Consider the following 56317-nt stretch of genomic DNA (forward strand, 5'->3'; position numbering starts at 1 on the left):
CGGGCAGACGCGACCCGGCTTGGCCTTGATGGCTTCAAGCGCATCGAGGCTCGCGAGCTTGGGATCGAGTTTGGTCCCGGCGAATTTGTTGAACGTCGAAAGCGACCGCTGCGAGATCGCAGTCCAGTCGTCATCGGCCGCTTCCGTCATGCAACCGACGCGGCGCAGTTCGAGCTGCACCAGCTTGGCGAGGTCCGGCGGGGTCGGGGCAGGCTGGCTTTGGGGCGGCGTGAGCGCGGCGAGGTCGCCTTGGCTTGTGGCGGCTAGAGGCTTGTCGGTCGGCTGCTTTTCGCGAAGCTTCGCGTCCGCGATCAGCTTTGTCTCGGACGCCGCCTTGTCCGGCTGGGCCGTCTTGGCGAGGTCGGCCGCAGGCCGGGTATTTTCCTCGGCCGGTCCGGCCTTCGCGGCCGCCGCCGCGCGGGTCTCTTCGACGGCGATGCGGTTCAATTGCCCCTTGGCGAGGCTGGCGTAAAAACCGTCGGGATATTGCGCCAGGAATGCGGTCCAGACTTCTCTGGTGCCGATCTGGAGCGCCAGCTCGTAGTCGCGGCGGACGGCATCCTGCGGGCTCGCTTGCGGCGATGTCGCAGCCGGCTTCGCCGGGACCAGCGGCACGTCTTCGCCGCCAAGGGAGCCATAAACATAGGGTTCCTGCCTGTAACCGGTGCTCTTCAAGACATCGTCGCGTACAAACCCGAACGCCTTGCGCAAATCGAGACCGGGGGTCGGAAGCCGCTCGACGAGCGCTGCCGCGAACGGGCTGTTTTTCCAATCTCCGTCCGAAGCCGTCGATCCTGCTTTTGCCGCAAAGGCGATCATGGTGTTCGGAGTGGTCGGCTCGACCTTTGCGAGCCCGCGCCCGATGGCGCGCGCAGCGACCGTGCGCTTCATGGATTTGGCGAATGGATTGTCGCGGCAGGCGTCCAGGATCACGAGCCGCAACTGTCTGGCAGGCTCAACGGCGAAGAGCGCGCGGTCAAGCGCCACCGTCTCGTCCAGAACGTCACTGTCGGTCTCGAGCGCCGCGTCGGTCGGGATCAGGTAATTGGTCCCGTCCAGCTCGATGCCGTGACCGGCGTAGTAGATGATGGCGACGTCGGCGTCGCGCACCCGCCCACCGAATTCGCGCAGGGCTTTCCGCATGTCGACGGCATTCAGATCCGTCTTGATGTCGACCGAGTCGAATCCCGCGTTCTTGAACATGCCGCCAACCAGGACGGCGTCGTTCACGGGATTGGTCAGCCGGGGCACGCTCTTGTAGGCGGAATTGCCCAGCACCAGCGCTACCCGACGCGCAGCTTCTGCCGAATCCGAGCTGAGCCAGAGAACCGAAAGAACCAGGCAAAACAGCCGAAGGGCACCCATTCGAAAACCTGAAATCGCAATGCGACAAAGATCATTCAGAGCGTCGTCCAACGCAAGCGCCGTCTCCGTGATAGACGTCACTCTCGGGCACAAATGTCCTGCAAACGGGCCGATACGCGCGCGGGAACCCGGTTCGCCCACGCGAGATCGGCATGGGGCACGAAGCGGCGGAATTCTGCGCGGCGCCTCACGCCCGCGCCGCCACGGGCGCGAACGTCACCTCGATCAGCGTGCCGGAGTTTGCCGCGCTCTTGATGTTGAACCGGGCGCGGTTGGCTTCGACCAGCGCCTTGGTCAGCGACAGGCTCAGCGCGGAATTGTCAGAGGCATCGCCCGGCGGCGGCGTGCGGAACGGCTCCATGGCGGCGGCGACTTCCTTTTCGCTGAGGCCATGGCCGGTGTCCCTGATACGAAGCGCCACCTCGCCGCGATCGGACAGCGCGGTCGAGACGATGATCTGGCCGCCGGCGCTGGCGAGCCTGATCGAGTTCGAAATCAGATTCATCGTCACCTGCCGCAGCGCGCGCGCATCGGCGGTCACCTGCGGCAGCGCGTGCGCGAGCGAGGTGCGGATGATGATGCGCTCGCGATTGGCCTGCGGCTGCATCACCGTGACGCAGGCTTCGACGAGGTCGTTGAGATTGAGGTTGGCGAAGGCAAGATCGAGCTTGCCGGTCTCGATCCGCGACAGCTCCAAGAGATCGTCGATGATGGCGATCACGCGCTCGCCGGAGGCGCGGATGTCCTTCATGTATTCGCCGTAGCGCTCATTGCCGAGCGCGCCGAAACGCTCCGAGATCATCACCTCGGCAAAGCCGATGATGGCGTTGAGCGGCGTGCGGATCTCGTGGCTGATCCGCGCCAGCATGTCGGCCTTGGCATTGGCGGCGCCATCGACCAGGCGCCGCGCCTGCGTCAGCTCGCTCTCGTCCTTCTTGGCGTGCGACAGATCGCGGAACACGGCGAAGAAGTTCGGGCCGTCGGGCCGGGTGCGGCCCATGATCATGGCGAGCGGCAGCACGCCGCCCTTCTTCTCGCGGCCCAGCACCTCGCGGCCGTGATCGAGCAGGCTCGCAATGTCCTGGCTCTTCAGGCTTTCGAGATAGTCGACGACGATCTCTTGGCTCTCCGGCGCGAACAGCGTCAGCAGGTTGAGCTGCAGCAGCGCCTCGCCGTCATAGCCGAACAGCGCCTCGGCGCTGCGATTGCAGGCGTGGATGTTGCCTTCGGAATCGAACATCACGATGCCCTCGGCCGTGGTGTCGAGGATCGCGGCGAGATCTTCCGCATCGGCCTCGCCGGCCTCCGGCTCGAGATCCGGCGCGGAGGGGAAGGGTTCGGGCACGATGGTCCCGGCGGCGACCGGCGGCGCGGCGATCGCAGGCGCGGCCGAGACGGGCTCGGCATGCGGCAGCGCGCAGATCAGCGCATGCGCGCTGGCGCCGTCCCAGTCGATCGTGTGCAGATGCGCTTCCGTGGTCGCCGGCGGCTGCTCGCCATTGGCAATGGCGGAGCTGATCGTCACCGGCGTTCCTGATTGCGACGTGCTGCTCGCGGCGGAGACGCCGGGCTCGACGTAAAGTGCGTCCAGCCCACCGGCGTCTTCCAGCGCGCCGAGACTCGCGTAGCCCATGCGCGCGAGGAAAGCGGGGTTGGCGTAGAGCAGGCGATCGAGCCGGTAGATCAGCATGCCCGATGGCACGAGATCGAGCAGCGCGCGGTCGCGCATGCTGTGGCCCTGCGCGGGCGGCGCGGGCTCGGTCAGCCATCCGGCCGCAGCCGGCGGTGCTTCAAGCTCCGACGTCACGGGTTCAGTGATCAGAGGCTCGGTGACGACAGGCTCCAGCTGCACCGTTTCATGTGCGGTCTCGTCCGCCGGCGGTTCGGCCGCCGCGGAGGCCATCGTCTCACGATCGCGCTCGAGCCGCTCGGACAATTGCCGCGCGAGCTCGTTGAACGCGCTGTTCTCGACCGGCGTCAGCGTGGGTGATCTCTGGTCACCTGTTGACCTCAGGTCACCTGTTGACCTGGAGTCACCGGGTGCGCGGAATGGCACGACATTCGGAGGCGTTTCCACTGGCGTTTCCAATTCGGCTTGGTGTGAATTCGCTTCGGTTGTGAGTGCAGGCGGTTCGGGGTCGGTTGGAGTCTCGGACGCAGTCTCGACTTCGGCCTCAACTTCGGCCTCAACTTGGGCTTTGGGCTCAGGCTCAGGCGGCGGCTCGGCCGGAGTGTCCGCCGCGACCGCAGGCCTGGCCTCCGCTGCGGGATCGGGCGCGACGGTTTCGGCCGCAAGGCCGTGCTGCGCCTGCGGCGCGACCAACAGCTCATAGCGGCGGAGCGCATCCAGCCGGTTCAGCCCGTCGAGATCGCGGCAGACGCCAAAACCCTTGAAGCCCGCGAAGTTGCGATCGCGGTCGTAGACCGGCAAGCCCGCCAGCTCGACCGGCAGATGCTCGCCGCCGTCGGCCGGCCAGTTCACGGTGATGCCGGCCCAGGTGTCGTGGCTGGCGAGCGCCTGCGCCACGCGGCCGTCGGGATCGAGCGCAAATTGCTCTGATATCTCGCGCCAAGTCCGCCCGAAGCCAGGCGGGCCGAACCCGGCCGCGGTGTGCGGCCCGATCAGGCGGATGAACTCGTCAGAGCCGAGCACGAAGCGTCCCTGCGCATCCATCTGCCACAGGAAGCGCAGCGGATGCTGGCGCGGTGTCTCCGCTTGGGCAGGCGGCGGCTCGACCATGGCTGTGGTGATCGGCACGGCTTGCGGCGGCACGATGGCCTCGGGCGGGTTTTCAACCGGTGTTTCCGCCGCGGGTTCGACCGTGGGCACGGTCGTTTTCTGGGCAGGCGCCTCGTCCGCCTCGGCGAACGGATCGAACATCGCGATCCCGGCATCCAGCCCGTGCGCTTGTGGAGTCTCGACGGCCGCCTGCGGGGCGGGCTCGTCAGGCACCTCGGCCGCGGGAGCCGGCATCGCTTCTGGCGCGGCATCCTGCACGCTTTCGGCTGCCGGCTGAGCCTGCGCCGCCGCCTCGATCATCGCGATGAGGCCGACATCGCTACCTGTGCCGACCCGCTGCAGCACCATGTTGCCGATACCGATGGGCACCTCGGCGCGGCCGTTTTTCAGCGCATCGCTGCGCGCCTGCTCGAGGCCGGCTTCACTGAGATCGCGAAAGCCGAGCAGGGGGCGCGCGGCGTCGCTGGCGCCGGCGAACATGCCGTCAGGCGCGAACGCCGCCATCGGCACCGACGCGCCGTCGACGAGACCATGCAGCCGCTCGACCAGCGGCATGCTGCGCGCACCCGCATCCATCGCGGAGACGAGCACGCCTTCAGTGCCATCGGAAAAGGCGATCCGCGCGCAGGCGCAGGTCATCAGCGTGCCGAGGCGGGCACCAAAGCCGCGCATCCGCTCCAGCCTGATGGCACCGTTCGCGGAGAGCCGGCGGCCGAGCTGCGCGACCTGGCGGCGATGGCTGTCGGCCGGTCCGAACGTCCTTTGCGCGAGGATGGCCGCATTGGCCACGCCGAAGAATTTCGCGCCGACCGCATTGGCCCACAGCACGCGCGCACCGTCGGGCGACCAGAGCCAGGCCGGCAGGGGCGAGGTTGCATGCACGGACAGCCTGGGATCGCCGACGCTCCGCAACTGGAAATCCGAATTCGTCATCCGACCGGCTTGTATCTCGCGCTCGCGCGTCACGCAGGGCGACTGCCCGGAATGGCAGCCTTAAGAAAGAGTTAGTATCGCCCGCGGCCGCGGGCAGGTCCACGCCCCCTGTCTAGGGGGGAGGTCCTAAAGCCGCGATAACCTTAATCCAGCCGCCCCCGCAAGGCATCGCGCGGCCGCATCCGCAGGATTCGCCGGGAGTTTGAATGCGAGGCAGTGACCCGCGCCCGGCAAAAGGTGCGTTCCCTCCCCCTCCTGCGCCTTCAAAAAATGATGCACGCACCTCAACTCCCGGTTCCCCCGCCGGGGAACACTCACCCCTGGGATTAAATTATCGCAACGCACCCGCTGTCACATTGCGCCGCACAATGCTGACATGTTAAGCAGGGATACTACTGGGCACTGGACGACGAGCCTCTCGTGTTCTGCGTATCCAGTTTTCGTACCCGCCACTTGCAAAAAAGAAATGGCCCCGGTTGGCCGGCGGGCGCGCCAGGTTCACTCCAATATTCAACGACCGTGAGGGACAACCATGACAGGTGCGACTGATCCATTCTCTGCCTCCGTGATTCCGTTCGAGGTCCCGGAGCAGGTGCGTGCGTTCGCTGAAAAAGGCGTTTCGCAGGCGCGTGAAAACTACGCCAAGTTCAAGGACGCCGCCGAGAGCCACAACGTCACCATCGAGGCCGTGTTCTCCTCCGCCCACAAGGGCGCGAGCGAATACGCCGCCAAGGTGATGGAGTTCATGAAGGCCAACACCCAGGCCCATCTCGACTTCACCCAGGAGCTGTTCAGCGTGAAGTCGCCGACCGACGCCTTCCAGCTCTGGACCGGCCATTCCAAGAAGCAGCTCGAGACCTTCCAGGCCCAGGCCAAGGAACTCGCCGAGATCGCGCAGCGGGCGGCCACTGCCGCCGCCGAGCCGATCAAGGCCAGCGCCTCGAAGTTCTACCCCGCCGCCTGATCTTTCGGCAGGGTCGTGAGTTGAAGAACCCGGGCCTCATGGGCCCGGGTTTTTTCACCTCTCCCGCTTGCGGGAGAGGTCGGCGCGGAGCGCCGGGTGAGGGTTCCCTCCCCACGGGGAGTTTCCCCCAATATGCCGATTTCATCGCGCAGAAGATGATTTCTGCTGGTTTTTCGTCCGTTTGCGGCCTTGCCAAAAACGGCCGTTGCACCTAGTTTCCGCCCCGTCCAGCCCCCCTCGGTACCGGCCCGTCCAGGCGCCCAAGGCGGCTCGCAAGGATGCAGTTGTAGCTCAGTTGGTTAGAGCGCCTGTCTGTGGAACAGGAGGTCGGTGGTTCGAGCCCACCCAACTGTACCAGCGGTGTGGATAATTCGAATTCCCCCTCTTATCGGCTGCCCGAAGGGTGCAACGGCAAAGCTTTCGCTGCTGTTATCCGGCCTCCAACAGCGGTACATTTCGCAAGTCGCGGCAGACCCTATCCAAAGAAGACCCGTGGTTATCCGTTTCCATCGTCGTGGGCATGCACTACTCGCGGGCCGAGGCAATATTGGCGAAGCCCCGCTAAGTCCCCGAGAAAACTTTTGGCTTGCCTGAAGGCCTCTGTACCGAGAAGGGAACTCAGTATTTGCAAAGCGCCTTTGCATTGGGGATGAAGGTTTCCAACTATGCGGCTCACTGCTCGCGCAAGCTGAAGTCCGTGCTTTCCACGCAGCCATAAACTGAAGTCGTCTTTTTGAAATTTCCGCGCAAGCGACAGCACTGAGTGAAAGTCGACCGACTCTCCAGCCCGCAAAAGTTGGCCGAGGGCTTTGGTCCTTCTTTGCCGGTTGGGTTTGATGTCCGTCGAAACCTTTACCAAATCGGCGCACGAGATGGAATCAAAGTCCGCACTCCGATTGAACGATCGGATCGCACAAAGGACAGCCATCGGGACGATGGTCGTTCTTACTGCCACCTTTAGGTTTGCTTCAAATGTGGCGACCAATTCGCCGATCGTTTTATTGGATAACTGACTGCCGCCAAATTTGCGCAGGATGTATTCGAAGTATTTTGGATCGACAAAGTAGCTCTCTATTGAATATCCCCGCGTCTTGTGAACGCCAGGGTCATCGAATTGTAAATAGTCGTCGAAGTCCTTGTCGGCGAGAAAAAGAAGCCGCTCGGGCTGAACCCCGAGCTTGTAGGATTCCAAAAATGCCTTCAGAGCAAGGAGGGATGGCTTTCCGGAGCAGTGGAAAAAGAAAATGCTCTTGCCGGGAAAATAGTCTGCGAGGAAATCGAAATAAAAGGGCTGGTCATCGGGACCCTCGACAACCACTACAATCTGCTCCGAGTCGTACTTGGATAGAAAGAACTGAAGGATTGTCGCGTTTGGGTTGCGTTGCTCTTGGAGAAGAAGCGTCTCGAAATCTGACATTAGAGCGCTCAACCAACCGCATGCTTGCGGAGTTTGCGGACGTCGACAATCTGCCCCCGCAACTCATTGTCAAAAACAAAGGGGCTGTGTGAGACCGCAAGCAGCATTTTGCATCGCGCAGTATCCAAGATGTCCGGAAGAAAGGCCTTCTGCCATGGCACCGACAAGGACAATTCTGGCTCATCAATAAAAACCAGATAGCTCGGGTCGGTGGTCAACAACAAGTAAGCAAAGATAGACAGTATTTGCTTCTCGCCCGACGACAGGTCGTTTAGCTGAATTGGATTTTCGTGTAAGTCAAATATGTTCAGATTGTAGTTGTTGTAGTTGATAATTTTGTTCGTAAAATATTTTTGGACGACCGTTGCGAATTGTACAAGCGGGGCCTCTTCATCCTTTAGATCAAGGTAGACTTGCAACATCTTCTCGACGAAAAATCCGAGGTACTGCATGTCCTTTGTTGGTTTGCCCACCGAACGTTTCTTTAGCTTGTCGATATCAGCGCGCAACCTTTGTTTGTCGTCCAAAGAAAGAAGCTGATTGTCTAACCGGTCGACGAACTCTCCAATAATGGTGGGTGGGATGTCCCGGATCGAGCCGATCGAGTAATCTTTGATGCGACCCTGTACCATGTCGCGAATATATTCTTGAGCAGCAGAATTTGATTTGTTCTTTGCTACCGTGTTGAGCTTGGCTGTAAATTCGGAAATCATTTTTCCGATGTCTTCCATGCCAAAGCTGACGATTTCTGCAAAGCTCTGCCCCTGTCGGGCGAACATCGAGCCTTCCACAGCGCGCGAACGCATGCGCTCTTCAATGTCTGGCAGAATCGATTTGAGGTCTTTTTCGATTCTTCGATATGTGGGCAGGTAGAGCACCTTAGGCAATTTTATCTCAACTAGCTTCCGCTCGACATCAAGGAATGCCTCGTCAAAAAGGTCCTTCGTTTGTCGAACGATGTATTGGCGGAAAGGCACAAACTCTTCGATCGGAATATCGAGGAGACCGGATACCAGCGCGATCTCGTTCGGCGTAAAATTAGCTCCGGAAAGGAACTGTCCTAAATAGGGCGTCTGAACCAGTCGCCCTAACAGCGACTGCACGCGCGGCGCTACCTTCGATAGCGACAGGGAATCTACGCTGAACAGATCTGCCCTCGAGATGGAAATTTCGCCGTTCTCAAGCAGCAGTGACAACTTCGAGAATTTGTATTGAAGAAGTCGTGACCATTGTCTCGTTATGAAAAGGTAGAAAACGCTAAGTAAAGTGCTTTTGCCAGTGCCGTTAGGCCCAACGATAATTGTTGCGTCCGAATCGAGAGAGAGTTCATATGTGTCGTCACCGACTATTTTCTCTGCTCTAAATGCACGAAATTGATCAATCATCAAAAGTACTCTGCGGCTCGGGAATTGGACTGCATTATCGTTCCTGCTACGTGGCCTCCCAGCTACCAAATTATTTCGCCCGCAAAGGGGCCTAATCGCCTGGGAGTAGTCTGACCCGCAAGCCGTCGGCGGATGGATTTCAGCTTACCTGAGAGAACGCGACTTGGAATACCCTTTGGCCCGTGAATCAACCAAAAGTCTAATCGCCATTAAGCGATCCGTCGAAGATTTACGTCAACCGATCTGTGGTCCAACGCGAGGCGTTCAATTGCGGGCAGTGCACTAAACTCGAGCGCGCGCAGACGCAGTCAAGCCGCTTCAAGCAGTACTATCACCGTTATTCAGCAATGCCCACCGAGCAGCGGGGGATCGCATCACCCGCTCATGACCGACATCTCTCCCGTATCCAATCTGATCCGCACAGACGTGGCGGCGGGTCGCATTTCGCCAGCGACGGAGAATGGTTCGGCGAGCTGTGAGACGACGGTCCCGTCCCGCACCTCGAAGCTCCTGCTGTTCAAGGGCACACCGCGAAGCACGATAGTCTGGCCGTGTCCCGAGCCGATCCGCACGAGCCGCCCATCACCGGCGACGTCCAGCGTGACGCCGCCCGGGGCCATCGTTTCCAGCACCGGGATGTAGGCTCCGCTCGCCGGGAGAAGGAAGCTCCAGGGTTCGATGTCGTTGCCGCGCCGGATCGTTGTGTGGGCTGGCAGCTTTAGCCCGAGCAGCTCGTGCGGCGCACCGAGCGTGAAGCGGTAGAGCGTACCGGCCTTGTCGAACAGAACGCCGCCGCAGCGGTCGTTCGCGTAGGGTCCGCCTTTGCATGGCAATCCGCTGATGATTTGATAGCCGTGGAGATCGCCGCCCCAATGCGTGACGTCATTGCCCTGTCTCTTCCACGGCTTGAGCGTTCCCGTGAGCCGCATGCCGAGGATCTCGGTCACGTGCGGCAGCTCGATCATCTCGACGATGGAATGCGCCTTGTCGGCGAACTGGATTTTGCTGCCGGCCGGTAACGGCAAATCAGCGATGGTCTCGGCGATCTCGAGCGTGCGCCAGTATCTGGTTGCGTCGTAGCTCTGGTAAAGATAGAGGGCGCCGGCCGCGGGAAATGGCAATGTCAGCAAGGCGGCACAGGCGATCAATACAAACCGAAGTCCGCCCATCCAAGGCGAGCCGTACCAGGCGGCAAATGCCAGCGCGAGCGCCAGCGGTATGGTCACGAACCAATTGCTGACGACGGCATATCCGAACAGAAGCGGCCATGGCAGGCGCAAGATCGGTCTCCTTCGGTCAACGCGTCGTACAGTAGGGTGGGTTAGCCGAAGGCGTAACCCACCTCTTTAGTATCTGCAGCAGCAGAAGTGGTGGGTTACGCTCCGCTAACCCACCCTACGCGCTGGCATTACGGTGACAGTGCACAAAATTCCCGACACAGCAGCGCGCGCTATCCTCAGGGCGAATTTCGCGCCCTGTCATCGCAGCTCCTAGCTCACCCTTCTCTTCCTCTGTCGCACCATCCTCCTCCCCAAACCGAGCTGCCCCTTGAGCTGCTTCGTCGGCAGATCCTCCCCACTCACCCACTTCCCGAAATCAACATCCAGCATGTCCTCCTCGAGCGCGGCGGCATCGCCGCCGATGCCGATCAGGAGCCGTCGCTTGCCCGGCTCGGCGACGATTGTGTGCAGCGTCTGGGCGTTGCCGTAATTGTGGAAGGCCGGCGAGGTCGAGAGGTTCAGCGCGCTGAAGGTTTGTTCGGCGCTGAGCGCGCGCGCGGCCCAGCTTTCGAGCGGCGGCAGCCGGTCGATCGAGTGCGCGGCGCGGCGGTTAAGTCGCCTCAGTTGCGTCGACTGGAAATGGTTGGTGCAGGCGAGCCAGTCGCCGCGGCGCACCGCGACCGCGCCGGCCCCGGCCTCGACCACCGCCGCCGCGCCGCCGGCATCGAGCAGCGAATAATTGTAACTCATGGCGTGGGGCGTGCGGCGCAGAAAGGCGATGGCCTCCGACGTCGTCGCGCAGCTGTCGAGCACCCGCCTGATCAGCAACGTGCTGGTGAGGCCGGGCGATCGCGGTCGCGCCCGCACCAGATGCAGCCCGATGGACAGGCCGTGCTCGTTCATGCCGTCCAGGCGTCCCGTCAGCTGGTGGGTGCCGCCGATGCTGGCGTAGCTGCCGTGCACCTGGATCAGCGCAAAGCGCGCCTCGTAGCCGCGCGGCCAGAAATCATAGTTGCGGCCGTAGACGCCGCCGCTCATGACGGCCGAGCAGCCGCCCGTCGGCATCCGCAAGCCGTCATTGCCGAAATGAGCGACCGCGCGCTCCAGCGGGATACCGAGTCCTTCGGCGATCCCGACGATCTCCTCCCACAATGCCGGAGCATAGGTCCTGAACGCACGCTCCTCGGTGCGAACATCGAACCACCATGGCAACCGCACAGTCTTCCGGCGGAGAAACGCCTTGCCCTTCAGCGTCGCCGCAAAGGCATCCGCCTGGGCGAGGCCAACCTCGTAAGGCGCGCCGCGGCACTGCACGAGATTGACGCGGAGCATTTTTGGAGCGGACGCCATCGTAATGCCCTGGGGAATCGCGCCCGCACTGTCCCATGGGGAAAAGCCGGGACGCAATCGCGTATGTTTCACGGGGATTTTCCACGGGCTTGCTCAGCCTCTCCCGCTTGCGGGAGAGGCCGACGCGCCCAGGCGATGCGAAGCATCGTCTTGCGCGGCGGGTGAGGGCTCTCGCCGCGCGGGGACATGGTCGGAAAATTTTCAACAACCCCAACGCGGAGACACCCTCTCCCCAACCCTCCCCCGCAAGCGGGGGAGGGAGCCTAGTGCCGATGCCGCCGCATCGCTACAATCCAATGTCACCCTACGTCAGGCGACGATGGCCTTGATCAGCGCGGTGTCCGCGAACTCGATCAGCTCGATGATCTTGCCATCCTGAAACCTGAAGAGGTCCAGCAGTTCGGTGGTGAAAACCTTCTTGTTGGGGCGGTAGCGGATGACAAGGCGGGAGCGGATGGCCGCATGATCGCCCTCGACCAGTTCGGTCAGGATCTCGCGCTGCTCGAAGGCGAAATGGGCCGTGAACTGACCGAAGGCTTCCAGCAGGAGCGCGTGCCCCTGAAAGCTGCCTGTCAGGTGCAGCGCTTTCCTGTCGCCGATCAGGTTGAACGTGCCTTCGGGATGAAACGCCGCCACCAGGCCTTCCAGGTCACCGGCCGCGCGCGCGGCGTAAGCGCGCGTGATGACGCCGAGCATGTCCTCGCGATCCATATCAGCCTCCCCCTGATGTGTGTCGTCGCAGAATAGCTACCTTTGCGTGCGAAGGCAAAGTCACGGCGCGGCTGACCGGCCGCGGCCATCACCATCGGTATTTCGGTGACGTCGCACCAAACCCCATGACGTCAGCCGATGTCAGGTTCTCCAGCGCAGCGGTCCTACCTGACCACCATCACCACCACCGGCAGCGTCACCGCCGCCAGCAGCGTGCACAGCGCCACCGCGCCCGAGACCGGGTTCACCATGCGCTGATACTGGACCGCGAAGATGTAGGCGTTCGCGCCGGTCGGCATCGCCGCGAACAGCACGACGACGCCGGTCACAACAGGCGGCAGGTTCAGCAGCTTTGCCATTGCGAACGCCACCGCCGGCATCGCCAGCAGCTTCAATGCGCTCATCGCGGCGACGCTTCCCATCTCGCCCTTTACCTCGAAGCGAAACAGGCTGATGCCGAGCGCGATCAGCGCGGCCGGCGAGCCCGCCTGCGCGAGCAGCTCGATCGTCTTGTCGACGACGGGGGTGAGGCCGAGCCCCGTGAAGCGCCAGATCACGCCGAAGCCGATTCCCAGCATCAGCGGGTTGCGCGCGAGATCGGTCAGGATGGGCCTGAGCACCGAGATCACCGAGCCCGTCCGCTTGCGGCTGACGAGCTCCATCTGCAGGATGCCGCAGAGCCAGAGCAGCGGCGTGTTCACCGACAGGATCAGCGACATCGGGCCTGCCGCCTCGTTGCCGAGCGCTGAGATCACCAGCGGAATGCCGAGCATGACGATGTTGCCGTAGACCGAGCCGATCGCGAACACGACGCCGTCCTCGCGATCCTCCCGCCGTTCTCGGATCAATGCCGAGATCGCCAGCGCCGCGATCCAGGTGATGGCGAGCGCGCCGTAATAGGCGCCCCACATCCTGTAAGGGCTGACGTCGGGGAATTCCGAGACGACGATGGTGCGAAACAGCAGCGCGGGGATCGCGATGCTGAAGGCGAATTCGGAGATGCCCTTGTGCGCGCCCTCGGAGACGAAGCGAAACAGCACCGCCGCATAGCCGGCCGCGATCAGCGCAAACACCGGTGCGACGATCAACACGGTGGCCATGCGGTCCTCCCCCTCACGGGGATTTCGGCCGACCACCCCACGCGCCTCTCGATCCTGCCATCATGCCGGTGTTTTGCCCGACGAGTCAAAGGAAAATTCGTAAAATCCGTAACTCTCGAAGATTCGTGAGATGGTTCAGCGGCCTGCTACTGTGCATGGGGTTGTTTTGGCGGCTTGGGGCGAGGGGGCTATCCCTCCCGCCGCTGTCATCCGCCGACCAGGCGGGGAGTCCAGTCCGCCGCGGCCTTCCGGGGGACGTCGGACAGTCACTGGGTCACCCGCTGAAAGCGGGTGACGACAGCGGGGCGCCCGCAACCGCCCTGGCTGTTGCCAAGACCGCACACGTCAGACCTTTCGTCCCCCGCCGCGTTGCCAACCAGCGCCGGTTCACCCACACTGCGCCACGATGAGACCTTCTGGGGGGATCGATGCCGGTATCTCGCGTCAAGACGTCCATGGCTGTTAAGTTGATAGCTGCCAGGTTCATGGCTGCTAGGTTCATGGCTGCTGCGACCTTTGGGCTGGCGCTCGCCGCCCTGGTGCAGCCGGGCGCTGGTCTTGCCTACACGCCCGAGGAGCAGCAGGCCTGCACGCCCGATGCGATGCGGCTGTGCGGCGAGTTCGTTCCGAACGTCGACGCCATCACCGCCTGCATGATCCAGAAGAAGGCGCAACTGTCGCCGCCATGCGCGGTGTTCTTCCGCCGCGGACCGGAGCGGAGCGCCGGCGCACCGACCAGCATCGCGCCGAAAGCCAAGTCGTCGTCCAAGACCTCGTCCAAAACCGCGAAGAAGACGAAGCCGGCCAAGAAAAAGACCGACGACGGCTAGCTGACCCGCCTCCCGCGTTCCCGCCCTGAAACCTCGCCTCCGGCCCTTGCGTCCATTTGACTCAAGGGGCCATCAGCCACGCGACAGCCACCGGACTCGTTTTGTTCGCGCCTCGCGCGCGCCTGCCTGCAGCAATTGCCGACGTGCCTGATGAAAAAAGCGCCGCAACGATTTGCGCGGCGAGGTTGTGCCGCGAATTTATCCGCGTGAGTGCTTGAAAAGACGAACGATTGGCCGCGTGAACGGCAATTCATGACGGTTCATGTCTGTCGTCGCAAGGCAGTGTGACTCAAAAGCCAACACGTCTTGTTATTTCGTGGCTCCGACACAACTACCGATAAATTTTTCTTTCACGAATCAGCGCGGTGATTCATTTTCGCCGCCTGGGGTCAATCTGGAGGCCAGAGGTATGAACGTTATTGTTTTTGCATCGCGTAAAGGCGGCTCGGGCAAGAGTACCCTGGCCGCGCATCTCGCCGCGCAGATCAAGGCGACCAAGCCTATTCTGCTCGTCGATGCGGATCCGCAAGGCTCGCTCACGCTGTGGCACAAGCTGCGTGGCACCAACGAACCGCCGATCAAGGCGGCGGTGAATTCGGTCAGCGGCATCGTCTCCGCTGCCAAGCGCGACGGTTACGAGTGGGTGCTGATCGACACGCCGCCGAATCTGTCGGCCGTGGTCGACGACGCCATCAAGAACGCGACGATGGTGGTCATCCCGGCACGCCCTGGCGTGTTCGACGTCAACGCGGTGCAGGAAACCATCCAGATGTGCCGCGCGGCGCGCAAGCCCTACGCGGTCGTGCTCAACGGCGCGCCGGCCCGCCGCGACGAATCCGAAAGCCCGATCGTCACCATCGCCCGCGAGGCGCTGGCCAAGTTCCGCGCTCCGGTGTGGGGCGGTCAGATCACCAATCGTTCGGATTTGTTGATGGCGCTCAGTCACGGCGAAGGCGCGCGCGAGTATCAGGCCGAGAGCCGTGCGGCTCAGGAAATTGCAAGGCTGTGGGCAGCGATCGAGCGTTCAGTGAAAGCCATTCGCGGCACGGCGTCGGCTACAGGCGCAATGCACAAGCAGGCGGCATAATTCGTCAATCATTCCCCGGACGACAAACGCGCGGTGTCCCGCGCGTTTTGCGTTTTTGCCGCCAGCCGTCATTCCGGGGGCGCGCAGCGCAACCCGGAATCTCGAGATTCCGGATTCGCCCTTCGGTCGATCCGGAATGACGGGTGACGGAAGTTACGCCACCATCAGCATGTAGAACACGATGACCGGCGACAGCGTCAGGATCACCGACCAGATGCCGATGGCCCAGAGAATGTCTTCGGTTGAAAAGCCCTGCTGTCCGGCGTCGTCGATGCTTTGCGTGGCGCCGTAATACGGCACCATATCGTTCTGATTGTTCAAGATCGCCCCCGCGATTTCTTCGCTTATGGGGACGAATGATACGCCGGATGTTTTAAGATTCCGGCCCGCGGGCCCGCTCGCATTTGAACGCAATCGCGAGCCCGCGATTAACCATGCATGCAGGCTTCGTCAGCCCGCGAGCCAGACCCGAAACAGCAGCACCGGCATCAGGCCGAGCATCACGGCCCAGAAGCCGAACGACGACACCAGCAGAATTCCCTGCAAGAAATCGGCAGGCGCGAACATTTCCGCCGCAGTCGGGCGAAGGCGTTGCCCCATTGTCATTCCCCCTGTTTGAAAACTTTGCGGGGGAACGATAGGCACCCTTGCGTAAACGAGGCGTGGACGCGCCATGCGGCAGCTGCGAAGGGCGTTGGCGCGCGGTTAACCAACAGGCGCGCTCTCTGGCTGCCTCTCACCGCAATCGGGGAGAGGCGAGGGAGGACCTACGCTGCGACTTTCGCCCGCCGCTCGATCTCGCGGTCCAGCGTGGCGGCGAGCTCGCTGCTCACTTCCACCATCGGCAGGCGCACTTCCGGGCTGTCGATCAGGCCGGCTCGCCACAGCCAGTACTTCGCCGGCGCGGGGCTTGGCTCTGCGAACAACAGCCGCGTCAGCGCCGCGACCTCCTGCCAGCGCGCCTCGGCCGCATCAGGGTTGCCTTGCTTCTGCTCGCGGTAGACGGCGGCGAAGGTTGCCGTCTCCAGATGCGCCGAGAGCAGGATGCCGCCATCGGCGCCGTCGCCGAGCGCCTCGAAGTAATTCGCATCCTCGCCGGTGAGGACTTGAAAGCCCTTCGGCCGGTCACGCAAGAGCGCGATCGACTGCTCGCGGCTTGCGCCGCAATCCTTCAGTCCGATGATGTTGGGATGCTCGGCGAGCCGCAGTATGGTCTGGTTGGTGATGCCGACGGCGCAGCGATAGGGAATGTTGTAGAGCGCGAGCGGCCAGGCAGCGTGATCGGCCAGCGCCTGGAAATGCGCCGATATCCCCCGCTGCGAGGGCCGGACGTAATAGGGGCTCGCGATCAGATAGAAATCGATCGGCCAGTCCGCGGTCTCGTCCAGCCGCTCCTTCATCCGCGATGTGTCCGCGCCCGACAGTCCGAGCCCGATCGGAACGGAGCGGCGTCCGGCCGCCATTTCATCGCGCACGATGGCGACGAGCCGTTCGAGCTCGGCGTCCCGCAGCGTCATGCCTTCGCCGGAGGTTGCCCCCAGAATGAAGCCCTCGATGCTTTGCGCGGCGTAGTGCCGCGTCAGCCGGCGCAGCGATATCTCGTCCAGACGGCCGTCGCGAAACGGCGTCACCAGCGGCAGCCACAGCCCGTGCATGCGGGTTCGCAAATCAGTCATGTTCCTGCTCCTTCTCAAGATGAACCTGAGACGGAGGGCACATGAAAAAACCCCGTCCAGGTGGCGGGGCTTTCGGGATTAGGCAGCGATGACGAAGTCAGTCTAGCGCGCGCAGAAATCCGAGGTCCCCTGATGGGGGCTTTTTTTCGAGACGATTGCGCACGACTTCGTGATCATTCGCAAATGATGCGGGGTATGCCCAGGACTGTCAATACACGCGGAAGGCGAAAGCCATTTTGAGCAGAAAATTAGGCAGAAAAAAAGCCGGACCCGAAGGCCCGGCTTAGGTATTGGCCACGTGAGGCCGACACAATCACCTTCCAAGAGGGATTACTGAACTCCCGCGCCACTGGAGGAGGGGGACAAATGCGCAACGCGAAGGCTCAGCGTGAAAACATTATGGGCTTGACCCGCGGCATGCAGCAACCGTCGAGGTCGCATGTCAGTCATGCGGAAATCAGGACGGCCAACGCTGCGCCTTGCTGACCACGAAGTCACGGAACACCTGCACGCGCGCGACCGTCTTCAGCTCTTCCGGATAGACGAAATACGTATCGAGCTGGATCGAATCAGATTCGCCGAACAGCTGGACGAGGCGGCTCTGTTCCTCGATCAAATAATCCGGCAGCGCTGCGATGCCGAGCCCCTGCTGACAGGCACGCACGAGACCAAGGATGTTGTTGACCTTGAAATAGGCCTCGCGCGGACCCGAGCCGTTGCGGCCGGCTTCGATCAGCCAGTTGCGGTTCTGCAAATGAGGCGCGAAGTTGCCGTCGGAGAGCGTGATGATGCGGTGCGAGTCGAGTTCCTCCAGCGTGCGCGGCGTGCCGAAGCGCTTGATGTAGTCGGGCGAGCAATAGGCATGGAAGCCCATCGCGAAAAGCTTGCGCTGAATGAGATCCGGCTGTGTCGGCTTGCGGGTGCGGATCGCAACGTCCGCCTCGCGCATCGACAGGTCCAGCTCCTCGTCGGTGACGATCAACGAGATCCGGATTTCGGGATAGAGCGCGGTGAATTCACCCAGCCGCGGGATCAACCAGTTGATGCCGACGCCGGGGGTGGTCGTGATCTTGAGGTCGCCGCTCGGCCGCTCGCGGCTGTCGGTCAGTTTTGCGCGCGCCGCCTGCAGTTGCATGAACACGTCATGCGCAGTGCGGAACAACAGGTCGCCCTGTTCGGTGAGGATCAGGCCGCGGGCGTGGCGATGGAACAGCGAGACCGAGAGCTCCTGCTCCAGCGCCGAGACCTGGCGTGACACCGCCGATTGCGACAGGCCGAGTTGCTCTCCCGCATGCGTGAAGCTTCCCGCTTCCGCCGCCGCGTGAAACACCTTCAGCTTGTCCCAATCCATATCCGTAAATCCGTCGCGTGTTCGAGGCATGATCGCTATTCCGCTGCCGCGCGCTCGCTGGCGCGCAGGGCCAAGAAACGTTCGGCCTCGAGCGCTGCCATGCAGCCGAGGCCTGCGGCCGTCACGGCCTGGCGGTAGGTTTCGTCGGCGACGTCACCGGCGGCGAACAGGCCGGGCACGGAGGTCGCGGTCGAGTTCGGGGCGACCTCGACATAGCCCGACGGTTTCAGTTTGACCGTGTCTTTCACCAGCTCGGTCGCCGGCGCGTGGCCGATGGCGATGAAGACGCCGTCGGTCTTCACATCCGTCAGCGCGCCGGTCTTGATGTTCTTGAGGCGCACATGGGTCACCTTGTTCGGGCTCTCGGTGCCGCAGATCTCGTCGATCGCGGAGTCCCAGACCACCTTGATCTTGGGGTGCTTGAACAGGCGCTCCTGCAGGATGCGCTCGGCGCGGAAATGATCGCGGCGGTGCACGATGGTGACCTGCGAGGCATGGTTGGTCAGGTACAGCGCTTCCTCGACCGCGGTATTGCCGCCGCCGACCACCACGACCTCCTTGTTCCGGTAGAAGAAACCGTCGCAGGTGGCGCATGCCGAGACGCCGCCGCCCTGGAATTTCGCCTCGGACGGCAGCCCGAGCCAGCGCGCCTGGGCGCCGGTGGCGAGGATCACGGTTTCGGCGAGATAGACATCGCCCGAATCGCAGGTGAGGCGGAACGGCCGCTGCGAGGTGTCGAGCTTGATGACGAGGTCGGAGACGATCCTGGTGCCGACATGGACTGCCTGCTTCTCCATCTGCTCCATCAGCCAGGGGCCCTGGATCACGTCGGCGAAGCCCGGATAGTTCTCGACGTCGGTCGTGATGGTGAGCTGACCGCCCGCCTGGATGCCCTGGATCAGGATCGGCTCGAGCATCGCGCGCGCGGCGTAGATCGCCGCGGTGTAGCCAGCGGGCCCGGAGCCAATAATCACGACCTTTGCATGAACAGGAGCGGACATTTCGATGGACGCCTTTCACGGGGAATCTGCAGCGCGGGCGCGGAACGTGCCGGGAGGCCTCGCGGAGGCGCTGAAATATCAGAGCTAATCTAAGCCTTCTGGTGAGCTATGCAAGAATTGCATTCCCTGTCGGCGGATTTTTCCAACAAGGAACAAAAGTCCATTACGCAGTCCGCGCAATAAAATTGCTCATTTAAAGCAGACTGGCTATGAGGATTGCGACAGATCCACCCAATACCGCCATTAAGGCGAGGAGTTCCAATCACGTGTCGCGGAACCTAGACGAGATCGACCTCAAAATTCTCGCCGAGATCCAGGCCGACGGTCGAATCACCAATGTCGAGCTCGCCAAACGGGTCGGTATTTCGCCCCCGCCTTGCCTGCGCCGGGTCCGGACGCTGGAGGAGGAGGGCTATATCCAGGGCTACCGCGGGCTGCTGGATGCGCGAAAGCTCGGTTTCGACGTCACGGTGTTCGCCGCCGTGCATCTTTCCAGCCAGGCTGAAGCGGATTTGCGTGCCTTCGAAGAGTTCGTCCGTGCCGAGCCGCTGGTCCGGGAGTGCTGGATGCTGTCCGGTGAAGTGGACTTCATTCTCAAATGCGTCGCCCCCGACATGGCGACCTTTCAGGACTTTGTGACGCACCTGACCGCAGCACCGCATGTGCGCAACGTGCGCACGTCATTGGTGCTGCACAATTCGAAGTACGAGGCGGCCGTGCCGCTGGATGTGAAGGGACGGCGGTAGCAACGACGGGTCACCGCCGCATCGCATCCACGCTAATCGGGCCACCGCCGGCGGCTGCGAGGAAGAGGCACCCAAAGCACAGCACGATCGCCAGCGCGCCGTCGTTCACGACGGGAAAGAAGCTGTGCGGCAGATGCTCGATGAAATAGGCGAAAGCCATCTCACCCGAAAGGATGAAGGCCGCCGGTCGCGTGAAGAGGCCAATCGTCAAGAGACCCCCAGCCGCGAATTCGAACATCCCGGCAACGCCCCAGAGCGACAACGGCGTGACGTCGGCAAACATCTCCACCGGTGGAAACTTGAACAATTTGGCGACGCCGTAGTGAAACAGCAGCAGCCCTGTGACGAAGCGGAAGAGGCTGAGCAGATAAGGCTGGTTTCGCGCGATGATGCGATCGATGTCCATCGTATCCTCCCTGGCTCAATAGCGCCGAGCATGACGGAGGACGCTGCTGTTCACAATCGCGCCATGGAAACATCGCGAAACAAAAAAGCCGCGCTCCGCGCGGCTTTTCCAGCAGTCCTTGCGGAGTGGATTACCGCCACTCTACCTTGGTGATCTCATAGGCCTTGGCGCCGCCGGGTGCGTTGACCTCGACGGTGGAGCCCTTTTTCTTGCCGATCAGCGCGCGCGCCAGCGGCGAGGTGATGGAGATCCGGCCCTTCTTGGCGTCGGCCTCGACCTCGCCGACGATCTGCCACACGGCCTTCTTCTCGGTGTCCTCGTCGACCAGCGTCACGGTCGCGCCGAACTTGATGGTGTCGCCGGAGAGCTTGGAGATGTCGATGATATCTGCGCGCGCGAGCTTGTCCTCGAGCTCGGCGATGCGGCCCTCATTGTGGGACTGCTCTTCCTTCGCCGCATGATATTCAGCATTTTCGGAGAGGTCGCCGTGCGAGCGCGCCTCCGCGATATGCTCGATGATGCGCGGACGGTCCTCGGACTGGCGCTTCTTCAATTCTTCCCCGAGTGCGGCAAAGCCGCTCGCAGTCATCGGAACCTTTTCCATCGCTTCTCTCGTTCTCCAGTCGCGCGCCCCGTCACAGGGGCGCGCCAACCTTGATTCGTCAGTGTGTCCGGGCCCCGAACTCGAGGCCCCGGAACGTTATGTGGGTCTGGCGCCGGAACAGAACAACCACATGGCCGGACAGTTCCTCCGGCCATTGTGGCTTCATTGCCAATCACTTAGCGGCAGCTGATCTGCCGCTCGCGATCAGGTTTCCGAAAAGTAGCTCTGCAGGGTCCGAACCTCAAGGTCCCCGCCCAGATAGGCGCGGATGCCCTGCGCGGCCGCCACGGCCCCGGAAAGAGTGGTGTAATACGGCACTTTATGCAAGAGGGCCGCGCGCCGCAGCGATCGGCTGTCGGCAAGCGCCTGCGGGCCTTCGGTGGTGTTGAAAACCAGCTGGACGTCGCCATTGGTGATGGCGTCGACGATGTGCGGCCGTCCCTCCAGCACCTTGTTCACCTTCTCGGTCGGGATGCCCTCATCGGTCAGGAAGCGCGCCGTGCCCGAGGTCGCCAGTACCTTGAAGCCGAGCGAATGCAATTCGCGAACGGCTTCGGCAATGCGCGTCTTGTCGCTCTCGCGCACCGAGACGAACACCGTGCCCTTGCGCGGCACCCGCGTGCCGCCGCCGAGCTGGCTCTTGGCAAAAGCAACCGCAAAGGAGCGGTCGATGCCCATGACCTCGCCGGTCGAGCGCATCTCCGGACCGAGCACCGTGTCGACGCCGGGAAAGCGGGCGAACGGAAATACCGATTCCTTCACGCCGACATGCTTGAAGTCCGCCTTCTTCAATTTGAAGTCGGCGAGCTTCTCGCCGGCCATGATGCGGGCGGCGATCTTTGCGACCGGCGTACCGATCACCTTGGCGACGAACGGCACGGTGCGCGAGGCGCGCGGATTGACCTCGAGCACGTAGATCTCGCCGTCCTTGATCGCATATTGCACGTTCATCAGGCCGACAACGTCGAGGCCGAGCGCGAGCTCGCGCGTCTGCCGCTCCAGCTCCGCGATCATCTCGGGCCCGAGCGAGTGCGGCGGCAGCGAGCAGGCGGAGTCACCGGAGTGGATGCCGGCTTCCTCGATATGCTCCATGATACCGACGATGAAGGTGTCCTTGCCGTCGCTAAGGCAGTCGACGTCGATTTCGGTCGCGTCGGACAGATAACGGTCGAACAGCAACGGATTCTTGCCGAGCACGGTGTTGATCTGCCCGGTCTTGTCGTTCGGGTAGCGCGCCTTGACGTCGGCGGGCACCAGCTCCGGCAGCGTGCCGAGCAGGTAGTCGCTGAGCTGGTTCTCCTCGCGGATGATCTGCATCGCACGGCCGCCGAGCACGTAGGACGGGCGTACCACCAGCGGCAGGCCGAGATCGGTCGCGACGAGGCGGGCCTGCTCGACCGAATAGGCGATGCCGTTCTTCGGCTGCTTGAGACGCAGCTTGTCGAGCACGCGCTTGAAGCGGTCGCGGTCTTCGGCGAGGTCGATGGCGTCGGGCGAGGTGCCGAGGATCGGCACTTCGGCGGCTTCCAGCGCCCGCGCGAGCTTCAGCGGGGTCTGGCCGCCGAACTGCACGATCACGCCGTGAAGCGTGCCGTTGCTCCGTTCCTTCGCGATGATTTCTAGCACGTCCTCGGCCGTGAGCGGCTCGAAGTACAGCCGGTCGGCGGTGTCGTAGTCGGTCGACACCGTTTCCGGGTTGCAGTTGACCATGATGGATTCGTAGCCGGCGTCATGCAGCGCGAAGCAGGCGTGACAGCAGCAATAGTCGAACTCGATGCCCTGGCCGATACGATTCGGGCCGCCGCCGAGGATGATGACCTTCTTCTTGTCCGATGGCGCGCTCTCGTCGGCGGCGCTGCCTGCAAACGGCGACTCGTAGGTCGAGTACATGTAGGCGGTGGGTGACGCGAATTCGGCCGCGCACGTATCGATGCGCTTGTAGACCGGACGGACGCCGAGCGCGTGGCGCTTGGCGGTGATCTCGGCCTCGGTCGTCTGGGCGAGCACCGCAAGGCGCGCGTCCGAGAAGCCCATGGCCTTGAGCGTGCGCATGCCGAAGGCGTTGCCGGGCAGGCCGTGCTTCCTGACCTTTTCCTCCATGTCGACGATGCGGCGCATCTCGCCGAGGAACCACGGATCGATCTTGCACGAGTTGAAGATGTCCTCGTTCGACCAGCCGAGCCGCATGGCTTGCGCGACCTGGAGAATGCGGTTCGGCGTCGGCGTGCCGAGCGCGGCGCGGATCGCGTTCTTGTCGTCGTCGCGACCGAGGCCCTCGATCTCGATCTCGTCGAGGCCGGTGAGGCCGGTCTCGAGCCCGCGCAGCGCCTTTTGCAGGCTTTCCTGGAAGGTGCGGCCGATCGCCATGACCTCGCCGACGGACTTCATCGAGGTCGTCAGCGTGGAGGAGGCGCCCGGAAATTTCTCGAAGGCGAAGCGCGGAATCTTGGTCACCACGTAGTCGATCGTCGGCTCGAACGAGGCCGGTGTCGCGCCGCCGGTGATGTCGTTGGCGATTTCGTCGAGCGTGTAGCCGACCGCGAGCTTGGCTGCGACCTTGGCGATCGGAAAGCCGGTGGCTTTCGAGGCCAGCGCTGACGACCGCGACACGCGCGGATTCATCTCGATGACGACCATGCGGCCGTCCTCGGGATTGACGCCGAACTGCACGTTGGAGCCGCCGGTCTCGACGCCGATCTCGCGCAGCACCGCCAGCGAGGCGTCGCGCATGATCTGGTATTCCTTGTCCGTCAGCGTCAGCGCCGGCGCCACCGTGATCGAGTCGCCGGTGTGCACGCCCATCGGATCGAAATTCTCGATCGAGCAGACGATGATGCAATTGTCGTTCTTGTCGCGCACCACCTCCATCTCGAACTCTTTCCAGCCGAGAACGGATTCCTCGATCAGGACTTCGTTGGTGGGGGATGCGTCAAGACCGCGCTCGATGATGTCGAGGAACTCTTCCTTGTTGTAGGCGATGCCGCCGCCGGTGCCGCCCATGGTGAAGGAGGGGCGGATGATCGCCGGAAGTCCGATCTCGGACAGCGCCATCATGGCCTGGCCGAAAGCATATTCCTGGTAGCGCTTGCGGCGGTCATTCTCGCCGAGGGTCCACTGCCGATCGAGCTCTTCGAGCGCGGCGCCCGACAGCTTCTCGCGCTCGGCATGATATTTGTCGCGGAACGACTTCTTCAGCTCGGAGGCGTTGGCGAGACGCGACTTCGGCGTCTCGAGACCGATCTTGGTCATGGCCTCGCGGAACAGCTGGCGGTCTTCCGCCTTGTCGATCGCATCGGCCGTCGCGCCGATCATCTCGACGTCGAACTTGTCCAGCGTGCCCTGCCGACGCAGCGACAGCGCGCAGTTCAGCGCGGTCTGTCCGCCCATGGTTGGCAGCAGCGCGAAGCCGCCGGGAATGACGTGACGTTCCTTCTCGATGATCTTGGCGACGATCTCCGGCGTGATCGGCTCGATATAGGTCGCATCGGCCAGTTCCGGATCGGTCATGATCGTGGCCGGATTGGAATTGACGAGGACGATGCGGTAGCCCTCCTCCTTCAGCGTCTTCACCGCCTGCGTGCCCGAATAGTCGAACTCGCAGGCCTGGCCGATCACGATGGGACCGGCGCCGATGATCAGGATGGTCGAGATGTCGGTTCGTTTAGGCATCACCGCTCGCGGGCTGGAATCTGGGCACAAAAAAAGGGCGCGCTTGCCGCGCGTCCCCTTGTGCGAGAGCGCGGGGTCTTCCCTCGCGCGCGGGTGGGTCTTAGACCAGTTTTCGGGGCGGCGAAACCCCGAAAAATGCCCATCAACCGGCAATTTGACCGGTTTCGGCCGCGCCTGCCGGCCATGTCGGGATGCACCGACGCGAAGCCGAGGTTCATCGCCGAGGCACAAGGGGAAACCGTGCAACAGGTCGCGCCGGGGCACCAGCTTCACAATCAGGGACAGCAGAACCAGCCGTCGCCATGCCGGCGAGGCCGATCCCGGGCAGTAGCGCGCAAAAGTCTTGGGATAACAACGTGTTCTGACCCGAGGCCAGGCGCGCGGTTGCGAGATGCCTTCCACTTCGCTCCGGCGACGCAGGATACGCGAAGGCTGGAGGCCCGGCCTGGATTTGAACCAGGATGAAGAGCAATGCACTGCTCTCGCGTAGACGCTTCCGCCACCGGGCCGCGGCGATCATGTCCGATCGAGGTGCGACATGCTATCTCGGGTGGTCGTTATGCTTAACGCACCAAAGGCGGCCGGGCGATGAAGGTCATGCGCCAGCGATTGTGGCCGATATTGGTGTTGGCACGCTGGCTCGCGAACCCTGCTGCCTTCAGCTTGGCCGTGATCTCGTCCTCGCTGTAGCGCTGCAATCCGATGCGCGAGCGCAGATGGCGGTAATCCGACAGCGCGGTGCTGATGAGCCCGATCAGCGCATCCTTCAGGAAGCCGTGACGCAGACCAAAGGAGAGCAGCGCGGCCACGTCTCTGCCCATGCCGACATGAGGCTGGAGGATGTCGCCGAGCACGAGCTTGCCGGATGGTTTCAGGATCCGCCTGACGTTGAGGAGCGCGGCATCGAGCTCCTCCGCCGTCATGTATTGCGCGACCGAGTTCATCACGACGAGGTCGATCGACTCGGCCTGCATCTTGCGGACGTCGTCGAGCGAGCGGACGCGGATCTTGGTGTTGGGCGCAAAGCGCGCAATGAGCCGGCCGCGCACGCCCGGCGCCGGCTCGGCGAGGATCAGCTTGCCGCAGGCAGCGGCAACCTGGCCCGCTGAGAGCGCCTCGCCGCAGGCATAGTCCAGCACGGTCGCCTCGGGCGAGGTAATGTAGCCGATGATGTCTCGCGCGATGATCTGGAAGTGCAAATCGCGATGCAGCTTGCTGACATAGATCGTGTGCGTCGAGTCGTAATAATCGATCCAATCTTCCATTGTATCCCGCCCAGCGGTTCCCTGCCCGGGAACCGCGCTGCCCGCCTTGCGTTAGGGGTGCGACGGCGCGCCGTCAATGTCCGCGTCCTAACAGGAAGGTTTCCCGTGAGCAAAGCCCCCAGCAAGGTATCGCCCGATCTCGACACCCCCACCGATTTGCAGCCGCAGGCGGTCAAAAAGGTCTCGGAGGCGCTCAACGTGCTTCTGGCCGACGCCTTCGCGCTGTACCTCAAGACCAAGAATTTCCACTGGCATATCAGCGGCCGCCATTTTCGCGACTATCACCTGCTGCTCGACGAGCAGTCGGACCAGATCTTCGCCACGACGGACCAGCTCGCCGAACGCGTCCGCAAGATCGGCGGCACCACGCTGAAGTCGATCGGCCAGGTCGCCAAGCTCCAGACCATCAAGGACAACAACGAGGACTACGTCCCGCCGCGCGAGATGCTGCGCGAGCTGATGCAGGACAACAAGCATGTCGCCAGCGCGATGCGCAAAGCGCACGAGGTCTGCGACGACGCCGGCGACGTCGCCAGCGCCAGCCTCCTCGAGAACTTCATCGACGAGACCGAGCGGCGGACCTGGTTCTTGTTCGAGGCGACACGGCAGGAAGGCGCGAACGAGGCGTAGTTTCAGGTCGGGCCGCATCCACGACGTCGTCCCGGCGAAGGCCGGGACGCATAACCACGAAGGTTGGTTTGGCGAAGATTCCCCCTACGCTCATCTCACGTCCAACTTCTCCCTGGGGGTATGGGTCCCGGCCTTCGCCGGGACGACGGCGGAGTTTGTTGAACGAGCGGGCTAACTCCGCCACAACCGCATCAACGCCCCCTCCTTTCCCGTCACCGGATCGGCGGGGGGGCGTGCGACGTTCGGAATCGTCTTCAGCGCCTCGGCATGGTTCTCCGGCGTCGGCCGCGTAACCTCCATCTTCGATCCCGGCGGATAAGCGCCGATCACGCAGAAATCATCGCTCGCCTTGATGCATTGATGCCCGGTGCCAGCCGGCAGGATCGCGACATCGCCCGCCTTGATCTCCAGCTCCCGGCCATGATCGCCGCCGAAGCGGACGCGGGCATGGCCGCGCGCGACACCGAGCACCTCATGCACGGTCGCATGGTAATGCAGATAGTCGTAGACGCCGTTGCGCCACGTGCCGCCCCAATCGTTCGTTTCGAACAGGTTTTCGATGGTCTGTTCCGGCCGCTTGGGATCGAGCATCACCGCGCCCTGGTAGACCAGAAAGGGGAGAATGTTGTTCGGTACGAGGCCATCATCCTCGAACACAATGGCGAGCGGCTCGGCGAAATCGCGGACGACGGACATGGGGGCTCCAGCAGCAAAAGATTCAGGGAATCAAGACGGTGCGGGCGCCCTGGTTCCTGCATCGATAGGCTGGCTTGACCGAGATCAAGGTGCAGCCGGCCGTTCAAGGGCATCCATCCATAGAGATAAGGGATGGAACGCCATGTACGCATCCGATGTTGCGCAGCGCCATTTTTCGGCGGCCATCAATGAGGCCGAAACGTCTGGCCTCGGACCTGAAGCGGTCTGCCGCGCTTTGCTCAATCTCGTGATCTCGAAATATCTTCAGACGAGGTCCGTCGCCGACATCCAGGCGGAGCTGCGCTTCGTCGCCGAGAATTGCGATCCCGACACGGACTTCATGTTCATGCGTCCGTGACGATGATGACCGGCGCAGGAGTCCGCCGGCGTCTTCGGGCTTACGCGCTCTTCTTCTGCCGCATCAGGTCGGCGAAGCGCTGGAACAAATAGTGCGAGTCGCGCGGACCGGGCGAGGCCTCGGGGTGATACTGCACCGAGAACACCGGCCTGCCATCGAGCTGGATGCCGCAATTGGAGCCGTCGAACAGCGAGACGTGCGTCTGTGTTGCGCCCTTGGGCAGCGTGGTCTCGTCCACCGCGAAACCGTGGTTCATCGAGGTGATCTCGACCTTGCCGGTGGTCTCGTCCTTCACGGGATGATTGGCGCCGTGATGGCCCTGATGCATCTTCTTGGTCTTCGCGCCGACGGCAAGGCCAAGCATCTGGTGACCGAGGCAGATGCCGAAGGTCGGCGTGCCCGACTTGATGACGTCCTGGATCACGGGCACGGCGTATTTGCCGGTCGCGGCCGGATCGCCCGGGCCGTTCGACAGGAACACACCATCCGGCTTCATCGCCAGAATGTCTGCGGACGAGGTCGTCGCCGGCACCACCGTCACCTTGCAGCCGACGCCGGCGAGCAGGCGCAGAATGTTGCGCTTGATGCCGTAATCGATGGCGACGACGTTGAACTCGGGCGTGTCCTGCCGGCCAAAGCCCTTGTCCCACAGCCATGGCGTCTCGTCCCAAGTGAAGCGCTGGCCGGAGGTGACCATCGGCACGAGGTCCATGCCCTCGAGGCCGGGCCATTCGCGCGCCTCTTCCTTCAAGCCATGCAGGTCGAACTCGCCGTTCCTGGCATGCGCGATCACGGCGTTGGGCATGCCCTTTGAGCGGATCAGCGCGGTCAGCGCGCGCGTGTCGATGCCGGAGAGGCCGATGATGCCGCGCGCCTTGAGCCAGGCATCGAGATGCTTGGTGGCGCGGTAGTTCGAGGGATCGGTGATCGCGGTCCGCAGGATCACGCCGCGCGCGCCCGGCGTCGCGGCCATGTTCACCGTCTCGATGTCTTCCTCGTTGGTACCGACATTGCCGATATGCGGGAAGGTGAAGGTGATGAGCTGGCCGGCATAGGAGGGATCGGTGAGAATCTCCTCATAGCCGGTCATCGCGGTGTTGAAGCAGACTTCACCGACGGCGTGACCTTCGGCGCCGAGACCAAAGCCTTCGAGCACCGTGCCATCGGCGAGCACGAGGAGCGCGGTCGGTTTATGGTCCGGCCAGGCAGGATCGTTGTCATGTTGTGTCATGAGCCCGCTTCATAAGCCCCCCACACGCGCCCGTCAAAGCAGGAAACGGCGGATTCACATGCGTTTTTGCATATTTGACAGGTCGCTTCAGGCACTTAAGCTGGAACCGGTAATTTTTGCGCAGTTTCGGCCGCCGGATCGGAAACAATGAACCATAGGCCCGGTATGGCCTCTTTCCCGCAAACGGCTTAGATCAGGCGCAACGGATTGAGAGGATCACGATCATGCTGCGCGATGACATCAACAATGCGGTCAAGGAGGCCATGAAGGCCAAGGACGAGCGCAAGCTCTCCACGCTGCGCATGATGAACTCGACCATCAAGAATGCGGACATCGACGCCCGCGGCCAGGGCAAGCCGCCGCTGTCGGATGCCGACCTGCTCGGCGTCTTCCAGAAGATGATCAAGCAGCGCCAGGAGTCGGTCGAGCTCTACGACAAGGGCGGTCGCGCCGAGCTCGCCGCCCAGGAGCGGGAGGAGATCGCGGTGATCTCGGCGTACTTGCCGAAGCAGATGTCCGACGACGAGGTCAACAAGGCGATCGCGGGCGCCATCTCCGAAACAGGGGCCGCCGGCATGAAGGACATGGGCAAGGTGATTGCCGTGTTGCGCGCGAAATACGCCGGACAGATGGATTTCGGCAAGGCCTCGGGTCTCGTGAAGGCCGCGCTGTCGGGTTGAGCCGTCACCCTCCCCTGGAGGGGGAGGGTCGATCGCGCGTAGCGCGAGCGGGGTGGGGTGATCTCTCAACTCGGGCACCGCATCAATGGAGAGACCGTCACCCCACCTCGGTTTGCATTCCGCTTCGCTGCATGCCAACCGATCCTCCCCCTCCAGGGGAGGATGGGTGCCTTTGTCTGGGCTGCTATCCGGTCTAGTCTCTTCCGCAAGAAAAAACCGGTGAGGCCGCCGAAATGACCACCGCCATCAAACCGTTCCGCATCGCCATCAGCGACGACGTCCTGTCCGACCTCAAATCGCGCCTTGCCCGCACGCGCTGGCCGGAGGCGGAGCTGGTCGACGACTGGAGCCAGGGCGCGCCGCTGAAGTGGATCCAGCAGATCTGCGCCTACTGGGCGAACGGCTACGATTGGCGCGCGCGCGAGGCAAAACTCAATCGCTTCGATCAGTTCATCACCGAGATTGACGGGCAGGACATCCATTTCCTGCATGTGCGCTCGAAGGAGCCGGACGCGCTGCCGCTGATCATCACCCATGGCTGGCCGGGCTCGATCGTCGAATTCCAGAAGGTGATTTCACCGCTCACCGATCCTTGCGCCCATGGCGGCAAGCCCGCGGACGCGTTTCACGTGATCTGTCCGTCGCTGCCGGGTTTCGGCTTCTCGGCGAAGCCCAAGACGACGGGCTGGGGCGTTGACCGCATCGCCGCGACCTGGGCGAAGCTGATGGATCGGCTCGGCTATCCCAGGTACGGCGCACAAGGGGGCGACTGGGGCTCGGCGGTGACGACCTCGCTGGGTAGCCAGGACGCCGAGCACTGCGCCGGCATCCACATCACGCTCGCTTTCAACGCGGCGCCGAAAGTCGATGGTGAGCCGACGGCGGAAGAGAAACGCGCGCTGGCCGGCCTCAAGCATTATGTCGATCTCGACTCCGGCTATTCCAAGCAGCAATCGACCCGGCCGCAGACACTCGGCTATGGGCTGACGGATTCGCCGAGCGGGCAGGCGGCCTGGATCCTGGAAAAGTTCTGGGCCTGGACCGATTGCAATGGCCACCCCGAGAACATCTTCACCAAGGACGAGCTGCTCGACAACGTCATGCTCTATTGGACGACCGAGACGGCGACCTCGTCGGCGCGGCTTTATTGGGAAAGTTTCGGCAAACGCCGCACGACGCCGGCCGTGAAAGTGCCAACGGGTGTGGCCGTGTTCCCCAAGGAGATCATCACGCCGGTGCGGCGCTGGATGGAGCCGAGCTTCTCCAACATCACCCATTGGAGCGAGATGGAGAGAGGCGGGCACTTCGCCGCCTTCGAGCAGCCGGAGCTGTTCGTGCGCGATGTCAGGAAATTCTTTGCCACGGTGCGGTGAAACGCTCTCTCCGTCATGCCCGGGCTTGTCCCGGGCATCCACGCGCTTAAACTGGCTGCCAATCAAGAAGAACGTGGATGGCCGGGACATGCCCGGCCATGACGCCGCTGCCGGGAAACGACCATGCTGACCGAAGCCGGGACCTACGACGAGCTCTATCGCAACTTCCGCTGGAACATCCCTGCGCGCTTCAACATGGCGGAGGCCTGCTGCGACCGCCATGCCGACGGCACAGGTCGGCTCGCGCTTGTCTATGTCGACGAGAACGGTGCCACCACGCGGACCTCCTTCGACGAGGTCGCTGATGCGTCGCGCCGCTTTGCCAATGTGCTGAAAGCAGATGGGCTCGCACGCGGCGACCGCGTCGCGGTGTTCCTGTCGCAGTCGCTGGAATTGCCGATCGCGCATATGGCGGCGTTTCGTTCCGCCATGATCTCGATCCCGCTGTTCGCGCTGTTCGGCGAGGATGCGCTCGAGTTTCGCCTGTCGAATTCGCAGGCCAAGGCTGTTGTCACCGACGAAGGCGGTTGGGAGAAGCTGGCGAAAATTCGCGATCGGCTGCCGGATCTGAAGACGATCTATGTCGTCGGGGGGCGGGTGCCCGCAGGCACCAGATCATTCTGGGATGCGGTGAAGAGCGCATCGCCCGACTTCACGCGCGTCGACACGTCCGCCGACGATCCCGCGCTGATCATCTATACGTCAGGCACAACGGGCAATCCCAAGGGCGCGCTGCACGCGCATCGCGTCGTGCTCGGCCACCTCCCCAATGTCGAGATGTGCCACAACTTCCTTCCCAAACCCGGCGACCTGATGTGGACGCCGGCGGATTGGGCCTGGATCGGCGGCCTCATCAACGGCCTGCTCTCGTTCTGGTATCACGGCATTCCGCTGGTCGGCCATCGTGCGCGAAAATTCGAGCCGCAGGCGGCGATGCAGATGATGGCCGATCTCGGCGTCCGCAACGTCTTCCTGCCGCCGACGGCGCTCAAGCTGATGCGGCAGGCCGGGGTGAAGCACGCGGGCGTCAAGCTGCGCAGCATCTTCACCGGCGGTGAATCGCTCGGCGGCGAGCTGCTCGGCTGGGTGCGCGAGACGTTTGGTGTCGATGCGCACGAAGTGTTCGGCCAGACCGAATGCAATCTCGTGATCGGCAGCAACTCGAACCTGTTTCCGATCCGCCCCGGTTCGATGGGCAAGGCGACGCCGGGTTTCGACGTCCGGATCGTCAACGACAAGGGCGAGGAGCAGCCGCGCGGCCAGCGCGGCATCATCGGCGTGCGCCAGCCGTGCCCGGTGACCATGCTGGAATACTGGCGCAATCCGGAGGCGACGGCGAAGAAATATGCCGGCGAGTTTCTGCTCACCGGCGATCTCGGTGTCCAGGATGAAGACGGCTATTTCTGGTATGTCAGCCGCGAGGACGACGTCATCACCACCGCCGGCTACCGTGTCGGCCCGTCCGAGATCGAGCACACGCTGATGAAGCATCCGTCAGTGGCGATGGCGGCGGTGGTCGGCATTCCCGATCCGATCCGCACGGAATCGATCAAGGCCTGGATTGTGCTGCGCCCGGGTTTTGCCGCTGGTGACGCGCTCGCGCGCGAGATCCAGGAGTTCGTGAAGGTGCAGCTTGCAGCGCACGAATATCCGCGCTTCGTTGAGTTCGCCGAGACCTTGCCGATGACGGCGACAGGCAAGGTGCTGCGGCGCGAATTGCGGGCGAAGGGGTAAGCCGCAGTCTAACGCAAGGATGCCGACAGAGCAGACCGCAGCATCGCGGCAAGCTCCTGCCGCTTGAACGGTTTGGTCAGAATGCGGGCGTCGAGCCCGAGGGGTGTCTTGACCGGGGTCTGGCTGTAGCCGGAGGTGAAGAGCACCTTGAGGCCGGGCCGCAAGGCGATTGCCTGTGACGCGAGCTCCGGCCCGAACATGCCGCCGGGCATCACCACGTCGGTGAGCAACAGATCGATCTCCCCGGACTGGCGCAACACCTCCAGCGCTGCCGGCCCGTTCGACGTCGCGATGACGCGGTAGCCGAGCGTCCGCAATTCGCTCTCGACATAGGCCCGCACCATGTCGTCGTCCTCGACGACGAGGATGGTCTCGTTTCCGTCGGGCGCGACGATCGGTTCGGCGAGGGCCGGAGTCTCGTTCGGCGTTGCGGCGATCCGGGGGAAGAACAGCCTGACGACGCTGCCCTTGCCCGGTTCGGACTGTAGTTGCACGAGACCGCCGGACTGCTGCGCAAACCCATAAACCATGCTCAGGCCGAGCCCCGTGCCCTTGCCGACTTCCTTGGTGGTGAAGAACGGCTCGAACGCACGGCTTGCGACGTCCGCGGGCATGCCACAGCCGGTATCCGTCACGGCCACCATGACGTAGTCCCCGGGTCGCGGCTCGCCGTTGACGTCGAGATCGGATGGATCGAGCGAAATATTGCCGACCTCGACCTTCAGCCTGCCACCGTCAGGCATCGCGTCACGCGCGTTGAGCACGAGGTTGAGCAGGGCGGTTGTGAGCTGTCCCGGATCGACGCTGGTCAGCCACAAATCCGTTGCGAAGGCGAAGCTGCATTCGATGTGCCCGCCGAGCGAGCGGCGCAACAGTTGCTCCATGCCGACGATCTTCTCGGCGATGTCGATCTCGCGCGGCCGCAGCGGCTGTTTGCGTGCAAAGGCGAGCAAGCTGCGTGTCAGGTCGGAGCCGCGCTCGGCGGCGGTCGCAATGTCGCTGGCGATCCGGTGCAGCTCCTTGTTGTCCGCCAGCCTGTCGGCGAGATGCTCGGAGTTGCCGAGAATAATGGTCAGCAAATTGTTGAAATCGTGCGCCACGCCGCCGGTGAGCTGGCCCATCGCCTCCATCTTCTGGGACTGGCTGAGCTTGTGGCTGAGGTCGGCGATGGCGGCGCGCTGCTGCTCGAGCGACTCGGCGGTGCCGTTGAGCAGGGTCATCAATCCGCCGAGCTCACCGCGAGGATGTGGCGGCGGAATGCGTGCGCTGAGATCGCCGAGCCCGAGCCGCTTCGCCATCATGGCAAGCCGTCCGACCTGGCGTCCGACGCTGACGGTCGCAAGGATCCAGACTCCGCCGAGCAGCAGCAGCGAGGCCACCGCGAGGATTGCCATGTCTTCGTAGAGCCGCCGGTTGGCTGCCGCCACCAGTCCGTCCTTGGAGCGTCCGACCAGGATATAGAGGCCGGCCTTGCGGATCGACGGCGAGCGTGCGACGGCCCAGACCTGCGTGCGGCCCTCGCGATCGGTCACCTCGCGAGACGATTGGCGATCGGACGATACCGCAAAGCGGAACAGATCGGAGCCGGCGATTGACGCGCCGACGGGCTCACTCCAGCCACCCTTGTTGGGGGCGACGAGGATCGTTCCCTTGCTGTCGACGAACAGGATCTCCTTTTCGGCGAGCAAGCGCTTGTCGTGAAACTCCGCGAACTTGTTCAGGTTGAACGAGGCGAGCAGGACGAATTTAAGCGCGCCGGTGTCTGAGCGCACGGGATAGGCGATCTGCAGCACTGATATGCCGGTGAGCCGGCCGAACACGGGCTCCACGGCAACAGTACCCTGCGAGACCTTCGCCTGCTTGAAATAGGCACGATCGTTCAGATCGAGCGTGCGGTTGGTCCGGAGCGAGTCGCAGAACAGGCTGCCGTCGGGGTCGATGGTCAGAATGCCCGTGAACTGCGGATATTCCTCGCGCACGTCGGATAGAAACGCCGAGCATGCCGCCTTGTCGCGCGTGTCGACGTCGCGGGCACGTGCGAGGCCATAGTGAAGCTGCGCGGTGCCCTGAATCTTCTCGTCGAGATCGCTAGCGATGTCGTCAGCCGAAGCAGCCAGATTGGCCAGCGCCGCGTTGATCTCGCTGGTGCGGTTCTGCGCGAACCGCAAGCCAACGAGGCTCGCCGGCACCAGCATGGCCGCGATGACGAGGATCAGTAACCGGCTACGCAGGCTCATCGATCGGGCGGGTCCGTTCTTCGCGCGGTTTCGTCTGAAGGTACAATTTGCGGCACGATCGTCCACCCAGTCCATAGGTATCGGTGCGAAAAGCGCGTTCGTGGTCCAAGATTTCTCGGGCGCGTGCATTGCGGCGACGCCGCAATCATGCCCTTGATCGAGATCAAGTTGCCCGTGTGCGCAGCAGCGTTAGTATCGCGGCGTGAGCGCTACGAAAGATCGCGCTGGTGCACGGAGGAAGCTGATGTCGATCTCGGGCAAGATCGATCCGGTGGTGCGTCCCGTTGCGGTGACTGATATTGCCGAGGCTCTGGTGGAGGGCCTGCGCGATTTCCAGGCGCTCCCGCTTTATGGCCTCGCCTTCGGCGCATTATATGCGGCCGGTGGCATCACCATGATGCTCTGCCTCACTGCCTTCGGCATGATCTACCTCGTCTACCCGCTGGCTGCCGGTTTCGCGCTGATCGGACCGTTCGTCGCGATCGGGCTTTACGAAGTCAGTCGCCGCCGCGAGCGCGGCGAGCCGGTCTCGTTCGGCGCGATCTGGTCGGCAATACGAAACCGCGGCGAAATCGGCTGGATGGCGTTTGTCACGCTGTTCGTGTTCGTGATCTGGATGTATCAGGTGCGGCTGCTGATCGCGCTGCTGCTCGGCCTGCACGCCTCCTTTTCGAGCCTGCAGGAATTCATGACGGTGGTGCTGACCACCAACGAGGGATTGCTGTTCCTGGCGATCGGCAACGCGGTCGGCGCCGTGTTGTCGCTGATCCTGTTTTCACTGACTGTGGTGTCGTTTCCGCTGCTGCTCGACCGCGAGGTCGATTTCGTCACGGCCATGGTGACGAGTGTGCGCGCGGTGGTCAGGAGCCCGCTGCCGATGATCGGGTGGGCGGCGGTGATCGTGATGCTGCTGATTGTGTCGGCGCTGCCGTATTTCCTCGGCCTGGTGGTGACGCTGCCCGTGCTCGGGCATGCGACGTGGCACCTTTATCGGCGGCTGGTGGCGCCGGTGGCGTAAAAGAGGAACTGGACGCAACGGAAGCGGGCTGTTCGCCTGTTTCGTCCGACTTGATTGATCGATGGAGGCATTTGGCGCTTCAAAGCCCCGGCGGGCGAGAAAACGATAGCTAATTGCTGCGATTGCGCGCACGGTGCGCCAATGTCGGAAAGAAACAGTCGTCTCCGCGCACACGCGGCGCCACGACCCGACTTGGTTAGTGTGAAACATTGGGTGACGTGAAACAGCTGATTTCTCGCACCCGCGGAGCCTGCTCAGCACGCCTGATGTCTGAAAGACTCCACTGCAGTTCGATGCGAGATCGAACGCCAACCGAAAGCACCTGATGCAAACCCTCTCCCCACGGCACGTCAAGACAGATGAAGCGCTTCGCCTCGGCGTGGAGTCGGGCTGGTACGCGACCAAGGTCAGCGGGACCTTTGTCTCGGGCCCGCACGAGTCGGAAGGGGATTGCCGCCGCAAGATCGACGAGATTCAGCCGCCGCCGGTGAAGAAGAAGCGATGAGGGCGAAAATTCCGGCCGCTACGGCGTCTTGATCCCCATTGCCCGCAGCGCATCCAGCATCCGCTGCGGCGGGCCCATCTTGACCACCAGCGGCTTGCCGGTCTCGAGCAGGCTCTTGAGGCTGGACAGGATCGCGGGCCAGCCCGATCTGCCGCCGGCGAGAACATCATCGCTGAGCGGACGATCGTGGCCCTCGCTCATGGTGAGCCGGACTGCATCGCCGACCTGCTCGATATCGTAGGTGACGAGGGTCGGCCCGAGTTTCTCGATCAATTCGGGCCAGTCGACATTGAACGTCACCGCGAGCTTTCGCGGCGGATCGTAGGCGAGCACTTCGCCGCTGATATGCAGGGCGCCGTCCGGCGTGCGCACGGTGAAGGCGCCCCCGAGCCGCGGTTCGACCTCGACGGAGTTGCCGAGGAAATATTGCCGGCTGAACCCGGCCGAGGTCAGCGCCTCCCACACCTTCTCCGGCGTGGAAGCGATATAGATGGTGTAGACCGTGAGCGGAGTGAACTGATCCAGGTTCATCCTCAATTCCTTCGCGTCCTCGTCACGCCGCGTTCTGGCCTGCGCAACTCGGCGGCACGATCTCGATCACGTGCCCTGTCTCCAGCAGGCTTTTCAGGTTCGACAGCACCATCGGCCAGCCGCCTGAGATGTCGCGCAGGGTGTTGCCGTCCTCGCCGAGTTCGTCATGCGTCACGGTGAGCTTGACGACCTTGCCGTGCGGTTCGAGATCGAATGTGACGCGCGAGGTGCCTTCGCCCGCAGCTTCGGGCTTGTGATTGAGCCAGCTATAGGACAGGCGTCGCGGCGGATCTGCGGTGATGACGTGGCCATCCACGGTGCACCTTCCTTCGCTGACATTGGTGAAACGATAGGGCGAACCCGGCTTCCACGCGGAGGCGATGCGATGACCGAACCAGTAGCGCTCCGTGAAGTCGCCGTCGGTCAAGGCGTGCCACAGCTTTTCGGCCGATGTCTCGATGTAGGTCACGTAGACGTAGCTCGGTTTACTCATCTCGCTTCTCCAACTGGCGTTTCAAATCGCTGAGCGCGACGAGCTTGTCGCGCTCGAACTTCCTGATCCAGCGTTCGCCGATCTGATGGATCGGCACCGGGTTGAGATAGTGCAGCTTCTCGCGGCCATGCTTGATGGTCGCGACCAGATTGGCCTCCTCCAGGATGACCAGGTGCTTCGTCACGGCCTGGCGTGTCATGTCCAGGCCTTCGCAGAGTTCGTTCAGCGTCTGGCCGTTCCTGGCGTGAAGCCTGTCCAGCAGCGACCGTCGGGATGTATCGGCGAGCGCTTTGAAGACCTCATCCATGGGGGTGATAATAGGCAACCAAAAGGTTGCATGTCAAGCGTGGCGTCATTCCGGGGCGGCGCGCTACCGTCGAACCCGGAATCTCGAGATTCCGGACAACCGCTGCGCGGTTTCCGGAATGACGGGCCGCAAAATCGTGTTTTGGTCGGACGCGTGCCGCCGTGCTAGCATCGATGCTCAGCCAACGCAGATTGGTTCCGGGAGGACTTTGATGTTCCGTTGCGTCCTGACTGCTGCCGCCCTCGTCCTTTTCGCCGGCAGCCCTGTTGTTCACGCCCAGAAGCAGACCATCGGCGCGCCGCCCGAGGCGTCCAACATGAAGCTGGTCGGCACCAACGACCTCCAGGCGCGCAGCGCCTATCAGCCAACCATCCACCATCAGGGCGACCGCTGGATCGCCTATATCGGCCATCACGGCGGCACCGACAACGTGCCGGCGCCCGTCAATCCGATGACGGGCAATGCCGAGCCGAACGGAACCTCGATCGTCGACGTCACCGATCCCGCACATCCAAAATATCTGCGACACCTGCCGGGGCAGGAAGGCAAGTATGAATCCGGCGGCGCGCAGATGGTGCGGGTGTGCGACGGCAGGACCTTGCCGAAGGGCGATCCCAACGCGGTCTACATGCTGCGCACCTTCGGCAGCGAGGCGCATGAGATCTGGAACGTCGCCGATCCCGCCAACCCGGCGCTGATCACCCGCATCGGCGGCTTGAAGGACACGCACAAGAGCTGGTGGGAATGCGATACCGGCATTGCCTTTCTCGTTTCCGGCGCGCCGGACTGGCGCACGCGGCGCATGACGCAGATCTACGATCTCAGCGATCCCGCCCATCCGCAAAAGATCCGCGATTTCGGCCTGCCCGGCCAGGAGCCCGGCTCGACGGGTGCGGTGCCGACCGAACTGCACGGACCGATCTCGACCGGGCCGGCCGGCAACCGCGTCTATTTCGGCTACGGCACCAACAAGGGCGGCATCCTGCAGATCGTCGATCGCGAAAAACTGCTGACAGGAGCGAAGGAGCCGACGCCGGACAATCTGCGCTTTCCCGAGATATCGCGGCTGCCGATGTCCGCGTTCAACGGCGCGCACACCACCTTTCCGATGCTCGACATGCCCATCGCCGAATTCGCCGAGGACAAGGACGGCAAGACGCGCGACATCGTCATGATCGTCGACGAGGCGATCCTGAACGAATGCGGCGAGGCCAGGCAGATGGTGTGGTTCGCCGACGTCACCACCGAGACGCGGCCGATGATGATCTCCAGCTACACCGTGCCGGAGGCGAGCGGGCAGTTTTGCCAGCGCGGCGGCCGCTTCGGCTCGCACTCCTCGAACGAGAGCATGGCGCCGGTCTATTACAGGAAGATGGCCTTCATCGCCTTCTTCAATGCCGGCGTGCGCGCGCTCGACATCCGCGATCCCTATCGCCCGAAGGAAGTCGGCTATTTCATTCCGGCGATCACGAGCGCGACCGACAAGCGCTGCATTCCGGTCGAGGGCGGCGAGCGCTGCAAGGTCGCGATCCAGACCAACAATGTCGAGACCGACGAGCGCGGCTACATCTACATCGTCGATCGCGCCAACACCGGCCTGCACATTCTCGAGCTGACCGGAGCGGCGCGCGCCGCCGCCGGCCTGCCGAAGAACTGACGATGCGGCGCGCGGTCGCGATAGCGCTGGCGGCGGTCGCGCTCGGCGCGTCGGCTGTCGGCGCGTATCGGCTCGTGCCGTCGCCGGCGGCAAGCCCGGCGCATTGGCGCGAGATCGCCTGGCCGTTTCCGCGCGACGGCTGGCCCGCCGGCCGCGCGTTTCGCTGCGAGGGCGGTGCCTGCGATGGCGCCGAGCTTTATGTCCGCGCCAAGCGCGGCTTCTGCAATTGCGACAGCGGCGTTGCCGATGACGACGAGGTGGATCGTGTCGCCGACATCGATCTGATCGCCCCGCGCTTTGCGGCGATGGCGCCGGGCGAGGCGGTCGCGCTTGGTAGGATGCGCGGTCGTGCCCGACGTTATGATCTCGCCAGATCTGGCGGTGTGAGCCAGGGAGCGATCGGCATCGCCATCTCGCGCCGCTGCGACCTCTTCGTTGCCGCGGCGCAAGGGACCGGCGATGCCAGCGCGATGCAGCATGCGGCGCTCGCCTTCCTGGACACGCAAGAGATGAAAACCTGGGCGACCGCAGCGCTGGACGGATACTGAGTGCCATGCATTAATGCCGGCAAATCCCCCCAGCTCGAGTCCGCCCCATGATATCCATGCAAGCCTATTTCGCCTTTGTCGCTGCCTGCATTGCGCTTGCGCTGTTGCCGGGGCCGATCGTCACCCTCGTCATCGCCAACGGCCTGCGCCACGGCACACGCGCGGCGCTGACCAACATTCTCGGCGTGCAGATCGGGCTGTTGATCGTGATCGGCATCCTGGCGGTCGGGCTCACCACGCTGATGGCGACGATGGGCTATTGGTTCAACTGGGTGCGCTTTGCCGGCGCGGCCTATCTGGTCTGGCTCGGCATCAAGCTGATCCGCTCGCCGGTCGAAGGCGTCTCCGCCGATGCGCCGCCGCCGCCCCCGCGCGGAGGCTTTCTTTTGCAGGGCTTTGTCGTCGCGTTGTCGAACCCGAAGCTCCTGGTGTTCTTCGGCGCGTTCATTCCGCAATTCATGGACATGAGCAAGGATCATTTGTCGCAGGTTCTGGTGCTCGGGATCACCTTCATGGTGCTGGCCGGTTTGACCGATGGAATCTACGCGCTGCTTGCCGGTCAGGTCCGCGGCTTCTTCTCGGCACGCCGCACCCGCCTGGTGTCGCGCGTCTCTGGCAGCTTCATGATCGGCGGCGGCATCTGGCTGGCGCTGATCCGGGCCAAATGAGCGCTCACGCCGGTTGAACCTTTGCCGGCGGCAATGCGTCCAAGGGAGCATTGCCGCCGACGAAGGATTTTTCCGTGCCGAAATTGCCCCTGCTGGTCTACGCGATGCTGCTTGCGCCGCTGGCGCTGATCCTGGTCGCCGCTATCGTCAAGACCTGGCAGGCGCGCGAGGCGCGGAGCTGGCCTCAGGTATCGGGCAAGGTCGTCACCTCGGTTGCCGAAGTCCGCGAGGTCAGGGTGCTCGACGACGAGCGCGAGGACGGCTATCGGATGGAGAGCCGCAACTTCGCCAACGTCACCTACGAATATTCCGTCAGCGGCCGGAAACTGCGCTGCAACCGCATTTCGATCGGCGAAGACCTCGGCAATTTCCAGGTTGCCGAAAAGCTCGCGAAGTATCCCGCCGGCAGCATCGTCACGGTCTATTACAATCCGCGTCATCCCGATCAGGCCGTGCTGGAGCGCGATCTGCCCAAGGGCCTGTGGGGCTGTCTCGGCATCGGCTCGGCCATCGTGGTTGCCATCATCGTCGGCTCGGCGTTTGGCCTCAACCAGAGCTATCTGTATCTCGCCCAGCATGTCGGAAGGCCCGATCTTGCCGGTCTCGTCGTCGCCTTCGGTGCCTTCGGTCTCGTCATCGCGCTGATGGCATTGGCCGTGCAGCGGCAGGCCGCGCTGGCGACGCGCTGGCCGGTGGTGCCCGGCACCATCAAGCTGTCGGAGATGGAGGAATATCACCGGGCGAGCGACACGGGCGCGGCGCGCGGCGCCGAGATGTTCGGCAAGCGCGTGACCTACACCTATAGCTACCAGAACGTCCGCTACACCAATGAATGCGCGCGGGTTGCGGCCGGCACGCCGCAGGCCTCCAGCAAGATGCTGGCGAAGCTGATGTCGCGCTATCAGGACGGCGCGACCGTGGAGGTTCGCGTCAATCCCGACAATCCTGCCGAGGCCACGCTCGATGCCCGGGGCGACGGCCGCATCGCCTATGTGCTGTGGGGCATCGCCGCGATCTTCGCCGCGCTCGCGCTGTTCGTCGCGACGCGGGGCGGCTAGCCGGGCAACAGCTGTGGTTTCAACTCCGTTTCGATCTGCGCAAAGATCCGTGCCAGCCGCTCCGCCCATTGCTGCTGGCCGGCTTGATCCGCGATCAGATCCTGGCGGATCTCGATGCCGGTGTTGAGGAGGCCGCGCGCCTCGCCGTGCACGGGAATGGTGTAGTCGCTGAGATCGCTTACCGCGTAAGGCTCGTTGTCGCCGACCGCGAGATCGCCTTCGGCGCGCAGATGTTTCAGCAGCAGTGGCGGCAGCACCTTGTCGCGATGGTAGAGCGCGCCGATGTGCCAGGGCCGCGCGACGCCGGCATAGACCGGCGTAAAGCTGTGCAGCGACACCAGCACGGTCGGCCGTTTGGCGTGGATCCGGCTGTCGATCACCGCGTCGATGCGGCGGTGATAGGGCTCGAAGATCTCGCGCCGTCGCGCCGCACGCTCGCCATCCGAGATGCCCTCGTTGCGCGGCACCGCCGTTGCTTCGGACATCACGGGGATCGAGCTTGCGACGTCAGGCGAGCGATTGCAGTCGATCACGAGGCGCGAATAGCGCTGCGCGATCAGGTGCGCGTTAAGCATGTTTGCAAGGCGCTCGGCGACACCGGCGATGCCGATATCCCAGGCGATGTGCCGCGTCAGCTCGTCTTCCGACACGCCGAGATCGCCGAGGATGCGCGGCAGGACGCGGCCGTAATGGTCCGCTGTGAGCAGGAAGGGCGATGTCCCCTCCGCATTCAGCTCATGCACTGGTGGAATATCGCCTTCGTCAAGGAGTTGATCCGCCGCCTCGACTGTGTTGAAAGCCATCCTGATTGCCTATCGAAAAAGCAGTCGCCCCCTGACATTGGGCAAGCAACCGACAACAATGGGCCTGCCCAACATCACCATGATCTCCCCACGATGCCGCTGCTGACGATTCACCACAAGACCGAATATCGCTACATCAGGCCGGTGGCGTTCGGCGAACACAGATTCATGCTGCGTCCCAGCGACAGCCATGATCTGCGCGTGCTCGATTCCAGGCTCGAGATCTCGCCGGAGCCCAGTTCGCTGCGCTGGATCCACGACGTGTTCGGCAATTCGGTCGCGATCGTCGATTTCGACGCGCGCGCGGACCGTCTGGTCTTCGACTGGCATGTCACGGTCGAGCACAATCCCGTGGACGAGTTCGCGCTGACGCCCGACGATCCCGCCTACTTCTATCCTTTCGCCTATGACGATGCGGAATTGCCCGATCTCGTCCAGTACCTCACGCCGCAATATCCCGATCCCGACGGCAGGATCGCGGAATGGGTGCACGGCTTTTTCGATGCGGACACCCCGTCGCCGAGTTTCCTGCTGCTCAGCCGCATCACGCACGCCATTCGCGAGGAATTCAGCTACCGCAGGCGTCTCGAGCCCGGCACGCAGACCCCGTTCGATACCTTGCGATTCCGCACCGGCACGTGCCGCGACTACGCGCTGTTCATGATCGAGGCGCTGCGCCGGCTCGGCATCGCCGCGCGGTTCGTCTCCGGCTACATCTTCGTGCCCGAGGACATCGCGCGGCATCATGCCGGCGGCGGCGCGACCCATGCCTGGGTGCAGGTCTACTTGCCGAGCGCGGGCTGGATCGCGTTCGATCCGACCAACGGCATCGTCGGCACCCGCGATCTCATCCGCGTCGCCGTCGCGCGCGACCCGCGTCAGGCGATCCCGCTGCACGGGATCTATCTCGGGACCCAGGACGCCTTCGACGTCATGGACGTGAGCGTCAGGGTGGAGGAGGCTCGCGGCGAGCAGCTGGAAGCGGAGGTTTTGTAAAGTCTCTCTGCCGTCGTCCCGGCGAAGGCCGGGACCCATAACCCCAGGGAGAAGTTTGGCGAAGACTCGGAGGTCGGGACTCCTTCCATCCGTATCGATGGATTCCGCGGTATGGGTCCCGGCCTTCGCCGGGACGACTGCGAATATATTGCCCTGTCACTGCACGTCATTCGCATCTATAGAGCCCCCATGACCTCCGATCGTCTCTTCGTCTATGGCACGCTGATGCGCGGCTTCGACCATCCGATGGCGCGGCTGCTGGCGCAGCATGCCGATTTTGTCGGCGAAGCGACCTGCCGCGGCCGGCTCGTGCTGGTGAAGCATTACCCGGGATTGCTGCTGTCGGGCGCGTCGTCCGATGTCGTGCACGGCGAGCTCTTTCGCCTGCGCGCCGGCGATGAGCTCCTGCGCGAGCTCGACATGTACGAAGCCTGCGGCGAAGGCTTTCCCGAGCCGACCGAATATCTGCGCCAGCTGGTCGACGTCACAGGCGCGGACGGCGCGACCGCGCCGGCCTGGACCTATGTCTATAACTGGCCGGTGGCGGGCCTGCCGCACATCGAGTCCGGCCGCTTTCTCGAGCATTAAGCCTGATCCGGAAAAGTGCGCAGCGGTTTTCCGACAAGATCATGCTCAAACAGAAACTTAAAGCGCGATTTCATCGCGCTTTAAGCCGACAGCACCTCCTTCACCACGCGCACGTCGACCTCGCGCTCGACATAGCTCCACTCCTCGGTGCGCCTGAGCATCCCGACCAGCTCCTCGAACAGCGAGACGTGCGCCGGCGCGTATTCGAACCAGGTCAGGAAGTCGAACGGCTCGCCGAGGTCGCGGCAGTGATAGAGCTGGCGCGCGATCGCGGGCAGGAAGCGCATGCTGCTCGCGATGTGGTGCGACTTGTCTTCAAAGATCCTGCGCCGCTCTTCCTGCGTCAGCTCCCACCACGCGGCTGATTTGCGGATCGGGATCAGCGCCGCGCAGGTTGCTTCAAACCGGCCGAGGCCGGCCTGCACGCCCATGAGCCGCTGCTTCTCGGGCCGCTCGGTGTAGCGCAAGTGGCTGGGCACGCCGACCAGGCGCCAGGCATTGCGCGAGGGCACCAGAGGCAACGCGACGGCGTCGCCGTCGATCACCGACAGCGCCGGCATGAAGGGCAGGGGTTCGCCCACCACGGGCGCAATCGAGGTGACACGCCAGCCCCCGCTCTGGCCGCCCCGAAAGGTCCTGAACATGGCCTATCGAAGCGTGGAACCGGGCGGGGTTCAAGGCTTTCCCGTCACGCGCGGAGCTGCCCGACCCGTCATCCTGAGGTGCACGCCTTGCAAAGCAAGGCGGGCCTCGAAGGATGAATCGGTCCGGATGCAGCTGGGCCGTCGCCCTTCGAGGGCCGCTGAAGAAGCGGCCACCTCAGGGTGACGGTGAAAGGGCGCGCCCCGGAATGACGGAACGGCCTGTGAACAGCGCGGATAAGCCCGACAAACCTGACTTCTGTCCGCCGCGTCCCTATATCCCTGATCCCTTCGCCCGACTCACACGGTTTCGCGCTACATCATGGCCATGCGCTTCACGCCCCAATTCCTCGACGAGATCAGGGCCCGGCTTTCGGTGTCCGAAGTCGTGGGCAAGCGCGTCAAGCTGAAGAAGGCGGGGCGCGAGTGGAAGGGGCTGTCGCCGTTCCAGCAGGAGAAGACGCCGTCCTTCTACGTCAACGACCAGAAGGGTTTTTATCACGACTTCTCCTCCGGCAAGCACGGCGACATCATCAGCTTCGTGATGGAGACCGACGGCCTGCCGTTTGCCGAGGCCGTCGAGCGGCTCGCCGGCATGGCGGGCCTGGCGCTGCCGGCGGTGACGCCGGATGCGGCGCGGCACGAGCAGCGCCGCCGCACGCTGCATGACGTCATGGAGCTGGCGGCCAAGTTCTTCGCCGAGACGCTGGCCTCGCGGGTCGGCGCCAAGGCGCGCGGCTATCTCGCCGACCGCGCGATTTCGCCGGCGACGCAATTGCAGTTTCGGCTGGGCTATGCGCCGCCCGAGCGCTTCGCGCTGAAGGAGCATCTCGGCAAGCTCGGTGTCTCCGTCGAGGACATGATCGAGACCGGGCTGCTGGTGGCCGGCGACGATATTCCCGTGCCCTATGATCGCTTCCGCGATCGGGTGATGTTTCCGATCACGGATCTGCGCGGCCGCGTCATCGCCTTCGGCGGACGCGCCCTGGAGAAGGACGTTCCGGCCAAATATCTGAACTCGCCGGAGACGCCGCTGTTTCACAAGGGCGACAATCTCTACAATCACCAGACCGCGCGCAAAGCCACCCATGACGGCGCATCGCTGGTCGTGGTCGAGGGCTATGTCGACGTCATCGCCATGGTCACGGCAGGATTTCCCGGCGCGGTCGCGCCGCTCGGCACGGCGCTGACCGAAAACCAGCTCGCGCTGCTCTGGAAGATGGCGGACGAGCCGATCCTCTGCTTCGACGGCGACCGCGCCGGACAGAAGGCGGCTTATCGTGCTGCGGACCTCGCCTTGCCATTCCTGGCGCCGGGCAAGAGTCTTCGTTTCGCCCTGCTGCCGGAAGGGCAGGACCCCGACGATCTCGCGCGCTCCGGCGGGCGCGGCGCGATCGAGGAGGTGATCGCGGCGGCGCGTCCGCTCGCCGACATGCTGTGGTCGCGCGAGCTCGAAGGCGGCAATTTTGCCACCCCCGAGCGCCGCGCGGCGCTGGAAGCGCGCATCAAGGAGCTCGCGGGCGGCATCCGCGACGAGGTGGTGCGGCGCTATTATCGCAACGAGTTCGTCGAGCGGCTCCAGCGCACCTTTGCGCCCGATGGCGGGCGCGGCGGCTTTGCAGGCCGCGGCAATTTCCGCCAAGGGGGCGGCGGCCGCCCATTCCAGCCGCGCGGCGGGCAGGCGAATCGATTCGGCGGGCAAGGATTCGGACAAGGCTATGGGGGAGGCCGCCGCGGCGGCCCGCCGGGACCGACCCTTATTCCCTCCGGCCCCTACCAGGCGGCCAGCCCCCAGCTGGCGGCGAGCCCGATCATGCGCGGGCAAAGAAGCGCCATCTCCCGCCGCGAGGCCCTGATCCTGCAGAGCCTGATCAACCACCCCTGGCTGCTGCATGACCACCTCGAGGAGGTCGCCGCCCTGGAGTTCGCCCACCCCGAGGCCCACAAGCTTCGGGCCGCCATCATCGCCGCTTTCGCCAACGACCATCACCACTCGCCGGACCCCGGCGAGCTCGCCGACAAGATGCGCTCCGACATCGAAAAGGGCGGATTTTCCCAGCTTCTTCAAAGAGTTGAAGCTGGCATCACGAATGCGGCGGTGTGGGGCGCCCGCGAGGGCGCGGCGCGGGATGACGTTCTGGCCACCTGGCACCAGCTCGTTACCTTGCATCGGCAATGGCATTCACTACTTAGAGAGCTGAAGGACGCCGAGCTGGCCTTGGGGGAGGATCCCAGCGAGGCCAATTTGGCGTGGCTGCGTGACGTCAAGGCCAGGCTGGCCGAGGTCGACGGTACCGAGGCCCTGATCGAGGGTTTTGGCGAGCTGTCGGGCCGGTTCCAGAAGAGCGTGTGATGAAAGAATCATGCGGACGGCCGCGCCAGGTACCGCTAAAAGACTCGCCAAATCCATGATTTGGCGGCAAAAACAGGGTTAATCGAGGCTTAACGGTCTTGTAGCACTTTGGCCCCCGCGGCCGCAGGCAGAACAGACGCGTCAGGAATGAATCCGCGCACCAGCTGTTGGCACTCCACCTGCATCCGCCGCGACAAAGAGGCTCACGAAGCGTTAGGCAAATCCGGCGAGAGAAAGGTCGGGGTGGCGAGAGCTATGCGCCGCCCTTTCCGTGTCGAGATCTGACGAAGCGAGAGCGTCGAGCAACAGGTTCAGGTGATTTCACGCGGGCGCGCGCACGTCTGCATGGAACGCGTTTAGGAGCAATGGATGGCCACCAAGGCAAAGACGCTGCAGGCGAAGGACAAGGAAAAGGACGACAAGGCAGCGGACGCTCCGGAGAAGGATTCCCAGGACGCGCCCTCGCCGTTGCTCGATCTGTCCGACGCGGCAGTGAAGAAGATGATCAAGCAGGCCAAGAAGCGCGGCTTCGTGACCTTCGATCAGCTCAATGAAGTCCTGCCATCCGACCAGACCTCGCCCGAGCAGATCGAGGACATCATGTCCATGCTCTCGGACATGGGCATCAACGTCACCGAAGCCGACGATAGCGAGGCCGAGGAAGACAAGGACGAGGGCGGCGAGGACGAGACCGACAACGAGCTCGTCGAGGTCACGCAGAAGGCCGTCACCGAAGTCAAGAAGAGCGAGCCGGGCGAGCGCACCGACGATCCCGTGCGCATGTATCTGCGCGAGATGGGGACGGTCGAGCTGCTTTCCCGCGAAGGCGAAATCGCCATCGCCAAGCGCATCGAGGCCGGCCGCGAGGCGATGATCGCGGGCCTGTGCGAAAGCCCGCTGACCTTCCAGGCCATCATCATCTGGCGCGACGAACTCAACGAAGGAAAGATCTTCCTTCGCGACATCATCGATCTCGAAGCCACCTATGCCGGCCCCGAGGCCAAGGCCGGCATGAACACGGCGATGATCGCAGGTCCAGGCGGCGAGAACGGCGAAGCTGCGCCCGACGCCGGCGTGGCCGCTGTGGTGGGCGCACCGGCGCATGTGGCCCCGCCCGCGGCGCCGCCGGCGCCGACCCCGTTCCGTGCCGCGCCTGCCGGCGGCAATGTCGGCGAGGCCGAGAAGGATCCCGCGGAATCGGCTGCCGAAGCCGACATGGACGAGGACGACGAGTTCGAGAACCAGATGTCGCTCGCGGCCATCGAGGCCGAGCTCAAGCCGAAGGTCGTCGAGATCTTCGACAAGATCGCCGAGAGCTACAAGAAGCTGCGCAAGCTTCAGGAGCAGGACATCCAGAACCAGCTCGAGAGCACCTCGCATGGTCCCTCGCTGTCGCCGCACCAGGAGCGCAAGTACCGCAAGCTCAAGGACGAGATCATCGTCGAGGTGAAGTCGCTGCGCCTCAACCAGGCCCGTATCGATTCGCTGGTCGAGCAGCTCTACGACATCAACAAGCGCCTCGTCTCGCATGAAGGCCGCCTGATGCGTCTCGCCGACAGCCACGGCGTCGCCCGCGAGGACTTCCTGCGCAACTATCAGGGCTCGGAGCTCGATCCGCGCTGGCTCAACCGCGTCTCGAAGCTCGCCGCCAAGGGCTGGAAGAACTTCGTCCATCACGAGAAGGACCGCATCAAGGATCTCCGTCACGAGGTGCATCAGCTCGCGGCGCTCACCGGCCTCGAGATCGTCGAGTTCCGCAAGATCGTGCACTCCGTGCAGAAGGGCGAGCGCGAAGCCCGCCAGGCCAAGAAGGAGATGGTGGAAGCCAACCTCCGTCTCGTGATCTCGATCGCCAAGAAGTACACCAACCGCGGCCTGCAATTCCTCGACCTGATCCAGGAAGGCAATATCGGCCTGATGAAGGCCGTCGATAAGTTCGAATACCGCCGCGGCTACAAGTTCTCGACCTACGCGACGTGGTGGATCCGGCAGGCGATCACCCGGTCGATCGCCGACCAGGCCCGCACCATCCGCATCCCCGTGCACATGATCGAGACGATCAACAAGATCGTGCGCACGAGCCGCCAGATGCTCAACGAGATCGGCCGCGAGCCCACGCCCGAGGAATTGGCCGAAAAGCTCGGCATGCCGCTGGAGAAAGTGCGAAAAGTCCTCAAGATCGCCAAGGAGCCGCTGTCGCTCGAAACGCCCGTCGGTGACGAAGAGGATTCACATCTCGGCGATTTCATCGAGGACAAGAACGCGATCCTGCCCATCGACGCCGCGATCCAGTCGAACCTGCGCGAGACCACCACGCGCGTGCTCGCCTCGCTCACCCCGCGCGAAGAGCGCGTGCTGCGCATGCGCTTCGGCATCGGCATGAACACGGATCATACGCTGGAAGAAGTCGGCCAGCAGTTCTCGGTGACGCGCGAGCGTATTCGTCAGATCGAGGCGAAGGCGTTGCGGAAGCTGAAGCATCCGTCGCGGTCGCGGAAGCTGCGGAGCTTCTTGGATAATTGATCCGGATCGCCAGACGGCGGGTTTATCTCGTGCATTCATGAAAGGCGGGCGGAAGCCCGCCTTTTTGCTTGCCTTGTTGCCAAGGCGTTATGTTCATGTTATGTTCTAATTTGGTATAAGCATCTTTTGATTGTATGGCAATGCTCCGGCACTCATTGATTGGGAGGGGCTCAACTGCATGCCACAGGCGAAATTTTTCGACGAGCGGAGCGACCAGTCCGAGGTGAAAGCCCGCATCGTCCAGAAGTATTTCTACGTATGGGCAAGGGTAATCATCCCGTCCGCCAAGCTCAGGGAAAAGAAAATCGCTTATATTGATCTTTATGCAGGTCCGGGCCGCTACAAAGATGGCGCCGCATCGACTCCTCTAATGATTTTGGAGCAGGCAATCAAGGAACCCGATTTACGGGACATGCTTGTTACGCTGTTTAATGATGCGAACAAAGACAACACGAATGCGCTCGAAAGCGAAATCGGTAAACTCGTCGGTATTGAGACGTTGAAGTATAAGCCGCAGGTTAGTTGCGGCGAGATAGATGAAGATGCTGCGAAGTACTTTAGCGAAACGAACTTGATCCCGTCGTTCTCGTTTGTTGATCCATTTGGCTACAAAGGATTGTCACTCAAAATCGTAAACGGGGTCATCAAGGATTGGGGATGTGATTGCGTCTTCTTCTTCAACTATAACCGGATCAACGCAGGCATTTCTAATCCTGCCGTGAAATCTCATATGGACGCCCTTTTTGGAGAAGAGCGCGCCGAAATGCTAAGGAAGGTGCTCCCAGAGAAAAGTCCGGCAAAGCGGGAAGAACTTGTTCTCGAAGAGTTGGCCCAGGCGATCAAAGCAATGGGTGGTAAATTTGTCCTTCCCTTTCGTTTCAAGAATGAAAAAGGGACAAGGACTTCACATAGCCTGATTTTCGTATCCAAGCACTTCAAAGGGTACGAGATCATGAAGGACATTATGTCGAAGGAAAGCTCTGTAGATGATCAAGGAGTGCCGTCCTTCACGTATTCGCCTGCTGATGCGTCAACGCCGTTGCTGTTTTCGCTCGCTCGGCCGCTCGACAGCCTGAAAGAAGATATTCCGAAGGCCTTCGCTGGGCAATCGCTCACCATGCAGCAAATTTACGAGCGGCACAGTATCGACACGCCATTTATCAAGAAGAACTACAAAGATGTTCTGCTCGCATTGGAAGTTGAGGGCAAAATATCAGCAGAGCCTGCAAAGCGAAAAAAGGGTACGTTCGCTGATCATGTCGTAGTCAAGTTTCCCTGAAAGAAAATCGAATGGCCACCAACTCTGCAATCGAATGGACAGAGGCAACTTGGAATCCCGTTGGAGGGTGCACTGTTATCTCTCCTGGGTGCACCAATTGCTACGCTATGAGATTGGCACATCGTCTGGAAAAGATGGGTCAAAAGAAATACGCCGGTACAACGCGTGTAAGTGGTGGCCGAGCGAAGTGGAACGGTCGGATAGTGTTGGATCGAAACGCGCTTGATCTTCCTCGAAAGTGGAAGGCAGGAAAGACCATCTTCGTGAATTCAATGTCTGATCTCTTTCACGAAGGAGTGCCTCTTGATTTCATTCAGGAGGTTTTCAAGACCATGGTCACAACCCCTCAGCACACGTACCAAGTTCTAACCAAGCGAGCCGAACGGGCCGAAGCACTGTCCGCCGCACTTCAATGGCCAAATAATGTTTGGCTTGGGGTTAGCGTTGAAAGCGAAGAGTACTTGTGGCGGATTGATTGTCTCAGGCGGACTAGTGCGGCAATTAAGTTCCTAAGCTTGGAGCCTCTCCTCGGGCCGCTAAATAATTTGAATTTAACTGGGATCGATTGGGCAATAGCTGGGGGCGAAAGCGGCCCTGGGGCACGACTAATGAATCCTGACTGGGTTCGATCAATCAGAGATCAGTGTGGCGCAGCCAACGTGGCTTTTCATTTTAAGCAGTGGGGTGGCGTGAATAAAAAGCGCGCCGGTAGAGTCTTGGACGGAAGGACGTGGGACGAATTTCCTAGGATCAGCTCTATGCAGCGTCTCCATTTCGAAGCTCGCAGTTAGTGCGCTTTGGAGCAGACGATCTCCGCTTCCGGTCGCTATGATTGAATCAGCGCTCCGTCTCACCGTCTACTACAACACCCGCTGCCCCGTCTGTGACGCCGGCATCGACTGGCAGCGCAACAAGTTGCTGGCGCTGGTGCGTGCAGGCACGGTGGAGTTCAAGGACATCAACGAACAGCCCGATGCGCTGGCGCGGTTTGGCGCCTCGCTCGACGACATCAGGCGCCGCCTGCATGCGACAGACGAGGCCGGCCGGCTCATCGTCGGTGCTGACGTCGCGATCGCGCTGTGGAGGCTGACGCCCGGGCAGGGGTGGCTTGCGGTGCTATCAGGCAATCGCGTGGTGCTGCCGTTCACGCGGTTCGTCTACGACCGTTTTGCCGATCTGCTGTTTGCCTGGAACAAATGGTGCGGGCGCTGGTGAGCGAGCGCAGCCCGTAGGATGGGTTGAGCCCTTGCGAAACCCATCATCCTGTCGTCGTCGGCGGACGAGTTGATGGGTTTCGCTCTCCGCTCAACCCCGCCACCGCCATCTGCGGGGCGTGACCGGCATCACGGTTATGGCGAGCCGGCAGGTGCATAAGACATCCCCATTGGAGTGGCGATGGGCCGCTCATTTCGGGAGAAAATCCATGCGTGCAAAATCCTTACGTACCATATCCTTTCGTACAGTCCTGGCGTTGGTCGTTGTCGCTGGTTCGATGACCCTCTTCAACATGCCGCGCGCCAGCGCCACGGTCTTATCGCAAGCCCTATGCGCCGTGAGCGCCGAGCAGACCTACGCGGACGCAAAGGGCGGCAGTCGCGCGGCAGCATACAGTGCGCTTCAGTACGAGCTTGCTCGTTGCCGCCGCCTCACCGACACCAAAAATTGAGGGCGGGTTTCACGTTCCTGCGTCCTCGCCAAAAAGTCCGCCGGCGCGAACCGGCGGGCTTTTTGCTTTGACACGGGCGATGCGGCCTCGTTTGGGGCAGGCGCTGGCTGAACAGGTACCGAGCGCGCACGCCCTGGTCCCATCAAATGAGCGGCTTCGCTCACCCTGAATACTGGCATCGCCAGCCCATAGAGGCCGGCGCCAATCCGCTACTTCTTCTTCGCCCCCACCCGCTCGATCTCCTTGATCTCCATCGGAGGGCGGCCGCTCTTTTCGGCGATCTCGCGGTCCTGCTCCATGATGAAGCTGCGCGCGGGGTCGTCGCCGTCGAGGCCGCCGAGCAGCTCGGCGGGTACGCGCCGGTTGGAGCGCTGGGAGCCGTCTTCGTAGACGACGTTGAAAAAGGCGAATTCGCCTTTCGGGTTGGTTCCGGGTTTCTTGGCCATGGCGGGCTTGTCGTCGATCAGGGCGCCGCAGTCAAATGACTTCGGCTGAAATCGACATCCTTCGCGGCCGGAACACCGGCCGAACTGCTGGATTGTGCGTGTTTTCGAACCGCGGCGGCTTGGCGGCAGCGGCATGGCTGTAGCGGCCTGGCGCCTGCGAGCGGCCCATCACCTCGATAAACGGCGGGCCGATAAAGCCCGCCGTCTATTTTTGGTCTTCAGCGTCGCCCGGGGCTGGCAGGGCAACAACTTGAGATAGAAGATTATAGCTTGCGCTCTGCGATGGCAAGATATTTCCGCGTGGTGTTGATGTCGCAGCCCGCGCACCGGATATGCAGTGAACACCGGCGCAGGTTCCCACGCGGTCTCGAAGCAGATGCTTCGATTGCCGAAATACTCCGTTCAAGTTCCGCGCCTCCTCGTCCGCCGCCTTGCATGCACGAGGTGTCGCGCGCAGGGCAGATCATCGTCGCCTGTGCACGGCACAGGTCACGGTAGTGTCTCAGTTTGAATTTTCGACCGCTTCGCGCTTCTTGTAGGGACCGCGAATAGCCGGGACCGGATTGGCGGCATCAATCAGCGCAACCACGTCCGTCATCTTCAACACCCTGTCCAGCAGCCTCAGGGCGGCCTTGGCGAATTTGACGTTCTTTTGCTTGGCGTAGCTGAATGACCAAATCTCATCGCACTGTACAGCCTTGGCGGTTGCGCCGCGCACCGTCTTGTCGTGGAAGGCCGCGCACGCCAGCCCGGCATCAATGAGCAGCTTGGATACCGTGTTGATCGATACGCCAGTCACCCGCGAGACCGAGCGCATGGACGATCCCTCGCAGAGCATCTGGAGGATTTGAACGCGGGTTTGCAGGGGCAGCTTGTTCATGCCCCCTGAACTTTTATGCTTAGCGTCAAGATAAAAGTTCATGTTATTTTACCGCCCGCAATTCCCTCTCAGCCGGGCGGATTTCAGGGCCTGCCAAATTCCAAATCAGGCCCTCTAACTCGTCTACGGGCAGATGGAGACTATTGGCGATATCGTTCTTAGTGGTGCGCTCACTCCAGAGCGCAGTAAGCACCTTGCGCCAGATTGCTGAGGTTTCGCGGGCAATGCCATGCGGCTCTCCGTCTCGATAGCCCCACTTCCCAAGATCCATGATAATTGATTTGTAGCGCCATGGAGAAAGCACGCCTATCGCGTGCAAGCGATATGCAAGGGCCATTGCTGAAACTCGCCAGCGGAATTTTGCCGCCATGATCGCTTGGGTCGAGATAGGCCGGCGAATTTGTGAGCGCACATCATTGGCGGGCATAAGAAATGCTGAGGCAAAACCGTTTGCCTCTCTCTCGGCGGCCCTAGTTTCTTTTGGGTCGCCATGCTTGTGCATGACAAGGTGCCCTAACTCGTGCGCGGAATCAAAGATGCTGCTTTCTGCAGTTTTGAAGTTATTCAGGAAGATGTAGGGCTTGCCGTCACGCCAAAAAGAAAAAGCATTTACCGACGCGGTATTCTCGGCAAGCGAAAAAATGCGCACACCTTTCGTTTCTAAGAGCGCAAGCATGTTAGGTATTGGACGCTCTCCCAAACCCCAGTATTGCCTGAGCGCCGCAGCCGCTGCCTCCGGGTCGGTCTCGTAGCTCAAGTCAATTAGACTTGGCGCTGGAAGCTGGAACCGTTCTTCTACCCAAGCGCTCAACTGCAAACCTAGCGCTCCTGCCGAAATGGCAGCATCGCGCTCTTTCGCGCTCATTTTGGTAAAGCTGCGGAAACTGACGGCGCCGGTGTCAATCTCTTCCGGATCAGCCTGCAGAAAAAATTCGCGCGGGAATCCTAACGCAGTCACTAGTTTATCAAGCGTTGCGTCGTCGGGAATATTAGCGCCCTTCTCCAGCCGAGTGATGGTCAAGTCGGCCAGACTGGTCTTTTCCGCAAGCGCCTTCGCCGTCAGCCTCCTGCGCATTCGCGCAAGGCTGAGCCTTTTAGGATTGAACATTTCCCTACCTAGGCTTTGCGTGCGATCTGTGGATCAAACTCGACAATGCCATCCGACACGTCTTTCGTAATGGCGGTCCCGTCATCGTCGGTTCCGGTAGACAGATAAATGCGCTCAATCATTGGTCCGAACTTGCCGCGGCTAATAACAGGCCGAGACAATTCTGCCGCGCCCTTATCGTCCACCATCAAGTAGAAAAATTGCCATGAGCCTGTTTGGCGAGGTGCATACTGAGGAAGGCTGTCAAACAGCAAAGGAGCAGCGACGAGCTCCACCCCGCTGCCTTTCTTCGTTCTGGGCTGAGGATCGCGCCAATCAACGCAGGCAAGATCAACATTGCAGAAGCCCACTATGAGGCCAAGTTTTATATTCTTGATTGTTTCCACGCCATTGGCGCGATCAAGAACCCAGTCCTGGCTTACGAAAAGATGCCGAAGCGCCCAAATTCCATGATGATAGCGGAAGGTTCCGGGCGCGTTTGCTGCATGGAATTTTGTCGCGTTGGACCCCTCATGGACGGCAATGTCGCGAGCTTCCAGCAACTTGTTCTTGGGCAATGACAGTTCGAGGAGCCTAGGCCCGATTTCCCAAGGCTCTCGCAGGATAATAGTTCGGACGGCTTCCATGAGGAATCACCATGTTGATTTTCGTGACCTACTGGTAGGTCTAGAAAATCAACATGGCAAGGGGTTGGGCTGAAATTATTTCCCCCAGCGCGTTGCAGCGGCCTTTTTGGCGATCTCTTTGCGCTTTCGGGCAGATAACCCTTCAGCCCGCGCTTTACCGCCCATGCGTCCTAGCGCCACGGCTGCGGCGTTCTTGCCGTCCTCCGTGGTGATGTCCTCAATTTCACCGGTGGCGATCTTGGCGATCATGATGGCGTTGCCGATGGCGTCGGCGGGACGCTGCTCCCCTTTAGGGCCTCTTGGCATAGTCCACCCTCCCGATGTGGCCGCACTGCGGGCATTTGGGTTTAAGGGTTGGAAGCAGCGCCTTCACATCGGTGCAATACGGCGCAAACGTCGCTGTTCCGCCCTCAAACCCTGTGAGGCTGTATTCCTCCCAGGGCTTGCTGAAAGGGGCATCATTTTCGCGACACTTCAAGCGCCCCTGATATCCGCACTCGCAGACAAGGGCTTCGTAGGTGCTAGTTGTCATGGATGGCAAGCTAATGCTTAGCGGTAAGCTTCGCAAGTTTAGCCGACGGCGTGGCTATGCTTTCCGGTCGAGCGGGCAACTTCGCCATGCTTCAGCTTGTTGACACGCACAGCGTTTATGATCGCGGCCACACCAACAAAAAGGGTAGCGGCAACGAGGAGTACAACAGCCCAATCTAGTCCGCTTGTGGTGTGCATGGCGTGGCTCCAACGAGGCTTATGCGCGCAGGCCGCGAATTGTTCCTACGCTTCTAGGATAGCACCTTCAATTGATAAGCATAGTGAACTTAACAAGGCCATTACGAGGACACCGTAAGTAATTGTGTCCGCTTC

Annotated in this window: 53 protein-coding genes, 2 tRNA genes and 1 pseudogene (2 of these 56 only partly in view); 24 read left to right on the forward strand and 32 right to left on the reverse strand. The window is 62.5% G+C overall.

Translation table 11 applies throughout. From position 1 onward, the window contains the following. Together JQ621_RS18995 and JQ621_RS19000 are read right to left on the reverse strand one after the other, a co-directional pair. Positions 1 to 1365: the 5' portion of a caspase family protein gene (locus JQ621_RS18995; protein WP_212236191.1), read on the reverse strand. Its footprint begins 360 nt before the window's first position; only the first 1365 of its 1725 coding nucleotides appear in the window; the start codon lies at positions 1363 to 1365; the stop codon falls past the left edge of the window. Between the two features lie 187 nt (positions 1366 to 1552). After that, positions 1553 to 5038 carry a PAS domain-containing sensor histidine kinase gene (locus tag JQ621_RS19000; protein WP_212236192.1) on the reverse strand — a complete coding sequence of 1162 codons (3486 nt, stop codon included), beginning with the start codon at positions 5036 to 5038 and terminating at the stop codon, positions 1553 to 1555. 532 nt (positions 5039 to 5570) lie between these two features. On the opposite strand from JQ621_RS19000, the gene JQ621_RS19005 reads away from it, so the two are divergent. Continuing rightward, on the forward strand, positions 5571 to 6002 hold the full coding sequence (locus JQ621_RS19005; protein WP_212236193.1) for a phasin: 432 nt from the start codon (positions 5571 to 5573) through the stop codon (positions 6000 to 6002). A gap of 280 nt (positions 6003 to 6282) precedes the next feature. Then, a tRNA-His gene (locus tag JQ621_RS19010) sits at positions 6283 to 6359 on the forward strand. Positions 6360 to 6498: 139 nt separating this feature from the next. Here the strand turns inward: JQ621_RS19010 and JQ621_RS19015 are convergent. The 6 genes from JQ621_RS19015 to JQ621_RS19040 all read right to left on the reverse strand — a co-directional run bounded on the left by JQ621_RS19015 (position 6499) and on the right by JQ621_RS19040 (position 13185). After that, on the reverse strand, positions 6499 to 7419 hold the full coding sequence (locus tag JQ621_RS19015; RefSeq protein ID WP_212236194.1) for a DUF4435 domain-containing protein: 921 nt from the start codon (positions 7417 to 7419) through the stop codon (positions 6499 to 6501). An 8-nt stretch (positions 7420 to 7427) separates the two neighbouring features. Continuing rightward, on the reverse strand, positions 7428 to 8804 hold the full coding sequence (locus tag JQ621_RS19020) for an AAA family ATPase (protein ID WP_212236195.1): 1377 nt from the start codon (positions 8802 to 8804) through the stop codon (positions 7428 to 7430). A gap of 374 nt (positions 8805 to 9178) precedes the next feature. Further along, entirely contained in the window at positions 9179 to 10084 is a 906-nt protein-coding gene (locus tag JQ621_RS19025) for a hypothetical protein (protein ID WP_212236196.1), read from the reverse strand. Positions 10085 to 10294: 210 nt separating this feature from the next. After that, positions 10295 to 11446 carry a C45 family autoproteolytic acyltransferase/hydolase gene (locus JQ621_RS19030; RefSeq protein WP_212236197.1) on the reverse strand — a complete coding sequence of 384 codons (1152 nt, stop codon included), beginning with the start codon at positions 11444 to 11446 and terminating at the stop codon, positions 10295 to 10297. Between the two features lie 237 nt (positions 11447 to 11683). Then, on the reverse strand, positions 11684 to 12070 hold the full coding sequence (locus tag JQ621_RS19035; RefSeq protein ID WP_249125384.1) for a nuclear transport factor 2 family protein: 387 nt from the start codon (positions 12068 to 12070) through the stop codon (positions 11684 to 11686). Between the two features lie 179 nt (positions 12071 to 12249). Further along, the gene (locus JQ621_RS19040) at positions 12250 to 13185 is read right to left on the reverse strand and encodes an AEC family transporter (protein WP_212236199.1); all 936 of its coding nucleotides are present in this window, start codon (positions 13183 to 13185) and stop codon (positions 12250 to 12252) included. Between the two features lie 500 nt (positions 13186 to 13685). Between JQ621_RS19040 and JQ621_RS19045 the strand changes: the two genes are divergently transcribed. Together JQ621_RS19045 and JQ621_RS19050 are read left to right on the forward strand one after the other, a co-directional pair. Beyond that, complete coding sequence (locus tag JQ621_RS19045) at positions 13686 to 14015, forward strand: hypothetical protein (protein WP_249125385.1); 330 nt, start codon at positions 13686 to 13688, stop codon at positions 14013 to 14015. 409 nt (positions 14016 to 14424) lie between these two features. Continuing rightward, a complete protein-coding gene (locus JQ621_RS19050) occupies positions 14425 to 15102 on the forward strand; it encodes a ParA family protein (protein WP_212236328.1) in 678 nt (225 codons plus the stop codon). 153 nt (positions 15103 to 15255) lie between these two features. Here the strand turns inward: JQ621_RS19050 and JQ621_RS19055 are convergent, their stop codons facing one another. The 5 genes from JQ621_RS19055 to trxB all read right to left on the reverse strand — a co-directional run bounded on the left by JQ621_RS19055 (position 15256) and on the right by trxB (position 19130). Next, positions 15256 to 15423, reverse strand: a complete 168-nt coding sequence (locus tag JQ621_RS19055; protein ID WP_212236338.1) for a hypothetical protein — start codon at positions 15421 to 15423, stop codon at positions 15256 to 15258. Positions 15424 to 15552: 129 nt separating this feature from the next. Continuing rightward, positions 15553 to 15702, reverse strand: coding sequence for a hypothetical protein (locus JQ621_RS19060; RefSeq protein WP_212236201.1), 150 nt, complete (start codon positions 15700 to 15702; stop codon positions 15553 to 15555). Positions 15703 to 15869: 167 nt separating this feature from the next. Next, positions 15870 to 16778, reverse strand: a complete 909-nt coding sequence (locus JQ621_RS19065; protein WP_212236202.1) for a 4-hydroxy-tetrahydrodipicolinate synthase family protein — start codon at positions 16776 to 16778, stop codon at positions 15870 to 15872. Positions 16779 to 17235: 457 nt separating this feature from the next. Further along, positions 17236 to 18159, reverse strand: coding sequence for a LysR family transcriptional regulator (locus JQ621_RS19070; RefSeq protein WP_187436649.1), 924 nt, complete (start codon positions 18157 to 18159; stop codon positions 17236 to 17238). 5 nt (positions 18160 to 18164) lie between these two features. Then, on the reverse strand, positions 18165 to 19130 hold the full coding sequence (gene trxB, locus JQ621_RS19075; RefSeq protein ID WP_212236203.1) for a thioredoxin-disulfide reductase: 966 nt from the start codon (positions 19128 to 19130) through the stop codon (positions 18165 to 18167). A gap of 266 nt (positions 19131 to 19396) precedes the next feature. Here trxB and JQ621_RS19080 point away from each other — a divergent pair, with 266 nt between their 5' ends. Further along, entirely contained in the window at positions 19397 to 19876 is a 480-nt protein-coding gene (locus tag JQ621_RS19080) for an Lrp/AsnC family transcriptional regulator (RefSeq protein ID WP_212236204.1), read from the forward strand. 10 nt (positions 19877 to 19886) lie between these two features. Here the strand turns inward: JQ621_RS19080 and JQ621_RS19085 are convergent, their stop codons facing one another. From JQ621_RS19085 to JQ621_RS19105, 5 genes are all read right to left on the reverse strand, one after another. Continuing rightward, positions 19887 to 20276, reverse strand: a complete 390-nt coding sequence (locus tag JQ621_RS19085; protein WP_212236329.1) for a DoxX family protein — start codon at positions 20274 to 20276, stop codon at positions 19887 to 19889. 136 nt (positions 20277 to 20412) lie between these two features. Next, complete coding sequence (gene greA, locus JQ621_RS19090; RefSeq protein ID WP_212236205.1) at positions 20413 to 20886, reverse strand: transcription elongation factor GreA; 474 nt, start codon at positions 20884 to 20886, stop codon at positions 20413 to 20415. 204 nt (positions 20887 to 21090) lie between these two features. Next, positions 21091 to 24555, reverse strand: coding sequence for a carbamoyl-phosphate synthase large subunit (gene carB, locus JQ621_RS19095; protein ID WP_212236206.1), 3465 nt, complete (start codon positions 24553 to 24555; stop codon positions 21091 to 21093). 433 nt (positions 24556 to 24988) lie between these two features. Further along, a tRNA-Ala gene (locus tag JQ621_RS19100) sits at positions 24989 to 25064 on the reverse strand. A gap of 54 nt (positions 25065 to 25118) precedes the next feature. Next, positions 25119 to 25820 (reverse strand): class I SAM-dependent methyltransferase, encoded by a 702-nt coding sequence (locus JQ621_RS19105; RefSeq protein WP_212236207.1) that lies wholly within the window; start codon positions 25818 to 25820, stop codon positions 25119 to 25121. A gap of 105 nt (positions 25821 to 25925) precedes the next feature. Here JQ621_RS19105 and JQ621_RS19110 point away from each other — a divergent pair, with 105 nt between their 5' ends. Continuing rightward, positions 25926 to 26450 carry a Dps family protein gene (locus tag JQ621_RS19110; RefSeq protein ID WP_212236208.1) on the forward strand — a complete coding sequence of 175 codons (525 nt, stop codon included), beginning with the start codon at positions 25926 to 25928 and terminating at the stop codon, positions 26448 to 26450. Positions 26451 to 26621: 171 nt separating this feature from the next. Here JQ621_RS19110 and JQ621_RS19115 read toward each other — a convergent pair whose 3' ends face one another. Beyond that, positions 26622 to 27146 (reverse strand): cupin domain-containing protein, encoded by a 525-nt coding sequence (locus JQ621_RS19115; RefSeq protein ID WP_212236209.1) that lies wholly within the window; start codon positions 27144 to 27146, stop codon positions 26622 to 26624. A gap of 142 nt (positions 27147 to 27288) precedes the next feature. Here JQ621_RS19115 and JQ621_RS19120 point away from each other — a divergent pair, with 142 nt between their 5' ends. Next, positions 27289 to 27504 (forward strand): hypothetical protein, encoded by a 216-nt coding sequence (locus JQ621_RS19120; RefSeq protein WP_212236210.1) that lies wholly within the window; start codon positions 27289 to 27291, stop codon positions 27502 to 27504. Between the two features lie 40 nt (positions 27505 to 27544). On the opposite strand, the gene carA is transcribed toward JQ621_RS19120, so the two are convergent. Continuing rightward, positions 27545 to 28735, reverse strand: a complete 1191-nt coding sequence (gene carA / locus JQ621_RS19125) for a glutamine-hydrolyzing carbamoyl-phosphate synthase small subunit (RefSeq protein ID WP_212236211.1) — start codon at positions 28733 to 28735, stop codon at positions 27545 to 27547. Positions 28736 to 28959: 224 nt separating this feature from the next. Between carA and JQ621_RS19130 the strand changes: the two genes are divergently transcribed. The 3 genes from JQ621_RS19130 to JQ621_RS19140 all read left to right on the forward strand — a co-directional run bounded on the left by JQ621_RS19130 (position 28960) and on the right by JQ621_RS19140 (position 32522). Then, the gene (locus JQ621_RS19130) at positions 28960 to 29415 is read left to right on the forward strand and encodes a GatB/YqeY domain-containing protein (protein ID WP_212236212.1); all 456 of its coding nucleotides are present in this window, start codon (positions 28960 to 28962) and stop codon (positions 29413 to 29415) included. 233 nt (positions 29416 to 29648) lie between these two features. Next, positions 29649 to 30788 carry an epoxide hydrolase family protein gene (locus tag JQ621_RS19135; RefSeq protein WP_212236213.1) on the forward strand — a complete coding sequence of 380 codons (1140 nt, stop codon included), beginning with the start codon at positions 29649 to 29651 and terminating at the stop codon, positions 30786 to 30788. A 123-nt stretch (positions 30789 to 30911) separates the two neighbouring features. Further along, complete coding sequence (locus tag JQ621_RS19140) at positions 30912 to 32522, forward strand: acyl-CoA synthetase (RefSeq protein WP_212236214.1); 1611 nt, start codon at positions 30912 to 30914, stop codon at positions 32520 to 32522. 8 nt (positions 32523 to 32530) lie between these two features. Here the strand turns inward: JQ621_RS19140 and JQ621_RS19145 are convergent, their stop codons facing one another. After that, positions 32531 to 34759, reverse strand: a complete 2229-nt coding sequence (locus JQ621_RS19145; RefSeq protein ID WP_212236215.1) for an ATP-binding protein — start codon at positions 34757 to 34759, stop codon at positions 32531 to 32533. 244 nt (positions 34760 to 35003) lie between these two features. Between JQ621_RS19145 and JQ621_RS19150 the strand changes: the two genes are divergently transcribed. Continuing rightward, complete coding sequence (locus JQ621_RS19150; RefSeq protein ID WP_212236216.1) at positions 35004 to 35777, forward strand: DUF2189 domain-containing protein; 774 nt, start codon at positions 35004 to 35006, stop codon at positions 35775 to 35777. Between the two features lie 325 nt (positions 35778 to 36102). Continuing rightward, positions 36103 to 36282, forward strand: coding sequence for a hypothetical protein (locus tag JQ621_RS19155; RefSeq protein ID WP_212236217.1), 180 nt, complete (start codon positions 36103 to 36105; stop codon positions 36280 to 36282). An 18-nt stretch (positions 36283 to 36300) separates the two neighbouring features. Here the strand turns inward: JQ621_RS19155 and JQ621_RS19160 are convergent, their stop codons facing one another. The 3 genes from JQ621_RS19160 to JQ621_RS19170 are packed head-to-tail and all read right to left on the reverse strand — an operon-like array spanning position 36301 to position 37613. After that, positions 36301 to 36813 carry an SRPBCC family protein gene (locus JQ621_RS19160; protein ID WP_212236218.1) on the reverse strand — a complete coding sequence of 171 codons (513 nt, stop codon included), beginning with the start codon at positions 36811 to 36813 and terminating at the stop codon, positions 36301 to 36303. Between the two features lie 22 nt (positions 36814 to 36835). Then, on the reverse strand, positions 36836 to 37306 hold the full coding sequence (locus JQ621_RS19165) for an SRPBCC family protein (protein ID WP_212236219.1): 471 nt from the start codon (positions 37304 to 37306) through the stop codon (positions 36836 to 36838). Beyond that, the gene (locus JQ621_RS19170; RefSeq protein WP_212236220.1) at positions 37299 to 37613 is read right to left on the reverse strand and encodes an ArsR/SmtB family transcription factor; all 315 of its coding nucleotides are present in this window, start codon (positions 37611 to 37613) and stop codon (positions 37299 to 37301) included. The genes JQ621_RS19165 and JQ621_RS19170 overlap by 8 nt, the downstream gene beginning before the upstream one ends. Before the next feature lie 211 nt (positions 37614 to 37824). Between JQ621_RS19170 and JQ621_RS19175 the strand changes: the two genes are divergently transcribed. The 4 genes from JQ621_RS19175 (at position 37825) to JQ621_RS19190 (ending at position 41544) form a co-directional block, all read left to right on the forward strand. Further along, positions 37825 to 39270, forward strand: a complete 1446-nt coding sequence (locus JQ621_RS19175) for an LVIVD repeat-containing protein (protein WP_212236221.1) — start codon at positions 37825 to 37827, stop codon at positions 39268 to 39270. Between the two features lie 2 nt (positions 39271 to 39272). Continuing rightward, positions 39273 to 39818, forward strand: coding sequence for a hypothetical protein (locus JQ621_RS19180; RefSeq protein ID WP_212236222.1), 546 nt, complete (start codon positions 39273 to 39275; stop codon positions 39816 to 39818). A 47-nt stretch (positions 39819 to 39865) separates the two neighbouring features. Further along, positions 39866 to 40486: a LysE family translocator gene (locus JQ621_RS19185; protein ID WP_212236223.1), complete on the forward strand. Its 621-nt coding sequence runs from the start codon at positions 39866 to 39868 to the stop codon at positions 40484 to 40486. 74 nt (positions 40487 to 40560) lie between these two features. Continuing rightward, entirely contained in the window at positions 40561 to 41544 is a 984-nt protein-coding gene (locus tag JQ621_RS19190) for a DUF3592 domain-containing protein (RefSeq protein WP_212236224.1), read from the forward strand. Here the strand turns inward: JQ621_RS19190 and JQ621_RS19195 are convergent. Then, the gene (locus JQ621_RS19195; protein WP_212236225.1) at positions 41541 to 42347 is read right to left on the reverse strand and encodes an N-formylglutamate amidohydrolase; all 807 of its coding nucleotides are present in this window, start codon (positions 42345 to 42347) and stop codon (positions 41541 to 41543) included. The two genes, JQ621_RS19190 and JQ621_RS19195, sit on opposite strands and share 4 nt — an antisense overlap. 93 nt (positions 42348 to 42440) lie before the next feature. Between JQ621_RS19195 and JQ621_RS19200 the strand changes: the two genes are divergently transcribed. Then, complete coding sequence (locus tag JQ621_RS19200; RefSeq protein ID WP_212236226.1) at positions 42441 to 43343, forward strand: transglutaminase family protein; 903 nt, start codon at positions 42441 to 42443, stop codon at positions 43341 to 43343. 189 nt (positions 43344 to 43532) lie between these two features. After that, entirely contained in the window at positions 43533 to 43931 is a 399-nt protein-coding gene (locus tag JQ621_RS19205) for a gamma-glutamylcyclotransferase family protein (RefSeq protein ID WP_212236227.1), read from the forward strand. 80 nt (positions 43932 to 44011) lie between these two features. Here the strand turns inward: JQ621_RS19205 and JQ621_RS19210 are convergent, their stop codons facing one another. After that, a complete protein-coding gene (locus JQ621_RS19210; protein WP_212236228.1) occupies positions 44012 to 44575 on the reverse strand; it encodes a chlorite dismutase family protein in 564 nt (187 codons plus the stop codon). Positions 44576 to 44900: 325 nt separating this feature from the next. On the opposite strand from JQ621_RS19210, the gene dnaG reads away from it, so the two are divergent. The 6 genes from dnaG (at position 44901) to JQ621_RS19240 (ending at position 52393) form a co-directional block, all read left to right on the forward strand. Next, entirely contained in the window at positions 44901 to 46925 is a 2025-nt protein-coding gene (gene dnaG / locus JQ621_RS19215) for a DNA primase (RefSeq protein ID WP_212236330.1), read from the forward strand. 369 nt (positions 46926 to 47294) lie between these two features. After that, positions 47295 to 49448 carry an RNA polymerase sigma factor RpoD gene (gene rpoD / locus JQ621_RS19220; protein WP_212236229.1) on the forward strand — a complete coding sequence of 718 codons (2154 nt, stop codon included), beginning with the start codon at positions 47295 to 47297 and terminating at the stop codon, positions 49446 to 49448. 178 nt (positions 49449 to 49626) lie between these two features. After that, positions 49627 to 50727, forward strand: coding sequence for a three-Cys-motif partner protein TcmP (locus tag JQ621_RS19225; protein ID WP_212236230.1), 1101 nt, complete (start codon positions 49627 to 49629; stop codon positions 50725 to 50727). 11 nt (positions 50728 to 50738) lie between these two features. After that, positions 50739 to 51518, forward strand: a complete 780-nt coding sequence (locus tag JQ621_RS19230; RefSeq protein WP_212236231.1) for a DUF5131 family protein — start codon at positions 50739 to 50741, stop codon at positions 51516 to 51518. Between the two features lie 37 nt (positions 51519 to 51555). After that, complete coding sequence (locus JQ621_RS19235; protein ID WP_212236232.1) at positions 51556 to 51942, forward strand: thiol-disulfide oxidoreductase DCC family protein; 387 nt, start codon at positions 51556 to 51558, stop codon at positions 51940 to 51942. Positions 51943 to 52150: 208 nt separating this feature from the next. After that, positions 52151 to 52393, forward strand: a complete 243-nt coding sequence (locus tag JQ621_RS19240) for a hypothetical protein (protein WP_212236233.1) — start codon at positions 52151 to 52153, stop codon at positions 52391 to 52393. Between the two features lie 209 nt (positions 52394 to 52602). On the opposite strand, the gene JQ621_RS19245 is transcribed toward JQ621_RS19240, so the two are convergent. The 6 genes and pseudogenes from JQ621_RS19245 to JQ621_RS19270 all read right to left on the reverse strand — a co-directional run. Beyond that, entirely contained in the window at positions 52603 to 52839 is a 237-nt protein-coding gene (locus JQ621_RS19245; protein WP_212236331.1) for a hypothetical protein, read from the reverse strand. Between the two features lie 625 nt (positions 52840 to 53464). Continuing rightward, positions 53465 to 53719, reverse strand: a pseudogene (locus JQ621_RS36130) (IS1 family transposase); the annotation flags it as partial. Between the two features lie 43 nt (positions 53720 to 53762). Further along, a complete protein-coding gene (locus JQ621_RS19255) occupies positions 53763 to 54827 on the reverse strand; it encodes a helix-turn-helix domain-containing protein (protein WP_212236234.1) in 1065 nt (354 codons plus the stop codon). Between the two features lie 8 nt (positions 54828 to 54835). Continuing rightward, positions 54836 to 55453 carry a hypothetical protein gene (locus JQ621_RS19260; RefSeq protein WP_212236235.1) on the reverse strand — a complete coding sequence of 206 codons (618 nt, stop codon included), beginning with the start codon at positions 55451 to 55453 and terminating at the stop codon, positions 54836 to 54838. A 75-nt stretch (positions 55454 to 55528) separates the two neighbouring features. Next, on the reverse strand, positions 55529 to 55759 hold the full coding sequence (locus JQ621_RS19265) for an RNA-binding protein (protein WP_212236236.1): 231 nt from the start codon (positions 55757 to 55759) through the stop codon (positions 55529 to 55531). A gap of 468 nt (positions 55760 to 56227) precedes the next feature. Then, positions 56228 to 56317, reverse strand: partial view of a hypothetical protein gene (locus JQ621_RS19270; protein WP_212236237.1) — the 3' end only. 378 nt of this gene lie beyond the right edge of the window; 90 of the gene's 468 nt are visible here — the last part of the coding sequence; its start codon lies off the right edge, out of view; the stop codon is at positions 56228 to 56230.

Origin of the sequence: Bradyrhizobium manausense (assembly GCF_018129685.1) — a bacterium.
GTDB classification, from domain to species: Bacteria; Pseudomonadota; Alphaproteobacteria; order Rhizobiales; family Xanthobacteraceae; genus Bradyrhizobium; species Bradyrhizobium manausense_D.

Excerpts from the sequence above, each read along its gene's own strand:
- JQ621_RS19060 (WP_212236201.1), bottom strand. The coding sequence starts at position 15,702 with ATGGGGCAACGCCTTCGCCCGACTGCGGCGGAAATGTTCGCGCCTGCC.
- JQ621_RS19145 (WP_212236215.1), bottom strand. The coding sequence starts at position 34,759 with ATGAGCCTGCGTAGCCGGTTACTGATCCTCGTCATCGCGGCCATGCTG.
- JQ621_RS19260 (WP_212236235.1), bottom strand. The coding sequence starts at position 55,453 with ATGGAAGCCGTCCGAACTATTATCCTGCGAGAGCCTTGGGAAATCGGG.
- JQ621_RS19185 (WP_212236223.1), top strand. The coding sequence starts at position 39,866 with ATGATATCCATGCAAGCCTATTTCGCCTTTGTCGCTGCCTGCATTGCG.
- carB (WP_212236206.1), bottom strand. The coding sequence starts at position 24,555 with ATGCCTAAACGAACCGACATCTCGACCATCCTGATCATCGGCGCCGGT.
- JQ621_RS19035 (WP_249125384.1), bottom strand. The coding sequence starts at position 12,070 with ATGCTCGGCGTCATCACGCGCGCTTACGCCGCGCGCGCGGCCGGTGAC.
- trxB (WP_212236203.1), bottom strand. The coding sequence starts at position 19,130 with ATGTCCGCTCCTGTTCATGCAAAGGTCGTGATTATTGGCTCCGGGCCC.
- JQ621_RS19115 (WP_212236209.1), bottom strand. The coding sequence starts at position 27,146 with ATGTCCGTCGTCCGCGATTTCGCCGAGCCGCTCGCCATTGTGTTCGAG.
- JQ621_RS19140 (WP_212236214.1), top strand. The coding sequence starts at position 30,912 with ATGCTGACCGAAGCCGGGACCTACGACGAGCTCTATCGCAACTTCCGC.
- JQ621_RS19255 (WP_212236234.1), bottom strand. The coding sequence starts at position 54,827 with ATGTTCAATCCTAAAAGGCTCAGCCTTGCGCGAATGCGCAGGAGGCTG.
- JQ621_RS19210 (WP_212236228.1), bottom strand. The coding sequence starts at position 44,575 with ATGTTCAGGACCTTTCGGGGCGGCCAGAGCGGGGGCTGGCGTGTCACC.
- JQ621_RS19165 (WP_212236219.1), bottom strand. The coding sequence starts at position 37,306 with ATGAGTAAACCGAGCTACGTCTACGTGACCTACATCGAGACATCGGCC.
- JQ621_RS19170 (WP_212236220.1), bottom strand. The coding sequence starts at position 37,613 with ATGGATGAGGTCTTCAAAGCGCTCGCCGATACATCCCGACGGTCGCTG.
- JQ621_RS19105 (WP_212236207.1), bottom strand. The coding sequence starts at position 25,820 with ATGGAAGATTGGATCGATTATTACGACTCGACGCACACGATCTATGTC.
- JQ621_RS19200 (WP_212236226.1), top strand. The coding sequence starts at position 42,441 with ATGCCGCTGCTGACGATTCACCACAAGACCGAATATCGCTACATCAGG.
- JQ621_RS19235 (WP_212236232.1), top strand. The coding sequence starts at position 51,556 with ATGATTGAATCAGCGCTCCGTCTCACCGTCTACTACAACACCCGCTGC.
- JQ621_RS19155 (WP_212236217.1), top strand. The coding sequence starts at position 36,103 with ATGCAAACCCTCTCCCCACGGCACGTCAAGACAGATGAAGCGCTTCGC.
- JQ621_RS19065 (WP_212236202.1), bottom strand. The coding sequence starts at position 16,778 with ATGACTGATTTGCGAACCCGCATGCACGGGCTGTGGCTGCCGCTGGTG.
- rpoD (WP_212236229.1), top strand. The coding sequence starts at position 47,295 with ATGGCCACCAAGGCAAAGACGCTGCAGGCGAAGGACAAGGAAAAGGAC.
- dnaG (WP_212236330.1), top strand. The coding sequence starts at position 44,901 with ATGCGCTTCACGCCCCAATTCCTCGACGAGATCAGGGCCCGGCTTTCG.
- JQ621_RS19245 (WP_212236331.1), bottom strand. The coding sequence starts at position 52,839 with ATGGCCAAGAAACCCGGAACCAACCCGAAAGGCGAATTCGCCTTTTTC.
- JQ621_RS19130 (WP_212236212.1), top strand. The coding sequence starts at position 28,960 with ATGCTGCGCGATGACATCAACAATGCGGTCAAGGAGGCCATGAAGGCC.
- JQ621_RS19040 (WP_212236199.1), bottom strand. The coding sequence starts at position 13,185 with ATGGCCACCGTGTTGATCGTCGCACCGGTGTTTGCGCTGATCGCGGCC.
- JQ621_RS19015 (WP_212236194.1), bottom strand. The coding sequence starts at position 7,419 with ATGTCAGATTTCGAGACGCTTCTTCTCCAAGAGCAACGCAACCCAAAC.
- JQ621_RS19045 (WP_249125385.1), top strand. The coding sequence starts at position 13,686 with ATGGCTGCTGCGACCTTTGGGCTGGCGCTCGCCGCCCTGGTGCAGCCG.
- JQ621_RS19240 (WP_212236233.1), top strand. The coding sequence starts at position 52,151 with ATGCGTGCAAAATCCTTACGTACCATATCCTTTCGTACAGTCCTGGCG.
- JQ621_RS19070 (WP_187436649.1), bottom strand. The coding sequence starts at position 18,159 with ATGCCTCGAACACGCGACGGATTTACGGATATGGATTGGGACAAGCTG.
- JQ621_RS19005 (WP_212236193.1), top strand. The coding sequence starts at position 5,571 with ATGACAGGTGCGACTGATCCATTCTCTGCCTCCGTGATTCCGTTCGAG.
- JQ621_RS19265 (WP_212236236.1), bottom strand. The coding sequence starts at position 55,759 with ATGCCAAGAGGCCCTAAAGGGGAGCAGCGTCCCGCCGACGCCATCGGC.
- JQ621_RS19160 (WP_212236218.1), bottom strand. The coding sequence starts at position 36,813 with ATGAACCTGGATCAGTTCACTCCGCTCACGGTCTACACCATCTATATC.
- JQ621_RS19205 (WP_212236227.1), top strand. The coding sequence starts at position 43,533 with ATGACCTCCGATCGTCTCTTCGTCTATGGCACGCTGATGCGCGGCTTC.
- JQ621_RS19180 (WP_212236222.1), top strand. The coding sequence starts at position 39,273 with ATGCGGCGCGCGGTCGCGATAGCGCTGGCGGCGGTCGCGCTCGGCGCG.
- greA (WP_212236205.1), bottom strand. The coding sequence starts at position 20,886 with ATGGAAAAGGTTCCGATGACTGCGAGCGGCTTTGCCGCACTCGGGGAA.
- JQ621_RS19000 (WP_212236192.1), bottom strand. The coding sequence starts at position 5,038 with ATGACGAATTCGGATTTCCAGTTGCGGAGCGTCGGCGATCCCAGGCTG.
- JQ621_RS19225 (WP_212236230.1), top strand. The coding sequence starts at position 49,627 with ATGCCACAGGCGAAATTTTTCGACGAGCGGAGCGACCAGTCCGAGGTG.
- JQ621_RS19135 (WP_212236213.1), top strand. The coding sequence starts at position 29,649 with ATGACCACCGCCATCAAACCGTTCCGCATCGCCATCAGCGACGACGTC.
- JQ621_RS19230 (WP_212236231.1), top strand. The coding sequence starts at position 50,739 with ATGGCCACCAACTCTGCAATCGAATGGACAGAGGCAACTTGGAATCCC.
- JQ621_RS19150 (WP_212236216.1), top strand. The coding sequence starts at position 35,004 with ATGTCGATCTCGGGCAAGATCGATCCGGTGGTGCGTCCCGTTGCGGTG.
- JQ621_RS19195 (WP_212236225.1), bottom strand. The coding sequence starts at position 42,347 with ATGGCTTTCAACACAGTCGAGGCGGCGGATCAACTCCTTGACGAAGGC.
- carA (WP_212236211.1), bottom strand. The coding sequence starts at position 28,735 with ATGACACAACATGACAACGATCCTGCCTGGCCGGACCATAAACCGACC.
- JQ621_RS19050 (WP_212236328.1), top strand. The coding sequence starts at position 14,425 with ATGAACGTTATTGTTTTTGCATCGCGTAAAGGCGGCTCGGGCAAGAGT.
- JQ621_RS19020 (WP_212236195.1), bottom strand. The coding sequence starts at position 8,804 with ATGATTGATCAATTTCGTGCATTTAGAGCAGAGAAAATAGTCGGTGAC.
- JQ621_RS19175 (WP_212236221.1), top strand. The coding sequence starts at position 37,825 with ATGTTCCGTTGCGTCCTGACTGCTGCCGCCCTCGTCCTTTTCGCCGGC.
- JQ621_RS19120 (WP_212236210.1), top strand. The coding sequence starts at position 27,289 with ATGTACGCATCCGATGTTGCGCAGCGCCATTTTTCGGCGGCCATCAAT.